Genomic DNA, 56,281 nt, shown 5'->3' on the forward strand with positions numbered 1-56,281 from the left:
CGCTCGCCGGCTTCCCGGGCCTGTTCGGCGGAGATGAAGCCCATCTCGTATGCGATCTCCTCCAGGCAGGCGATCTGGATGCCCTGGCGATGCTGGAGCGTCCGCACGAACTCGCTGGCTTCCAACAGGCTGTCGTGGGTGCCGGTGTCGAGCCAGGCATAGCCGCGGCCCATCTGTTCGACGTAGAGATCGCCCGCTTCCATGTAGAGGCGGTTCAGGTCGGTGATCTCGAGCTCGCCGCGCGGCGAGGGCTTGAGGTTGCGGGCATATTCGACGACGCGGTTGTCGTAGAAATAGAGCCCGGTCACCGCGTGGTGGGACTTGGGAACCTCGGGCTTTTCCTCCAGGCTGACGGCGCGCCCGCCCTCGCCGAACTCGACCACGCCATAGCGCTCGGGATCCTCGACGCGGTAGCTGAACACCGTGGCACCGTGCTTGCGCGCGACGGCGCTCGCCAGCAGGTCCGTCAGGTGCGCACCGAAGAAGATGTTGTCGCCCAGCACCAGCGCCACATTGTCGTCGCCGATAAAGTTCGCGCCGATGGTGAAGGCCTGCGCCAGGCCATCGGGGCTCGGCTGCTCGGCATATTGGACCGCCAGGCCAAACGCCGACCCGTCGCCGAACAGGCGGCGGTAGTTGTCGAGATATTCGGGGCTGGAGATGATCAGGATGTCGCGGATGCCGGCATCTGCCAAGCGATACCGCCTGCCGACCCGTCGACAGGGCCGGCGCCGGATCGTCCCGGCGGATGGCGCCGTCATGATCGGGCCCATAGGTGTCCGAGCATTTGTAGGTGACTTCGCAGTCAGACTCGAGCGTCACAAAACCGTGTGCAAAGCCGATCGGGATAAGCAGCTGGAGCCCGCTTTCGGCCGAAAGTTCGGCGCCGACCCACTGGCCGTAGGCGGGCGAACCCTTGCGAACGTCCACCGCCAAAGCGCTTGGGACGGATAAGTTGGAGCGCATCGAGGTTTCGCTAGAGATCCTAGCCAAGCCTAAAACCTAAAATTAGTCTCGATTTCTGCGAGACCCGCGTTCACGGGCTTAAGTGAAACGCCCCTAAGCCCGCCGTGCTACCGGCGATGCACGTCACCTTGGACCGGCAGGATGGTGACTGTTGTAAGCCAAGAGGCCGTTTGCTAGGCGGCGCGTAATCGGCAGCACTGAGCAATTCACAGGATTGCCGACAGTAAGGTGCTGACAGCATTGGTATATGCTAGTGGGCTGCCGATTGCAGCCTCCCACGAGCACAAAGCGGAAGAGACGTTCGAGCCCATGAGATATTCAGGTATGCGGGGCGTCGGTGCGGGTTGGTTGCGCCTGCGATATCAGATTGGTGGCGCACTGATCGTCACCCTGCTTCCGTTCCTGTTGCTATGGGGGTTGAATCCAAAGGCATTTGTTGACCTCGACCTCGTGTTGGCGACATGGGCCTATGGTGTCCTTGCCATGTTGCTGGGTGTTGCGCTGTTGCGCAGCATTAGCCAGTACCCCGGCGTGGAAGGTAGCGCGTATACGCTTCCGGCATTCGGTATCTCCTATGGCGTGATGCTGATCGCAGTAATTTTCGCGAGACTATCCTATAGCCGGACGCTCCTGATCGTAGGCTTTGTCTTGGTCTTGGCATGGTTCATAGGCATCCATGTCATCGGGGTGCGGCGGCAGGTATTCTCAATTGGAGTAGTGCCCGAGGGAGACTATCTAGGCCTACTGTCACTTAGCGGCGTACGCTGGGTGATTATGGAGTCGGTTAGCCAGGACATTTCAGGTCTTCATGCTATCACCGCTGATCTGCGCGTTGATCTATCAGCGGATTGGGATCGCCGTCTCGCCGATTATGCACTCCAGGGCGTTCCGGTTTATCATACTAAACACTTGGCTGAATCCATGACAGGTATGGTGCAGCTGGAGCATCTCTCGGAGAACAGCTTCGGAACGTTGTCACCAATATCTGCATTCATGACCGTAAAGCACATCGGAGATTGGATCTCTGCACTGATTGCGGCAATCATGCTGGCGCCGCTATTGATCTTAATCGCAATCATCATTCGCCTCGACTCGCCTGGTTCGCCTATCTTTCGACAAGTTAGAATAGGGTATCGTGGCGTTCCCTTCACAGTGTACAAGTTTAGAACCATGGTTCCCGGCGGGCATGCCGCAGGAACGCTGGACGCGGCCAAGACGAAGTCGGAAGATGCACGTGTCACGCGTGTGGGAAGATTTTTGCGGAGGTCACGTATCGACGAGCTGCCGCAGATCCTAAACATTTTAAAGGGGGAGATGAGCTGGATTGGCCCCCGGCCTGAGGCTCGGGTTCTATCCGAGTGGTACGAGAGTGAAATTCCCTTCTATCGCTATCGTCATATCGTGCGACCAGGACTAACGGGATGGGCGCAGGTCAATCAGGGTCATGTAGCTGAAGTAAGTGAGGTAACCTCTAAACTTCACTACGATTTCTACTATATTAAGAACTTCTCTCCTTGGATTGATGTTTTGATTGTGATGCGAACGATTCGCACGATGCTGACTGGCTTTGGTGCACGCTGAGAGCCGGTTTGAGAATGGGTTGATCGCTACACGCGTGACCTCAAGCTCGGGATGCGGAACCGAGCAAACGTAGCCGGAAAGTGGAATGTGAGAAGCAAGCGAGGGGCTACCCGACCGTCTGATGGACGCGGAGCGAAGCGCCGCCGCCTACAAGCTCGATGAGATCACGATCGATCTGGTCTGCTGCGACATTGCGATTGGTATAGGCGATGGTGCGCTTCGAAGCCTGCCAGCCTCGGCCAGACGTGGCGCGATGAGGTTATTCTTCCGCGCTTCGTTGCCAACCGCACAACAATCTACAATCGGACAGAAAGCCTAGCCCTAGCCTATCCTCAATCAGGCTCTAAGCGCTCCTTCACGCCTATAGATCAGGGCTAGCTGACCTGTCTGCGATCCTCTAGGGAGGCGGCCCGCAAGCTAGCCAGTGGAGACGACAGAATGAATGCTGGCTTCGCCGTCAATGATGAAGGCATCTCGTTTTACGATGGCGATCTATGGCTGATCACCGGCGTGGCGGGGTTCATCGGTTCCAACCTTTTGGAATATCTGCTCGCCCGCGGCCAGCGCGTGCGTGGCTTCGACAATTTCGCGACCGGGTACCAAGCCAACCTAGACGAAGTGGCGCACACCGTTGGCGCGGAAGCCTGGTCTCGCTTCGACTTTATCGAGGGCGATATCCGGGATCGGGAGCAATGCCTGGCAGCAACGCAAGGGGTGTCGATCGTCCTGCACCAGGCTGCGCTCGGCTCGGTCCCGCGGTCGATTGCGGATCCCATCACATCCCACGACGTCAATTGTACCGGGTTCGTGAACATGTTGGACGCCAGCAGGCGTGCAGGTGTTCGGCGGTTCGTCTATGCCGCGTCCAGCTCCACTTACGGCGACGAACCCAATCTGCCCAAGATCGAGGAGCGCATAGGCCGGCCGTTGTCGCCCTATGCCGCGACGAAGGCGGCCAATGAAAGCTATGCCCATGCCTTCAACCAGGCATATGGCTTGGCGTGCGTCGGCCTGCGCTATTTCAATGTGTTCGGGCCTAGGCAGGATCCCGACGGTGCTTATGCGGCGGTTATCCCCAAATGGGTGGACGCGATGATTGCCGGCCAGCAGGTCGCGATCAACGGCGACGGCCAGACAAGCCGCGATTTCTGCTTTGTGGCCAATGCCATACAGGCCAACGTTCGTGCCGCGCTTGCGCCAGTCGAGGCGACTCATGCCGTTTACAACGTGGCGGTCGGCGAGCAAACGTCGCTGACAGAGTTGTTCGATCTTCTGCGTGCCGGATTGGCGGGGCTCGACATCGATTATGCCCTGCCGCCTTGCTACCGCGACGAACGGCCGGGCGACGTCCGCCATTCGCTGGCCGATATTGGCAAGGCCGCCGCGGCGTTTGGCTATGCGCCGTCCCACACGATCCGGGATGGGCTTCATGCTGCCCTTCCTTGGTACATCTCACATCAAAAATCGGTTGGGCAATGATGAAAACCACGGAGCGGCCTGCAATCATCGGGCTGGGATATGTAGGGTTGCCAGTGGCAGTCGCCTTGGCTGCGCGCTATGATGATGTGCTGGGGTTCGACATTTCCGCTCGGCGGATCGGTCAATTGCGCGACGGGCACGATGCTACGGGCGAGATTGATGACGATGTCCTGCAGGCTAGTCGCCTGCATTATGCGTCTGACGCGGCGGCGCTCGCCGAACGCACGTTCTTTATCGTCACGGTGCCCACGCCGATCGACAGCGACAAGCAGCCCGATCTCACCCCCTTACGCTCTGCCTGCGAGATCATCGGCCCGGCGCTGCGTCCGGGTGCGGCCGTGGTTTTCGAATCCACCGTCTATCCTGGCGTGACAGAGGATTTCTGCGGCCCGCTACTGGAGCAGCATTCCGGCCTAACGCGGGGACGCGATTTCTTCCTCGGCTATTCGCCGGAACGCATCAATCCTGGTGATCGCGAGCATCGGTTGGAGACGATCACCAAGATCATCGCAGCAGAGGACGAGGCCACGCTGGCACGACTGCGCGAGGTGTACGGCGCCATTGTGGATGCCGGTCTGCATGAAGCCCCGACCATCCGCGTCGCGGAAGCCGCCAAGGTGCTGGAGAACACCCAGCGCGACCTTAACATCGCGCTGATGAACGAATTGTCGCTGATCATGGACCGTATGGGCATCCGCACTCTCGACGTCCTCGAGGCGGCGGGGACGAAGTGGAATTTCCTGCCGTTCCGTCCCGGCCTGGTTGGTGGGCATTGCATCGGGGTTGATCCTTATTACCTGACGCACGCCAGCGAGGCGCTGGGTTATCGTCCCGAGGTTATCCTAGCGGGGCGCTCGATCAATGATGGCATGGGCAAATTCATCGCAGACAAGGCTGCGGCCATGCTGATGGAGGCGGGCATTACGCCACATAACGCGCGTGTTGCCATTCTGGGGTTAACTTTCAAAGAGAATGTCCCCGACATTCGAAACTCACGTGTACCTGATGTGCTCGCTAGCTTGGATGCGCACGGAATATCGGTTGTCGTACATGATCCGTTTGCCAACCCCGCCGAAGCAGCTCACGAGTACAATATTGAATTAGTCGACTGGGGCGCATTGAATGACTTGGATGGCATAGTTCTGGCCGTAAACCACCGGGCGTATTCTGATCGGATAGACGAAATATTGGCGGCGTTACGACCAAATGGCGTCTTTGTAGACGTAAAATCAGCAGTGCGTCCGGAAACACTACCAGCTAACACAAGCTACTGGTCGCTTTAAGGCTCAGGGAAGATGTCTATGAGGTTCCTTAACAAAGCCGTCCTTGATGATATCAACCAGGGCAGACCACTAAGTATAAACTTGGGATGCGGGCAACGTCCGAAGCCTGGATTCTATGGCGTGGACATCGTCGAGATGGACGGAGTTGATATCGTTGCCGATCTAAACGAAGGCCTCTCCCAGTTTCCGGACAACAGCGTTGGCGAAATCGTAACCCAGCATGTCTTGGAACATGTTCGTGAGTTTATGCCGTTGATGCGAGAAATCCACCGAATTGTTCGACCAGGAGGAAAGGTTTCGATCACGGTACCCCACTACTCTAACGTATTCGGATTCTCCGACCCTACGCACGTTAGGTTTTTTGGTTTGTACACTATGTTCTACTTTGTAGACACTGCTGATCAGCCAAATAGAAAGCTGCCTGTGTTCTATACCGACACTCGCTTCAAGATTGACTCTATATTTATTAACTTTTATCGTGATGGACTATTCGATAAAGTAATGGGCAAGATAATGTCCATTTTGGTCAACCGAAACATTGGCTGGCAGCACTTTTACGAGCATCGTCTGTCCTCACTCTACCATGCTGACGAGATAACTTATGTTATGAGGCCGGTAAAGTAGAGCGCCGCCAACATGATAACGGGTTTGGCGCGGCACGCTCTGCGCTTTGCTACGCGCTTCAAAATCGAGTCTTCCGTTGCATTACTTAACCTAGCTACTGTAGCGATCGGGTTTATACTGCAGATCGTCGTGCTGCGCCTGACTGGACCGTCGCGCGAAGCAGATTCTTATTTCGCAACGGCGGCCATTCCGCAAGTTGCTTTGTCAATTGCGTCAAGCGTTGTGGCAGGAGCGTTGATGCCGCAGCTATCTCGGTTAGATCGACCGACGCGCATTGCCACGGTTTGGTCCCTGCTCGGAATGGTTCTACTAATAGGGCTGCCAATAGGAGGAGCATTTTATTTAACTGCGCCAATTTGGACATTTCTAGTATTCCCGGGATTCGCGAATGGGGCGGCTCCCGAAAGCGTTCAGCTTGCAGCCTTGGCAGCGCTAGCATCTCCCGTTGCGATTGCTTCCAGCATTTTGTCCGGTTATCTTTATGCCGAACGGCGTTTTGTCATCAATGAAACCATTTCCCTCGTTACGGCAGGGGTGCTGGTACTATCGGCGGTGATAACCATTCCCCGATGCGGTGTCGTTTCTCTTGGCTGGTTGGTATTAGCGCGGTTTGCTTTACAGATGGCGCTGATAATGACGTTTCTTCCGCTCGCCAGCTGGCGGGGAGCTGGAACAAGCCTGCGGACCATTGCCGAGAAGGCGCGCGCCCTTCTGGCAGGCGCCATCTATTTCAAAAGCGACCTTCTGGTTGATCGTTATCTGCTGTCGCTTGCGCCGGCAGGGGCGCTGTCCCTTGTCGTATTTGGCCAGTCAATCTTTTCCGCCGCAGCAGGCGTGGTGGGGCAATCGCTTGCAAGCACGGCAACACCGACGCTGACGGTCGCGCACGAGGCAGGTGACGCACAGGGGTTTCGGGCGGTCCTTCGCAGAAACCTTGTGCTAATCACGGCAGCCTCAGTCGCTGTCGTATTAGCGGGTGTTGCGTTAGTTCCTCCGATCGCTTCCCTGCTAACCAAGCGTGACATAGCGAATGATCAGATTAGCCTGCGCTGGGTATTAATCCTTTTCGGGGGTATACCAATAGGTGCTGGAATTGGAGTGTTGTTCGCAAATGCATTCTACGCCATGGGAGACACCCGAACACCAACTATTATGACGGTAGTAACATTTACGGTGTTCATAATCCTTAAGATTGTTATTTTCTCGTCTTTTGGATTATATGTCTTTTGCGGTTTGACGAGCCTTTATTATCTCGGAAATGGCGCACTGCTTGGTTGGCTGCTACGGCAAAAGATGCGGCGGGAATTCTCAACGTGAAAGTCGCTCCGGTGCCGTTAGTTAGCATCATCATCCCGACGTACGAGCAGGAGGAACTGGCTGTTCAAGCGGCACAGAGTGCGCTTTCGCAGGATTATCCGAGCTTTGAGGTGATCGTTGTCGACGATGCGTCCCCGCGAGCCCGCTATGCCGAAATCCGAGCGATCACCGACTCGCGGCTGCGGTTCGTCCGGCGGGAACGCAATGTCGGCCGCACCGAAAACTATCGGCGCTCGCTGCGTGATCTGGCGCGCGGCGAGTGGGCCATGATACTCGACGGTGACGATTATCTGACAGATGCTGGCTACGTCTCTGCAGCGATTGCGGCCGCTGCCGCGGATCCTGGCATCGTCATGGTCGCCGCCCGTACAGAAACCCGCACTAGCGATCGCTCTTTGGTGTCCGACCATCCGGGGGATTGCGTCGTTCCCGGGCTCGAACTGCTGGGCTCTTTGCCTGACACCCGTTATTTCTTCCAGCATCTGGCAGTGCTTTATCGCCGCCCGCAGGCGGTTGCGCTCGACTTCTATCGATCCGCGACGATCAGTTCGGATTGGGAATCCCTGTATCGGCTCGCCAGCCGTGGCAACGTCCGCTTCCTAGATCGCGTCGTCGGCGTGTGGCGCATTCATGGCGGCAATGCGAGCGGCAGCCGCGAACGACAGGCCATGATCGACAATCTCGACATCTGGAAGCCGATCTACGCCGAAGCTGCGGCGCAGGGGCTGCCCGCTGCTGTCGCGCGGCAGTGCTGCACCGCGATGATACGCTACATGATGCGGCAGCATATCCCCCGGGTCGCCCGGTCATGGGCCGACTTACGTGATTATCTCGTCGCGCTGCGGCGGCGGCACCCCTCGGCGCTGATGGGCATGGCGCACGGTCCGACCCTCGTACGGCTGGCGCTTGCCCTGATAGGCTACTACGGAAAACGCTGATGTGCGGTATAACAGGAATCTTCACGCCCTACGGGAGCGATCCGTCACGGCGTGACGCCATAGGGCGGCAGATGGCTGCCCGGTTGCGGCACCGCGGCCCCGATGCCGATGGGTTCTGGTCCGACGATCATGTCCTGCTCGGACACCGGCGGCTCGCCATCGTCGAACTGTCGCCGCTAGGGGCGCAGCCTATGGCTTCGGACAGCGGCCGCTACGTCCTGTCGTTCAATGGCGAGATTTACAATTTCGTCGCCCTGCGTGATGCCCTGTCGGCAGCGGGGCACCGCTTCCGCAGCCATTCCGATACAGAAGTGCTGCTGGCCCTGATCGATCGCGACGGGCTAGCAGGCGCGCTGTCGGCGTGCGTCGGCATGTTCGCCATCGCTCTGTGGGATCGCCAGGAACGCCGGTTGAGCCTGGCGCGCGACCGCATGGGGGAAAAGCCGCTATACTATGGTTGGTGTGGACAGTCGTTGGTGTTCGGTTCCGAACTGAAGGCGCTGACGGCCCATCCCGGTTTCGATCGGCGGCCCTCGCCCGCCGCGCTCGAGGATGTGCTGGCGAGGGGGTTTGTCGGGCCGGCGGACAGCATTTATGCGTCGGTTTCTCAGGTGCCTCCCGCGACCATCGTGTCCTGGGACATGACGGAGATTGGGACTCCCGACTGGAACGACGGGCAACAACACCGCTATTGGGATCGCGAGCGTGTCGCGCGCGACGGCCTTGCCAATCCATTCGTCGGCTCAATCGACGATGCCGCAGATGCCCTTCAAGCCACGCTGGCTAATGCGATCGCCCTGCAATCGCACGCGGATGTGCCAGTGGGCGTCTTCCTGTCGGGCGGGGTGGATTCATCCCTGGTCACGGCATTGATGGTCGCCCTGGCGCCAGATCGCGTGCGCAGCTATTCGATCGGCTTCCTTAGCAAGCAATATGACGAGGCGATCGCCGCGCGCGCAGTTGCCGATTATCTGGGAACGCAGCATCGCGACCGCTATGTCAGCGAGCAGGAAGCGCTGGCTCTCGTGCCTGACCTTGCCGGGATCTACGACGAGCCTTTTGCGGATTCTTCGCAGATTCCGATGGTGATCCTGTCGCGTCTCGCTCGGGAGGACGTGACGGTCGCGCTATCGGGCGACGGCGCGGACGAATTGTTAGGCGGCTACAACAAATATGCCCGTGGCGACCGTCTGTGGCACGCCTCGACCCGGCCGCTCCTGGCGTCGGGGCTACGCGGCGCTGATTTAATCGCCCGGCCGATCGCGGCCATGGCGTCACGCACCAATGCGGCACGTCGCATTCCCTGGCATAGCCTTTCCTCCGCCTCTGATCTCTACCAGGCCGGTGATCGCGACACGTTCATTCGCTCGCTCGGCATGCTCAATCGCCGGGCGGCGCAATTTGTGGCGGTTCCGTCCCCATCCGGCTGTTCCGGTCTCGCCTGTTCGAGCGGGTTTTCCTATCGTCGGGCAGCGATGCTCGACGACCTTCGTTCGTACCTGCCCGGTGACATCCTGACCAAGGTCGACCGGGCGACGATGACCGCGTCACTGGAAAGCCGCGCCCCGTTCCTGGACCACCGGCTTGTGGAACTATGCGCGCGCTTCCCCGATGCGCTGCTGTTCGATGGCGATGAAGGCAAGCGCGTCGCACGCCACCTGCTCTATCGCTTGGTGCCGCGCCCACTGGTGGACCGTCCCAAGGCCGGGTTCATGGTGCCGCTGGGCGAGTGGCTGCGCGGCGAATTGCAGCCTTGGGCACGCGATCTGCTGGCATCGCCTGCCACGGCGTCGGTGCTGAACGTACCGCGCTGTCGCAGCCTACTTGATCAACATTGCCGTGGCCCGCACGACCTGTCAGCCAGGATCTGGCCGATCCTCTCGGTAGCGGCGTGGGCCGTAGCCACCTATTCGTGACGGGACGCCTGATGACCGAGCCTGCAGTCTGCTATACTTGTGTCACTAATGGCTATGATGCCGTCGCGCCAGTTTCTCCGGACTGGAAGACCCGCTTCATCCTATTCCACGACAATAGCGTCGCGGTTCCCAAAGGATGGGAGGGGAGAGGCCTGTCGATCCCTGGCGTCACCGGGGTCGATCTCAATCGCTATGTGAAGATGCTACCGCACCGGTTGGACCTGCCCGCATCGCGATCGATGTACATCGACGGCAACATGTTCTTCCGCCAGGACCCTGCGGACCGGATCGACGCGGTGCTGTCGCAGCACCCAATCGCCGCCATGGGCCATCCCGAGCAGGATTGCGCCTATGCAGATATCGAACGCACGCTGCGGTTGGGGTTCGTCTGGCCGCTGGCGGCGCGCAAAGCCGTCGCGCTGCTGCGGAAGAACGGCGTTCCCGCACATGCCGGTCTGTTCGAATGCGGGATCTTGTATCGCCGCCATGATGATCCGTCGGTGATCACCTTGTGCGAGGCCTGGTGGCAAGCGTGGCAGCTCGGCTATCGCCGAGATCAGGCGCTGATGATCGCCGCTGCGTTCCAGACCGGCATCATGCCCTTCTCGCTGGGCCGCAACGACGTTCGCAATCCCGACAATCCCTTGATGGGCATGCGCCAGCACAAAATCGCCCGGAACAGTAATCGCAGCCGGTGGGAGCGGCTTCGCCGGCGTCTCGCATCGGAGGTCCTGCTATACCGCGGGTGGGCTCGACCATGACGCCGGGCACCGCCCATGTCGACCAGCCACCTGAACAGGTTTCGTTCGCACAAGGCGCGTTGTGGTTGCTCGCCTACATCCTGCTCGCGGCCGCCATCTATATCAGTGGCGTCAAGCCGATCGGGATTTCCGCGGATCTGCGCAATTACGAGCTTCTCTACAACGCCTCGGCCATCAACGACTGGCCGACAATCCTCACGGGCGCGGACCTTGGCTATTTTGCGTTGGCCAAGCTCGCAGCAGCGGCAGGTTGGTCGTTCGATCTGTTCACGTTCGTTCTCGCGGCCGGCACCTGCCTGTTGTTGTTCGTCGTCGCGACACGCCTCGACACCAACCGCATCGTCTTAGTCGCGATATACGGATCCTATTTGTTCTGGCTGCACAGCTATACGCAGATCCGCATCGCCGCTGCGATCGCAATCGGTCTGTATGCCATCTATGTCGCACGCCCGGCGATCCGCTGGCCGCTGTTCGCCGTCGCGGTCCTGCTGCACAATTCGTTCGTCCTCGCCGTCGTCGCTTATGCTCTGCTGAAGGCCCGGCGGATCGATGTGGTCGTCGCGCTTGCGGTGGGGGTGCTGGTCCTCTTGCTAAGCCCGCTGGGCGCAGGGCTGGTGCAGCGTGTCGTCTCCTATCAGGATCTCGCCTCGACCACCGGCCAGTTCACCGACATTAACCTGCTCAGCCTGATGCCGCTGGTCCAGCTGTGCGGGCTCGGCTGCGCCGTCGTGCATTTCAAGGAACTGCCCCTTCAAGGCAAGGAGGAGACGGTTCTTGCGACGATCGGCGCGGTCTCCTTCTATTTGCTGTCACCGATCCCGGTGCTGGCTTTCCGAACCTTTGAACTCTTCATGCCCTTCTTCGTGATCCTCCTGTCGCGCCTCTGGGGCATGTCCGTGGTCATCCGGGGCATAATTCTAATATGGATGGTGCTCGGATTGCGAAGCGCTTTCTTCGCTGTTGACTCCACGGTGATCATGTGACCGACCAATCCCTAAACCTGACGATCTGCGTGGTGTTGTACCGATCCGCAGAGATCTCCCGTCGCTTCGCGGGCGAGATATCTGCATCGCTGCAGGGATACAGCGACTGGGAGATCATCTTCTACGACAATTCCCCCACCGACGAGCTGGCGGATCTGGCCACATTCGGAACCTATCGCCATGATCCGCGCAACCTCGGCTTTTCGTTCGCGAACAATCAGGCGATCCTGTCAGCCCGATATACGAACATCGCGCTCATCAATCCCGACGTCTTCGGCTTCAGCGCAGACTTTTGGGATCGCCTTGCTCGGCAAGCGCTCGGCCGGTCGGACGTCCGCTTCGTCAAGCTGTTGAACGAGGATGGCAGCCATCAGGATTGCGTCGGCGAGGTATCGAGCCTGTCGCGCGCCTGGCGATCGCCCGTCGATTACGCCTCGCTCACCACCGAACAGCCGATCGGCATGGGGATCATGGCCTTCATGCTAACTACGCGGGAGATCTTTGCGCGCGTCGGCCTGCTGGATTGTGACTATCCACTATATGCCGAAGACATGGACTGGTGTTTTCGTGCGAACCGGAGTGGCATTGCCGTTCTGTACGATCCCACCTTCGTTCTCACCCATCTGGGCGGGGCGTCGGCAAATGATCGCTGGGCGACCTATCAAAGCCTGCGCCGCAAATATGCCGCGGAACAGGTGTTCATCGACAAGCATTACCGCGGCCTGGAATGGCTCGGGATGCGCGCGCTCAACAAGATAAAGCCTGCGATCAGAGCGCCCCGCACATGAACCGGAATAGCGGGAGACGTTTCTTCATCACGCCTTCGCTCAAGATTACCGGCGGAAACCTCGAGATCATCCGGCTGGCACGTGAGCTTTCCGATCAGGGGGTGGAAACCGGTCTGATCGTGATGTGGCGCGCGTCTCATGAAGCCGAAACGGGCGGCCTGCCGGTCGTTCGCTTGTCGGATACGATCATATCCCCCCGTGTCGTCATGACGCAGCTTCCCTTAGTGGCATGGAATTTTCGTCGCCTGATGACCCAAGGTGTCACCACCATGGTATTTAGCCACTATGTGACATTTCCATTAGTATGGCTGGTCTCTCTGCCGGCGCGCTGGTTTTTCGTTCAGGACACCGAATGGCTGTTTGTCCATGGTGCAAGAAAGCAGTCTCTTCTCAGGCGCTTCATCATCTCAATGCTGCGCGGTGGGAAAGTCATATCGGCTAATCGTTATCTGACTGGCCAGATGAAGAATAATGATGTGCTGATAGAGTGCGAAGTCCCCATCTGGGCGAATCCTTTGTTCTTCTCGGATCGTGAGACGACACGGGATATTGATGTCGCGGTCATGCTGAGGCGCGGAGCCCACAAGAGATCCGACCTCACATTGTCGCTCATCGATGAACTTGCGACCCACTCTCCGGGCATCAAGATAGCAGTCATTTCCCCTGACGAGACATACCGTTCTGCGATCCCCGGCTCTGTCCGACTTCTGGAGCGTGCGTCTATTGACGAAATGCGGTCGTTATACGAACGGACGAAGGTCTTCGCGCTGCTATCCGATCACGAAGGTTTCGGCCTGCCGCCACTTGAAGCGATGGGATCCGGTTGCGTCCCGATTTGTCGGGATGCAGGCGGAGTGAACAGCTACATGACCGGCGACCTGTCTGGAAACGTCATACCGCTTGAAACGCCCGTTAGTGAGATCGCCGGGATCGTTCTCCAATTGCTGCGCGACGAAGATCGTCGTTGCCAATTGTCGCAGGCTGCACGCGCCATTTTCCTCCGGGGTCAGGACGCCACGGCGGGACGCGTATCAACGCTGCTGGCGGCCGGGTTTTGAACATGTTGGAACTTCCCGACCTTACCCTATCCATCGTCAGTCACGGGCAAGGGGATCTGATCCGCCACTTGCTCGGCGACCTGCGGCGCCTGAACTTGTCCGGCATATCGGTCATTCTTACCTTGAATATCCCTGAGGATGAAGGCTGGCTTTCTGAGGCGGACGACCTGCCGATCCGCATTATCCGCAACGAACAACCGCTCGGATTCGGCGCCAACCACAATCAGGCATTCGCATGCAGCACCACTGACTTGTTCTGCGTGGTCAACCCGGACATTCGCCTCCCGGACGATGGCCTGGTTCGGCTGTCCCACTATTTCGCGGACCCCCGGGTAGCGGCCTGTGCGCCGCTGGTCGTGGGTTCCGACGGACAAGTGCAGGACAGTGCCCGGCGATTTCCCAATCCCGTGCGATTGGCTCGTCGGGTTCTTCTACGGCAGCGCGAAGCGGACTATGCGCCCGATGCGGGGACGGATGTGGACTGGGTCGCGGGCATGTTGGTGCTGTTCCGCAGGGAAGCCTTCGCGCAAGTGAGGGGCTTCGACGAACGCTATTTCATGTACCTGGAGGATGCGGACATTTGTCGCCGCTTGCGCAGCGTTGGCTGGAGAACTTTTTACCAGCCATCCGTTGTCGTGGTGCATGATGCGCGGCGAAACAGCCATCGCAGCCTGCGTCACCTGCGCTGGCACATGCGCAGCATGATCCGGTTCCTGACCGGCTTCTGATGTAACCTTCGCCGTGGCTGGAGAACCGCCAATGACCCTTGATCGCCGAACGCTGCTCGTCATGGCGGGCGCTGGTGGCGTAGCCTCTCCCGTGCCGACGCCGGAAGCGGCGCGGCCGGTGTCCGGCGATGTCCTCGCGGGAACTGCGCCGTTGCGGCTAACCGATTTTATGACAGCCGAAATGCTGAACGACGTGCGCAACGGTACCTTGCGCGTCGATTGCGCCCCTGCATTGCAGGCGGCGCTGAATGTTGCGTCAGGACGGGATCGCTCGAGTCTCCAGAATGGTCGAAAGCTGCTAATCCCGGCCGGACGCTACCTCCTTGCGCAGCCGGTGGTCATGTCATGGCGCGATACGCAGAAGATATTTGACGACGGCGACATGCGCCGATTGACCATCGAAGGCGACGGACAGGCCAATACCGTACTATTCTATCGTGGCAATGCCACGCAGCCGGCTATCCAGATCCGTGGCTTCAAATCAGGCCCCGGCCAAGGCGATGGGGTATCGCTACGGCTATCGATGCAGGGCTTTCAGCTTATCCGCGATCTGTCGACCCGCCATCGCGGCACCGGGCTGATGCTCAACGGCGCAGCGCTCATCCGCTTCGTGGACATGGAGGTATCATCCTTTGACGTGAATATTGAAATGGTCGACGTACTCCGCGTCTACATGGAAAGTGTTCACATCAATGGTGGCAACATCGGGCTGCGCGCACGCGGAGGTAATTTCTCGAACCCCAATGTCTACAAAATATTGAGCTGCTCGATCAGTGGCAACATGACACATGGTTTGCATGTGATAGGCGGATGTAATATTTCTCTCGATAGCTGTGCGGTGGAAGGTAATGGACATAATAGTCGCCGTGGCTCCGCCTCCATTCTGTTCGAAGACGGTCCATCACAGGGCGGCGCGGCCAGCCATATCGACAACTGTTATTTCGAGAACAATTACGTCGCAGCCGACGTCGTGCTGGACTGGAAGGATAAGGCCCCAGGAACGATCAAGTTCACTGCATGCACGTTCCAGCGCACCAGTGCGGCGCGAGCCGCGCTCCACCACATCAGGCTTCGCTCCCAAACGGCGACCATGATCGCCCATGTCGATTCCTGTGCGTTTAAAAGCTTCGGTGACTATACTCCTGCTCCGGAACGCAAGGCAGTGCAGATACAGAGCCCGCACGTCACGGTGCACTGGACAGCCAATTTATTTCAGAACCCGGAAGAGGCACCTCCCCCTGTCCGATAAGTAGGTAGCAGCGTTTTAGTCCTGAGAAGATGCCGTTTTAAATGGTGATGCGGCATTTGCTTGTGGGCTATAATTCTGATCAACGCGATTGCGTAAGCGGGATTGGACTCGATTGCCGATTCGGTTGTTGATGCGCGCCATCGGCTTGATTCCCGCTACACGAGCAGCATCCTCACGAGTCTGGCGTTGGCCAATTCTGCCGGCATTGGTATCCGGTGTCTTGGCAGTTGTGGTATCCACAACCGCTGGCGGGCTAGGCACGTCGACAGGGGTATTGCGATCTTGCCCGGCCGCGGGGATCGACGCCAGCGTCATCCAGATGAATGGCAAAAGCTGCAGGAAACGCATGGGCATCAATCCTCTGCGATCGGGACAATAGCTGCGCGTTTGATCTGGCCAGTCACTCCACCAATATCCGAAGAAGGCCGAACGATAAGGCGTAGCATTTGTGTTGGACATGCTGCCCCACTCACCTGAAATTCACCGGAGAATCCTCCAGCTCGCTCCGATGAATTAGGGATCTCTACCCTTCCCAACTCGCGACCGGTCATGCACGAAAGTTGCCAATAAGGCCTCGAGTTTGGCGTTTGTGCAATCACGACACTAGTGCCCTCCATTCGGTAGCGGCCTGGGGGCAGAATCTGTACTTGTTGAAGAACGGTACCACCAATCGTTGACGGAACTTCGAATTCAAATATGCCTCCGTTGGAGGTCCGCTGGATTGAAGCCATCACTCCCGCATCGTTCATTACCGGCATCCAGTCGAGAACGGAGGGTGCCTCAAGCAGCGCCTTGAAATCGGGGTCTCGCGACCGCCGGCGATCGATGTTGCCACGTAAGGTTTGGTAATAGGTCCAGCCATCCTGGGGTGCGCCAGCGTCGATTAATGCATTGACGATCGCGGCTTGTGCGGCTTGCGAGGGAGCGACGCCCCGCAGGGAAAGGCGACGGAAAAGAGTTGCTCTAGCAATTGGGGATACGCCAGATCCGGCGAGGTAATTGACGAATAATTCAGCCCAAGGAGGACGCCCCGCAAGGGTATCGGCCAACCGCTCCGAAATTGCAGGGTCGGAGATTGCGGCGGATAGCACCGGGAACAGAATCGCTGGTGCGTTGCGTGAGGTTCTTAAGGCAATATCGTAATTGCGTAGGGTCCGGGGAATATCATTGCGGCCAACAGCGTCCTCTATCAGCCACAAGCGTGTGCTCAGGTCCCTTCGAGAAATTGCGTCCGAATGAACGAATAGCCTCCGCGCGCGGTCCACATCGCCGCTTCGTAGGGTATTAAGAGCAAGCGCGGTCAGGGCCGGGACGGCTAGAGGTTCGTTGGCCAAGGCTTGGCGTGCAAGCCGATCGACATCGCGGCGCTGTGCGGCATCCATGTTGCCCAGGGAGCGCCGCTCGGCAAGCTTCGCGGCGATCCACCCATTACTCGAAGATAGAGAATATGCCCGCTCCGGTGCCGACTTGAGAAGCACGAGAGCAAGTGTTTGCGTTGTGGAAAGATAACCCAAGGCCAGCGCAACTGCCGCGATACCACCGCGCAACCACCACACCCGCTGCGAGCGCTGCTTTGTACGACGTGGAGGCCTAGTGGGCATCAGTGGCTCGTGTCGGCCTTTTCACGACCATAGTCATAGCCATATTCATAACCATAACCGTAATGTGCTTTGCGTGCTTCAAACTTGGTGAGGACGCCGCCCAAAATACGTGCATGAGCCGCCATCAGACGCTGAAGCGCGGTCTTGACCAAGCTTGAACGAATGCCATGCGATTCCACCGCATAGACAACGCCCTCAACCCGGCTCGCAATTAGCGGTGCATCGGCCAGCCCCATTACCGGAGGGCTGTCGATCACTACATGCTCGTAGCGCTCGAGCAATTGCGTGATCAGCAGTTGCAGACGCGGCCCGGTGAGTAGCTCGGCGGCATTCGGCGGGATTGGGCCTGCCGACATGGCGGTAAAGCCCAAGTCGCGCATCTCGAAGGTCAAAGAGTCGATATTGTCTTGACCAGCCAGAAAGTTGCTAAGCCCCCGATCATGGTCGACGCCTCCGAGATGGTGGACGGAGGGCGAGCGCATGTCGCCATCGACTAGAATGACCTTCTTCTGGGCGCGCGCAAGCATGGTCGCAATTGCAAGGGCGGTGATCGACTTGCCTTCAGCTGGCCGGGTTGAGGTAACGGCAAGCGAACGCGGTATCCCATGTTCGGTAGTGAAGCCCAGGCTTGTCTGTATCGCGAGATAGGCATCGACCAGCCCGGATTTCCGATCGAGCAACGCGTCGCGCGGTTTGACATCTTCGACCTTGGGTACCGTCCCCAATAGTGGCAGGCCGAGCCGACGTTCCACTTCAGCCGGATCCGCAATCGCCTCGTCCATTTGTTCAAGTGCGAGCGCAAGACCGGCGCCGATCACGAGGCCAGCAAGGAGGGAAGCGGCAAGATTGATGAGAAGGCGCGGACTAGACGGTCTTTGCGGCACATCCGCCGGATCGACAATCGCAATATTGTTGACCCCGACCCCGCCAGCCACACCGATTTCCTTGAACCGCTGAAGTAGCCCATCATACAGGGCGCGGTTAGTATCCACTTCTTGCTGATAAATATTGTACTGGATGCTACGCCGCCGCAAGTTAAGGTAGCTTGACTTTAGCTGTTCGACCCGCTTGCGGAGCTCGCTCTCACGCTGGGCGGCTTGACGATATTCTGCCTCTACCGATCCCGATACGCGCCCTTCTTCGCGCGTGATGGAGCGATCAAGCTGATTCATTTGCGATTGAAGCGCACGCGCAGGCGGATAGCCAGGCTCAAACTGGACCATCATGCGCTGGTAATCAGCTGCCAGTTCCGCGCGGCGCTGACGCAGGGTATTGATTGCTTGATTGCGCAGTGCTTCGCTTGATTGACCGCCGCGCCCAGCCTCACGAAAACGCGCTTCCGCGGCGATACGATCGGCGATCGCTTCCGATAGCGAAGTGTTCAGTGAGGCAAGCTCGTCGGCAACAATCGAACGCTCCGCTGTCGCATTGCCGCTACTGCCTTGGCTAGGCAAATTGATGATGCGCTGCTGCTCCGCGTAATTGACGAGTTGCCGCTGCGACTCATCGAGGCGCTCTTTCACTTGGCCCAATTCACGCTGAAGCAAATTACGACCGTAAGAGGTTGCTTGGACTTTACGCTCTAAGTTGGTCTGGATGAAATTTTCAGCCCAAGCGTTGGCGACCCGCTGGGAAAAGCCGCTATCAGGGCTAGTAAAGCCGATCTGAACAAGTCTTGAGAGACGGACTGGACTAATTCTGATGTGTTTCAGCAGTATCTCACCTGCGACCCGCTGCCGCTCCGGCCGGCCTGCAGCGGTATAACGACCATTTACCTCACGAAAAGCATCGCTATCGGGCTCAATGCCATATCGTTCAAAAAAGGCTTTGTCGTCCGTCAGCCGGAGTTGGGTTGCTACTCGCTCTGCCAGTACTCGGGATCGGAGCAAACCATATTGGGTCTGGTAGAACTCCTGATCGGCAACGCTCGTTTCGCGCTCCACACCCTGAAAGTTCGTGACTTGGCTAGACTCACGCGAAATCTCGATTGTCGCCGTCGCGGTATACTGGGGTGTCATTAACAACGTAATGATTAGCCCCAGCATAACACATGCAGCAACCGCACCCAGGATCACGTAGCGCCAGCGCAACGCGATGCGTAGATACTGGCGGATGATCGGCGTGTTTCCGCTCTGGGCAACAGCTGGCTGGCTTATGCTTGTCCGCGCGCTGGCGGGATGAAGCGTGGAACTGACAGAGTTCATCGGAAGCGCCTTATTGCAGCACAGCGATCAGTGGCGCCGCGAGGATGGGCGACACTGAGACAAAATCACGGAATAGACGGCGCTGGGGTGAATCGCCGACGACGATGACATCGTTGGCATAAACCGGTGGGTCCTCATACGCCCCTCGCCGGATCGCAGCGACGTTATAAAGACCAGCCATGCGGCGGGAGTCCACGGTTCTTAGGATGACAACATCTTCCACTCGCGCGAATTCGGTCATCCCTTTTGCTGACGCGATGACGCGCATCAGCGTCATCTGGTTGGTGACTGGGTATAAGCCGGGTTCAACAACCGAGCCGTCGATCGTGACGACCTGGCTGACGGAACTCTTGATGTTCACCGTAACTTGCGGGTTGCGAACATAGTGGTCCCTCAGCGCTGCCTCGATCGCATTGGCAAGTTCCTCAGCAGTCTTTCCTCGCGCGTCGACGGTGCCGGCGAGCGGCATCGCAATGCGGCCGCTGGCATCGACCTGCATCTCCCGATCGAGGTCGGGAATGCCGAAAACGCTCACCTCAATCGTATCAAGCGGGCCGATCAGCGCGGGCCGGTCGGCGGCAGTCAAGTCGCTGCGATCAGGCGGTGGCAGGACCGTGTTGTCGGGAACGACCGTCAGGCTGCCGCTCGATTGAATCGGCTCGGGCGAACCGCAACCGGAAACGGCGAGCGCAAGGCACAGTACGGGAATTGAGAGGCGCATGCGCGTTGATATTCCGACATTAAAGGAAATATGGCCGCTCTATAGGTTTGGCCGGCGCGCCGGTAAAGCAATCTGCGACCTCGCGCCATCCGCCTGAGCCAGCGCCACCGCCGCGATCACGAGAATGGCCATGATCGTTGGCGTGCGAGCAGGATAGTCGGTGATACTCGCAATGAGTATGAGTAGGATAATTGCGGAGCCAAGGCGGCCGACGAAAATGGTTTCGTGCCGCTTCGCGCGCCACACTCGGATGGTCGAAACCAGCCACCACAAGAGGCCTGCAGTTAGCGCTGCAACGCCAGCGACTCCGCCATCAAGCGCTATACCGAGGTAATCGTTATGCGCCTGGTTGAAATAGGTAGTCTTGAGCAGCGCAAACGGCTCGTGAATGCGGAAGATGGGATCGAAGCTGCCGAAACCGGATCCGAACGGCATATAGGTTGCGATCATAGAAATGACCGTCGGCAACGCACGCGAACGCATGTCCTCGCCGCTCTCCAGCGCTAGCAGACGATTTATCGCATCGGCGCGATCGGCCATGAAGCTGAGCGCGACAAAGGTCCCCACCGCAAACACAGCGGTGACGATCAATGCCGGGAACAGCCACGCGGGCGCACTCGCAAGGCGTCGCTGCAACCGCCCGCCAACCAGCGCGAGCGAAACTGCCAATGCTATGCCCCCTAGCAGCATGCCACTGCGGGAGCCTGTTGCGAGGATGGTGAGCACGAACAACAGGACAAGTCCTCCTGCCAGCGGGCCACGCCAGTGCAGTGCACTACCGTCCATGAACGCCCAAACTGGTGCAATGAGGATGCCGATCGCAAGCAGCAGTGCGAAGTGATTGCGGTTGGCAAAGATGCTGCTGACGACACCCGGCGAGTCGTTGAAGAGTGGATTGTTGAACCCAGCCCCGGAAAACTGAAGCAGCCCGAGCAGCATTGCCGAACTTATCATTGCCAGCAGGATGGCGGGCATCCAACGATGTACTCGCGCATTCGCTTGCGAAAGCACCAGCAGCATCGTTGTCGGTACGACCAGCGAGGCGAGCGCATTGAGTGTCGCACCTGGCGTCATTGTCCAAGGGCGCCAAGGTACGGATTCCCCGGGAACCAGCAAGACATCCCGGCCGGGCAGTGCTTGCCACCAGGTAGGCGGGAGGGGGATCAATTGTATCAAGGGAAGCGCGATCGCAGCCATCAGCAAGAACAGCACCGGTCGCGTTCCATGTAGGACCGGTCGTGGACCCGCCAGGATCGCTACGATCAAAATGGCCCAGCAGCCGCCGCGTACGACAACCTGTCCCAATGTGTCGGCGCGTGACGCGCCACCTGCCACCCATAACAACACGACTAATGCGATCGCGAGTATGAGAGGAAGATCGGGCCTAAGGGAGGACTGTCGGGTCGAGCGCGCGTGAGCCATCATCCTCCGTTAGCCGACTGGCGCCAATTTCCAAACCTGCTCGTAGGACACGGCTGCTGTGCATGAGGACGCCGTCTTCCTAACTCGCCTGGTGCGGGCGTTTGAGCGTGGCTGCACGGCGGTGTTGGGCGCCCTGCTTGGGCAGGCCTCTTGTAGATGCTGGCCACCTCGCGGGCGGTGCCTTCGCCCTGAGCGGTTCATGCAGCGAGGTTTTCGTCCGACGGCGTCACTAGGTCCCAAGATCGACCGAATCGGACACGGCGGTCGCCACGGCCTTCAGTTTCAATTGATATTCGAAAGCACGAATGGGCGGGTGAATTGCTACTCGAAAGCACGAATGTGCGGGGCATTTGATACCCGAAAGCACGAACTTTTTTGCCCTTTCCTACTCGAAAGCACGAACCGTACACGCTTCCGGTGTCGGATTTTTGCTGCGAAAACCGACAGGTCGGCCGTGGAGCCGGCAAGGATGATCGGGAACCGGCTGTGACCACATAAAGAAACGCCCGGCACGAAGGCCGGGCATCCCAGGATTGATGGAGCGACGTCGCCAAACGTCGACCCGAGGTCGTCAACACCTCCTCCAGATACGCCTGTTCGAACTCCGGTTCAAGGATGCGCGTTTCGCGCCACGCCCTCTTTTTGTCTCGGTCCCAGCCCCATCGAGGGGATGGAAGATGACGGCGTTTACCCTTGGGGAAGCGACGGCGCAGGCACTTGGCGGATTTGGCGTCGGGTTCGGCACGCGCCGCAAGCCCGCGCGCTCAGGTGCCCTGCATCGCACCGGCGCACCGGTGCTGCGCAATAGCGTCGAGGCCGGGAGCTTCGAGGAAAGCTTTTTCACGGTACCGGCAAAGGGCGAGACCGACCGGTTGCTGCGCATGGCGCGGGCGGCGCTCGACGGCGGACGCAGGCTCAAGCGCGCGGTACGCACCGAGGGGCGCGACCTGTCCGCTGCCGAGCGCGCGATCGCGGCGATGACCGCAGGCGCGGTGCGCGTCTATGAGGAACTGCTGACGCTTGCCCGGCTCAACCGCGGTCGCGTCTATCCCAGCTACGACCATCTCGCCGCGGCCACTGCGCTCGGCCGCGCCACCGTCGCGCGCGCGCTGCACATATTGGAGAATGCCGGGTTCCTGGTCCGCCAGCGCCGGTTCCAGCGTGTCGAGGGGGACGGCCCGGGCCCGCGCTATGAGCAGACCTCCAACGCCTATCGCCCTACCCTGCCCCAGCGCTTGCTGAGCCACCTGCCGCGTTGGCTGCGCCCCGCACCCCTGCCGGACGACGTGGCGCACCAGGCCGAGGTTCGTGCCGAGGCCCAGGCGGAGATGCGGGCCGGGCTGTCCTGCCGGGAACTGGCGGAGGTTACGGTTGGTGGTGCGCTGGGCAAGGTGCTCGCTAAGCTCGGTGCCCGTATCGACGGTCGGGAGTGCGAGTCTCAAAACCATCCGGAACCGCTAATGGATTCTTATTTGAAAGGACCAAAGGTCGTCGACCTAGTCGGTCGCCGGCATAATCCTTGAGAATCTCGGGCAACCCCAGCCACAATCACCACCCACAACCTAACAGGAAAAGACAGGAGCGTCGGCTTCGCCGCCGCAATGCTCCCCGAAAGGAGCAAGCGGATGTCGGGTCGTGCCTTCGCACCGATGCGATCGGGGAACCGTGCAGAGGGGCGAGATTGCTCGAAGGGCTGACATGCATACATGTTGGACAGTCTGCATGTAGACATGTAGGATCAACCTCATGCCGACGATTGCCATCATCAGCCAAAAGGGGGGCGCTGGGAAAACCACGCTTTCCCTTCATCTCGCCGCCGCCGCCCAGGACGCCGGCCGCATCTCGCTCATCATCGATACCGATCCGCAGGCGACCGCCAGCCAATGGGCGGCTTGGCGCCAGGATGCGCCGCCCGAGGTGATCGACAGTCCGCCGCCGCGGCTCGCTGCCAAGGTCGAGCAGGCGCGGGGGCAGGGGGCGGAGGTGATCGTCATCGACACGCCGCCGCACGCGGACAGCGCCGCCCGTGCGGCGGTCGAGGTGGCGGACCTGGTGCTGATCCCCTGCCGTCCCAGCGCCTTTGATCTCTCGGCGATCCAGACCACTGCCAAGCTCGTCCAGTTGCTGCGCAAGCCGGCCTTCGTCGTCTTTACCGCGGGCCCACCCAACGCGCCGCGCATCTACCAGGAAGCCGGCGAGCTCGTGGAAAGCTTCGGCACGCCGCCATGCCCGATCGTGCTCTCCGATCGCGCGGCCTATCGGCACGCCAGTGCGGAGGGACGCACCGTCATGGAGCTGGAGCCTGCGGGCAAGGCGGCCGAGGAAGTTCGCGAACTGTACAGGTGGACATGTCGACAGCTCGACATGCCGACACCCCGTTTCAAGAAGAAGGTCGTCGCATGAGCCGCAAACCCAGTTTCGCCAATCTGCGTGGACACGCCGCCCCCGCACCGACCGCTGCTGCCCCGGCAGCTCCCGCGGCACAGGAAGGGCAGGCCACGCCTGCGCGTCCGGCAAGCAGGGAAGGGCGCAAGCAGATCGCCGGCTTCTTCAGCCCAGAGATGTCGCTGGCGATGCACATGCTTGCGCGCCGGCAGGGCCGGAGCCTTCAGGCGCTCATGGCCGAGGCGTTCAACGACGTGCTGCGCAAACATGGCGAGAGCCCGCTCGGCGACTGAGTGGCTGTGGGGCCAGGCAATGCAGCCGGCGATCGAATGCTCTACGTGTAGACATGTGTGCACATCTACAGCGACGGCTGCGGGCATCGCGTATGTGACGGAAAAGACGCAAGTTTCTAACTTCTTGCAGACGCACTGCTTGTTCGTGGACAAGTCTTGAGTCTCGCAACTACGCTCCCTTTCGGCGTCTAACCAGCGCCCTGAAAAGGGGTACTCGAATGGCCGTTTCTTCGCGTCGTACGTCTCAGCGGATCGCACTTTCCGTCCTGGCCCTGTGCACCACCTGCCTGATGGGGATGCCTGCCGCCGCCCAGAGCGGTGCGCCGGCCCCGCCGCCGCCCACGGGCGGCTATTACATGGCCGATGGCACGCGCACGGCGGACTATGACGCGGCGCTCCAGAGCTGGCGCCAGGATGCCCAGTTCGCGGTCGACTACAGCAAGCAGAACCTGGGGCTGGAATATGCCTATGTTTTGGGGGTGACGGGCGCCGGGCAGACGATCGGCATCAATGACGCGGGCGTCCGGTTCGAGCATCCGTTGTTCGGGGGCGCCGGCAAGATCAGCGGCCTCAAGACCGTGGTGCCCGAGGCCTATGGCAACAATGGCCGCGTCAATCCGCGGCGCCCGTGGGAAATCCACGGCACCCACGTCGCTGGCACGGCCGCGGGCGGGCGGATCGCGGGCGAGTTGACCTTCGGCAATGCCTATGGGGCGAACATTCTGTCAGCGACCACCAACTTTGCCGCTGGCGATTTCCTGTGGTGGAAGGACCAGATCCTCGAAGGCACCACCGTCGCCACCGCACAGGAGAACATCGTCGACCTGGCGAGCACGGGGCAGGTCCGGATCATCAACAACAGCTGGGGTTCGGGCACATCTTTGCCCTACACCGCCACGCTGGCACAGGCGAAGGCAGCCTTCGCCGAGGATCTGGGCGACTTCTACAAGCCGGTGCTCGACAATGACGTGCTGGTCGTCTTTTCCGCCGGCAACGGTTCCGGCGTCCATGCCAGCATCGATGCGGTGACGCCGCTCAACGATCCGCGGCTGCGCGGCAACTGGCTGTCGGTCACCAATTACCTCGCGGACGGCACCGCGGCGGCCAGTTCCAGCCTGTGCGGGCAGACCGCGACCTGGTGCGTTTCCGGGCCCGGCAGCAACATCCTCTCGAGCGTGGAGACCTACACGGTCAACACGGACGCGATCCGTGCGACCTACACGCCTGCCGCCTATCCCGGCATCTATGCCGCCAGGACCGTGGCACAGCTGCAGAATGCCGCCACCAATGCCTGGATCAACGTCCTCAACGGCTATCTGACGCGCCAGGAAGCCGCGCAGGCTGCGGGCGTTGAGTTCGACGAAGCGGCCGAGCGGACCTTTGTCGCGCGCGAGGCGGTGGGGATCTCGCTCGCTTATGGTGCCCGCTTTGTCGGCGGCGACCCGAACGGATACACGTCGACGCTGGCCAACATCCTGGTTTCGAACATCGACTTCTTCACCCAGGAGTTCGCAGCATCGGTGCTGACGCAGGCGGACACGCTCATTACCGCCGAGCTCGGGCGCTTCATCACCTATACCGGCCCGGGCTATGAGCTGCTGACCGGCACGTCGATGGCGGCGCCCAACGTCTCGGGCTTCGCGGCGCTGCTGATGCAGGCGTTTCCGGAATATAACACCGCGCTGATCTCCGACATCCTGGTGTCGAGTTCGCGCGACCTCGATACGCCGGGCGTCGACCTGCGGTCGGGTTGGGGTGCCCCCCAGATGGGCACCGCGCTCCGTGGCCCGACCGCACTGCGTGCGACGCGTGAGGTCGGGGTCGCCGCCGGCACGGTGGACGTCTGGTCCAACGACATCTCGGATGCGCGCGATCGCTATTCGGCAGCGGTGCTGGCCGGCTTCTCCGGCGATATCGGTGGGCTGACCAAGCGCGGGCCGGGCGAGCTGATCCTGACGGGCAGCAACAGCTACAGCGGCCCGACCCGGGCGGAGCAGGGGCTGCTGACCGTTGACGGCCGCCTCACGCGTTCTGCCGTTACCGTGGGGAATGGCGGCACCATCGGCGGCAATGGCACGCTCGCGTCGCTGGTCGCGGAAGCAGGCGGCACGGTGGCGCCGGGGAGCGCCGGCGCGATCGGCACGCTGACGGTTTCCGGCAGCGCGACGTTCAATCCGGGCAGCACGCTGCTGATCGACATCGGTCCCGGCGGCACCTCTGACCTCCTGGTCGCCGACCAGGCGCAGCTGGGCGGTACGCTCACGCTCAATCCGCTCGGCCAGCTGCCGCGCTATGGCAACAGCTATACGGTGCTGACGGCGGCGAACGGGATCACCGGCACCTTCGACGCCGCCACCGCATTCAGCGCGATCCTCTATCCGGAGGTCCGCTACGCCGCTGATCGGGTGCAGGCGACGATCGCCGCGCGTCCCTATGCCAGCGTGGTTGCCGGAACGCCGGTACAGACATCCTATGCGCGACTGCTCGACGGCAACCGCCCGGCCTATGCCGCACTCGCTGGCACCTATGACGTGCTCGATCTCGCGAGCGTCGGCGCGATCCAGACTGCCCTGGAGGAGCTGGCGCCCACCACCGAGACCACGCGCCGCGCGATCGGGACGGTGGCGATGGACAATATCGCCCGCTTCTATCGCGAGCGGACGGCGGCCATGCGTCCGGGGAGCTTCGCCGGCGGCCAGGTCGCGATGATCGGAAAGCCGCTGGAGTTCGCCGCCAACGCGATCGTGATGCCAGGCCAGGCCAACACCGTCAGCGACACGCCCACGGCCGTCGTTCGTGAGGGCGTGCTGCCCAGCACCGTCTCCGCCTATCTGGCGGGCGGCTATATCGACGGGTCGAGCAGGGCGATGCCCGCCTCGATCCTGGACGGCAGGCGCGACAAGTTCGACGGCTTCTACATCGCAGGCGGCGTGGAAGCGCAGGTGGGCGACGCCGGGGTGATCGGCTTCGGCCTCTCCTATTCCGACATCGACGCCGACCGCCGTGCCGGCCGCACGACCGATGGCGCACTGATCCTGGGCACGCTCTATGGCCGCCTCGGCGAGGATCTGGGCCCGGCTCTGGACACGCAGTTCAGCGCGGGCGTGTTCCAGTCGCGGACGCGCCGCACCGGCACGTTTGCAGGCGCCGGCTATGACCTGCGGGGGAGGGACAATTCGCTCGCGATCTCGAGTGAGGTCGGGGCGAGCTATGCCTTTGGCAGCACCGCGCTTCGGGTCGCGCCGCGGGTCGCGGTCCGCGCGAGCCGGATCGACTTCACCCCGCTGGCGGAGACGGGCACCGGACCCGCGCTGATGCTCGACGAGGACAAGTTCCTCAGCATCCAGGGCCGCGCGGGCGTGCAGCTGGACGGGGAGCGGAGGGGCTTTCGTCCGGTGGCCTCGGCCTATTTCGTCCATGATTTCGAGGATCGCCCGGGCGTGTTCTTCGCGGGCCTTGCCGGCGGCACCGGCATCCGCGCGCCGTTCCTTCTGGCGGGGCAGGACCGGAACTGGGGTGAGCTGTCCGCGGGCCTGGCCTATGGCACCGAGCGGTTCGAATTCTCGGTGGCGGCGGATGCGACAGTCGGGCGTACGGACGTCCGCAACCGTGCGTATCGCGCCGGGGTGACGATGCGGTTCTAGAAAAGGGGCGGGCGGCGATGGCGCCGCCCGCGTGTCGGCCAGGAGGCGCCCGCGTGCCGTTGCTGTTGCTCGCCGTGCCGCTGCTTGTCGCCGCCCAGGAGCCGGCGCCGGTCACCTTCTACAACCGGCCCGGGGCGACGCAGGCGCTGCTGGCAGCGGACCTGCGCCGTTGCCGGCTGATCACCACTGGCCCCAACGGTGGCACGGTCCAGGAGGGCAGGGCGCTGACCCCGCCCATTCCCGCGCCGGGTGCCGCCGCGCCCATTGAAGCCCGCCCACCGGCCCCCACGATCGAGGATTGCATGATCGTGCGCGGGTGGCGGCTCTATGCGCTCGACGCCGACGCACGCGCTGCGCTGGAAGCCCTGAGCCCCGAGAAACGCGCCGCGGCACTGGCGGACTTAACGGGGGCAAAGTGTCCGGAACGGGGAACGCTGCTCCGCAGCCCGTCCGCCCGGCTGCGTCACCGAAGATAGACGCGCCGACATGTAGACACGCATACATGTCGATTTGTCGTTAAGCTCCTGTGAGCGTCCGGACCGTCGCCATCGGCAGGAAGAGCCGCAGTTCGTTGGAGGGCAGGGGTTCAAAGCCATAGCCGGTGTAGAGCGCCCGGCGCTTCGCCACCTTTTCCGGATCGCCGCAGTCGAACACGTCGAGCAGCACGACGGCGATCCCCAGCGCATCGGCGGCCCCGGCCAGGCGGGTCAGGCAATCCACCAGCAGGTCGCCGCCATAGCCGCGCCCCTGGAACCGGCGATCGACGCCGATCATCGAGATATAGGCCGCCGGAATGCTGCCATGGGCTGGCCGGTTGCGGGCGAACCGGTCCGGCAGTTCGGCATAGTCGATGGCGTGGGCGTTGGCGGCATAGAAGCCGATCAGCTCACCGGCCGGTCCGACCATCACGAACGTGCGGAGATTGCCGGCCCGGGTGAGCTTGTTCGCGGTCCGGCGGAAGAAATTGTCGATCTGGGGGACGCCGCAGGAGAAGCCTTCACGATCATGCCGGGCGGGATCGAGCGGCTCGATGATGGCGGGCGCCGCATCCCTTGGTTCGCTCACCGGCTGACGATCGTCTCGCGATGGCGGGCAAAGGCCGCGCGCAGCCGCTCGGTCGGGGCGGGCGGGGTGTCGAGCGCTGCAAAGAAGCGGGCATGGTCGACGGGCTGCAGGGTGGTGCGTTCATGCGCCGCGATCGTCTCCATCGCCGATCGATAGGCGGCGTTCATCGTGAACACGGAATCGTCCACGCCCGAAAGCGCGGCGGCGCGCTGGATGGCCTGCTTGATGCGCGGCTTGGTACGGAAGTTCATCCGCTCGCTGCTGCGCTCGTCGATCGCGCCGACCTGATCCTCGAAACCCAGCATGACTGCTTCCTCCGCTATCGCATCTATGTACGTGTCAGTGGCGTACATTTCAACCAGAGGCTGTCGGACGGGTACGCGCCTAGTCCTTATTAAAACCCGACTTTCCGCTTTCGTTCTGATTCCGATTGAATCAGAATCAGCGACATGCCGATCCGTCCCGAACATCGCTGGCTCTATCCGATCGACTGGCGCGAGCTGTCGGCGTTCGTGCGGTTCAAGCGTGCCAAGGGCCGCTGCGAGCGTTGTGGCCGACCGCACGGCGCAAAGGTGCAGCATCTGGGCGACGGCCGCTGGTATGACGAGGAGCGCGGCTGCTGGCGCGACGACCGCGGCCGGATCGTGCGGGGGATCGCGGCGCCCGGGCGCCTCCCCAGGCAGCTGCGCATGACCGAGCTTGCAGGGGAGGCCGTGCTTCCGCGCACGCGGGTGGTGCTCGCCAGCGCCCACCTCGACCATGATCCCGGCAACAACCGCCCGCGTAACCTGGCAGCCCTGTGCCAGCGCTGCCACCTGGCGCACGATCGCCCCGAACACCGCCGCCAGCGCTGGCGTACGCTGTTTCGCAGGCGAGCGTCGGGGGATTTGTTCTTGGGGGCGTATCGGCCTTAAGTCGAGCTGCCCTCTACCCCGAGGTCAGGGCATCCTCATGCGTCCCCCCATCAGGGTAGCAATCGGAGCTACGCGCCCAAGTTAGGCCATTCGCGAGGATGGAGGCTGCCCAAAAGTAGCCCCGGTGAGGCTGCATCCGGACGGCCGCTATGATCGAGAGGGTCGCGAGCATCTTTTCGAAGCCATTGCGTCTTCGTGCGTCATCTGCGACCACGCCAGCGTCGCCGTGAAATCCGGCGACGGGGCGTGGAAACCTCGAATTCGATAGACTCGGTCTTCTCACGAAGGCCGGGTGGCATGCGCGCATGTCCAGTCGGCCTAGCCGATAAAGGCGCATGCGCCTGTTCTATCGATCAGGTTTCCAACACCCGGCTTTGGCCGGTTCGCCCCAATGATAGAGGAGAACCGGTATTCTTATTGAGATTCCAGGATTTGTGCGCACGCAAGACGTGAAACGAGTCCTAACGCCGATACTAAATTTGCTTGCTGATCAAGATGTAAAGCAGATTAGCAACATTCATTTCAGCTTCCTTGCGTGGGGTGAAAACACGCGACGTCAAATCGTCGGCGAACAGGGTTTTGTTACCTCTTTGGCATTTGATGCTGAAGAAATCCTGTCTCGTCCGGGTGATATTGAAATTAGACTTCCTGAGACATTGTCGTTTCGTGACCGTACCGAAGACGTGGAGCACAGCATGTTTGGGATGCTTCATGATGACTGACGCCGAGATATTAGAGGAGAACCTTAGCTCGGTGAACGGTCTGCCGGATGGCTGGGCGGATCTTTATCGGCGCTTGGTCCATGATGTACATGCGATCGATGCGCAATTGCGTGTGACTCAAGCCAAGGAGAAATTTGGAGAGTTGCGTGTCTATATGGAGGCTTACAATAAATCGGTATACACCATCATTGACGAAGCGAGCCGGCAGTCGCGGTTCCTTTGTCAGACCTGCGGTGAAGCGGGCGTGCTATCGAGAACGAACGACGGTTTCTATGCGACGGTCTGCCCCAAGCACTCTTCAGGGTTTAAGCCCGCAATGTCGCCGATGCGGCATTTGCGCATGGTGGCCCCGCCAGATCAGGAGCCGGAGACGGGCGACGGGGCCTAGCGTATATGTTGGCCGACTATGCGCTTGATCATTTCTAGCCAGGAACCGGAAGCTCTTGGATGGCTAGGCGACCGGCCGTTCCGGACCTCTCGATCTTTCCTGTCGGCAAGATCCTAGACGACCACTGTCAGGAACGGAGATAACGACGGAGACGTCAGGGCTCGACGTAGGATTTTCCGAATCTGTGCCCCATGTCGGCGGCAAGCTCCGGCGTTAACTGGACTCCAAGAACTGCTGTCCGGTCGAGCGTATCCGCTGCCCGGTCGAATAGCGCTACGCATTTTCCGGCATTGAACCGGGACGTGTAGCTGATCCCGTCAGCACTGGTGTTGGCATAGATATAGGCGCTGAGCTCCCACGTCTTGGCGTAATTGTCTCCAACTACGTCTGCGAGCGTCAGGCCGTGTGCCGATAGACCGGCATCGTCGAGTGGGTAGAGATGGAGCGTTCGCGTTGCCTTCAGCTCACTGCGTGCACGCGCTGCCACCTCCGTCGAAAGGATGTCTGTAATCGTGGGCACGCGTACCAGTGTTTCGCCAAAGGCGGTTTCGAGCTTTCGCGCGAGATAGAGCACCTTGTAGGTGCCGTCGGGATCGTCGTAGCGCAGCTCAGGAGCGGGACCCGGAGGCCCGAAGAAGATCGGATCGTGGATCAGGCGGTGGATACGGTGAAATACCGTGCCGGCAGGCAGGGGGCGCAGGGGGAGTGGTGGCACTGGCGCGTCACCTTGCCCAACCACGGATCAGCCGGATGAGTTGTTCCTGCACATCTTGGCCGGCGCCCTGCGCCAGCAGGTCTAGGATCGAGGCAGGCTCCTCCCCAAAACCTGAGAGCGGTGCCACCAGCAGCTGAAGTTGACCCCACGGGTTCATATCGCCGAAGGCCGCAAGGATGGGCTTGAGCCCGGGCACGACAGCACCGTTTGCGAACTGAGCCGCCGGGAAGCGGACCTCGTTGCCATAGGGGACGCCCAGAATTTGGCCACGCTGACGCTGCTTGTCGACGGCTGCGGGTGTCACGCTGAGCAGTTCGGCGACGTCAGCCCGAGTGAACATGCCGCCAGCTTTTTCGGCGAGCTCAGTTCGGAAGTGCGCCGTTCGCGCTTTGGCTGCGCGCTCGGCCGCGAGACGCTCTGGCGGAGCCGGCGCTAGATCGCGTGGCGCGACGGCAAGCGCCTGGGCCGGGTCGCCAGCTCCGACTATAGCCTCAAGCGTCGCATCGCTGGCGCTTTCCACTGCGCTCGCGATCGCCTTGGTGAGCACCTCGATGGCGCTCCGACGTAAGGAGTTATCCCGCGACACATGCTGCGGGCGATACTGGGTAGGGGCTACGGCCGGATCCATAACTCTGTCCTTCTTGTCTGCAATATAGACCTTGCGGACTAACGAGACAAGTGCCGCAATCAGCGCTAGATCCAGTGGCGTGGACGAGTGGCCGATGCCGGCGGTCTCCTGAACCGGTGGCGCGCGGGAGCGGCGGATTAGGGATAGTCCGCCACGAACGCCCGTCGACGACATGCGAAGCAACCATGCCCCTTTACCTGCTGCCGTACCCAGCCAGGACCGCCGCCGAACTAATCGGTGAGGCGGTCGCCGGTTGGCAATGCTGGGCAAGGTTGTTCGGCGACTTCGACGATGCCGACCATCCCGCGCAATCAGCGTTTCGCGTACCAGAACCGGAACCGCTTACAATGACGGAAAGCAGGCGCTAGCGGACAGGCTTCGATCCACCAGATGCCGGGATCGAGTCCTAGTCACCACGTTCGCGCTTCGCGTTCAGAAAGGCCGCCTGTGTGGCTATGTCGATCTCTGAAGGCTTCGGGCCCCCCCGAGTCAGTGCTCGTATAGCTTTCCTACCCTCCTCCAAATGTGGGCCGGCGGCTTTAACAACCGCGCCAACCTGCTCGCTGCCTTCCAGCCATAGCCGCACCTCTTTGGGTGCGCCCTGGAGTCGTTCGTACGCCCGGGTAACGACCGGCAATATTGACTCCAGCTGTGCGATCAAATTGGACAGCAAAGTGGCTTTCTGAACGACCTTGGCTTCATACTCGGTGAGTTCGGCTTTGCGTTCAGCAAGGATATTCTCACTGCGCTGCGTCCGCAGCTTCACGTCGTTGCGGTCTCGCTCGATCTGGCGTCGATCATGGGCGACGGCGCGTTGATCGTCGGCCAGGCGTTGTTCCCGATCCTCGATCGCTTTCGTCAAGCGATCTACCTCTGCTTTGGCACCACCGCGGATCCCCAGAGCTTCGGCTTCGGCCTGCGCCCGGATCTCCGTCGCAAGCGCGTGAGCGTCAGCTTGAGCACGCCGCTGGATCTCGTTGGCTGCGCCTGCGGCTTCGGCCTTGATCCGCTCGGCGTCCGCCAGAAGCTGTGCCTTGCGTTCGGCGAGCAGCTTCTCGTCGCGGTGTGTCACCGCCATCCGCTGCGTCACCTCGCTCCGGTCTCGTTCGATTTGGCGACGATCTTGGACGATGGCGCGCTGATCGTCGGCTAAGCGTTGTTCCCGATCCTCGATCGCCTTTGCTAGGCGATCTGCCTCCGCTTTTGCGCTGCTACGGATCCCCGCAGCTTCGGCTTCGGCCTGCGCCCGGATTTCCGCTGCAAGAGTGTTGGCATCTGCTCGGGCGCGCCGCTTGATATCATCGGCTTCGACTTCGGCTTCGGCCCTGACCCGTTCGGCGTCTGCTAGGAGTTGGTCGGACTTGCGACGCTGCTCCATCGCCCTAGGCACTTGCTCGTCGATTAATTGCTGGGTCACTTCGCGGTCTTTCCGGGCGCCCATGACCTCCGGCGTCTTCCAGTCATCACCGTTCTGCTTCTTGGGGACGCCGCGCTGCGCCTCGTATCCGTGGTCGGTAAACCAGTCGGCGAGCTCGTTTTGCAGGGCCGTTCCCTGTGCTTGCATCGATCCCCTGGCGCTGTAGCTCCGGTCCTTGATTCCGTGTTTCACGGCCAGGAGTTTACCGAACCGCGTCAGGCTTACGGCCTCCTTACTATTTCGCTTTGTTACCTTGAGGTACCGTGGTGCGAGGAACAGGTCGACGGAGTTCAGCGAGCGTTCGTCCCGGTCCATCCGAGCGGCGAAGACAGCCCGCCCACCGTAAGTCTCTTGAGCGAATTGAACGACCAGATTGAGCGCCGCGAGTGCTTCCTCGTTGGTCTCGACCCGGACTGACGCGGGCAGCTTCACGAGCATGTGTAGCGCCTTAGCCCTAGCCTTTGGCACCATCGCGCCAGCGACATGATCGGCAAGCCGATCGGACAACGCTAGCGGATCTCCATGAACCCCTTCGGGAACCCAAGAGAGCGATGGTGCATCGCGGACCTTGCGCCGGATCGCAGTTCTATCCTCGCGCCGACCGTGCCTCTCAGCGGCTACAAGGAGGGGCCCATTAAGCGACCGGATGCGAGCCATGATGAAGTTCGACATGGCTCTAGCTTACTGTACTCCTCAATTAGAAACGAGTGAATAAAACAATGGGATAACCCGCGTGTCTTTTTTTGCCTGCCAAAACGACGAGGGCGACCTCAAGTGAGATTAGGGGCGGTTTACCTGCTCATCGAACACACCGGAAATGACGCCATTTTAAAGATGTCGTAGCGCCGAAGCTGCCCATCGGGGGCTCTATCCCTGCTTCGCAAGATGTTCGGAAACTATGCTGGCTGGCCGGTCGATGCGGGGGGACCAAACCGCCGCGATGGACCGGGCGCGGATCATGGATCGGCTGATCGAGACCATCCACAAATCGCAGGGCGTGACCGTCGATCGGGCGCACGTGCTGGCGACGCCGGGCATGGATCGGAACGGGGCTGTATGTTGCGTCGTCCCGGCACCGCGCCGGGTGGCGCTCCATTATGGCCGCGACAACTTCGTCGATCAGCGCAGCTCACCAGCTCGCTCGCTTTCACGCGACCGCGCCAAGGACATGGCTAGCGACTATCCGGCACCGTCCAAGCAGGGCTGACGCGAGGCCCCCGCCGAGCGGCGCGAGAGCCGCTGGCCCGAGCGAGCCCTGAGCTTGCCACCAGGGTCCGCGACAAGGCCAGGGGCATGTTCTCCCGGGGTCACGCCCAAGCCGGCCACGCCATCGATGGATCGGGATGGCAAAGGGGGTGCGATTAACACCGGTAGAGGGGGCGATTATCACCGCTTCGAAGAGCGTGACGGGGGTAAATGTCACCGGCTAGGCCAAGGCGATCGTGCGCTATGCGCAGCGCCGCTGCCGAGGTCCGACGAATTAAGGGCAAGGGCCTGCCGGTGCTGCCGCATCAGTTCAGCACTCAGAACCGGCGGCCCGTGGCAAGCTGGCCGTGGACGAAGTCTAGGCTCCAGCGCTGGTTGGGAAGCGTCAGCACCGGCGCAGGTGCCCGCGTGCCGTCGGCGCGCGTTCGTCCTCGCCTCCGCCTGACCATCAGCCTTTCCTCGCGGTGAATTTGCTGCGTCTTCTTGCGGTTAATCGTGATCCCGTCACGGCGCAGCAGGATATGCAGGGCGCCGATAGCCGAACCGGCGACGCTTTCGCCAGTTCGCGCAAACGCGACCGCAGGTTGCCATCATCTGCCCAGCACGAGCGATACCTCATGTTCTTGCGGTCCGCCCCGACGACTATGCACGCCCGCCGCTCGCTCATCCCCAACGTCGCCTGAAAATGCGCGACCGCTTGCCGCTTCGCGGCGGGTGCTATCATTTTTGACAGCCGATCCTTCAGATCCACATTGTCGAGCATCGCGTCGGCCAGCAGACGCTTCAGCTTGGCGTTCTTGATCCATCTCAGCCATTCTGCGAGATCACGTCGCCGTAGATGTCGACATGCGCCGGTGAGAGCAGCGCGTGCAGGTAGCGATAATAATAATGCCGGATGCGGCGCGGCGCCTGAGCGCGCTAGTGCTTCGCGCAAATCCTGAGCAGGTTCCGAAGTCTGCCTGCAGGATCGCTTAGTGCGGTGCCGGGTCAGGAAACTGTTCTCGCTCGCACACCTTAGGCACTTTTGCGGCTGCTCCAGCGACAGAGACGCCGCAAATCACCTATCGTGTAATCAGGGCTCGCCTGAGCGACCCGGAGTCATACAGCAGCTGAGTTGTCCAACCACTCTGCTCGTTGGCTAACTTCGCAACAACGACTTAAGAAGCATCTGAGAGGCCAACCGGTGTAAGATCAGGCCATGACCGGCTGCTTCCAGTACCGCTCGACCAACTCGCGCGTGTGACGGATATTGCGGCGGCTGGAAGCGCCGAACACGATGCTCTCGATGTTGGGCTGTTCGCAGATCCATTGAATCGCCTCGTCCGGCTCCAGCGCCCCGGACGCGAACACCGACATGGCGATGGCGCGGAACTTGTGGTTCTTCAGCGTCTCCTCGTACGCCGCGATCCCGCCCGACATTCGAAAGCCGAGTTTGTTGATGTTGGAGCAGACGATCGGGTTTTCGATCCCCAGATCCTCCAGTACCGGCACCAACCGCGGCGTGTTCATGGTAATGAAGCCTGGCTCCGCGTTGTAGCGGGTGCGGATGTGGTTGGCGAAGATGCGGAACGCCTCGTTGAACCCCATGCCTAGCAGCAGGTCGGTGACCACGTTTTGCACGAAGATGACGGGGGTGTTCAGCCCCTGGAACATCTTCATCTCGGCATCGATCATCAGCGTGGCCATGCCCTCCACGTCCTTGCGCGCGAGCGACATGCCCCCGCGCACCGCGGCGTTGAGGAAGCCCTCATCGGGCATGAACTTCTTCATCGCGCCAAGCGGGCCTTCCTCCGTCACCGCGTCCGCGTATTTGTGCGCGTACGGCATGCCGGGGAAGAAGATGAAGTCGGAATAGCGCGCCGGGTTTGCGCGCATGTGATCCGCGACCAGGCCGATCCGGTCGTGGGTGGTGCACATGAAGGTGCGGATGCCCTCGTCATAGGCGGCATCGAGCACGTCGATGATGGCATCGATCTCCTGAAAGCGCATCGCCTGGGCGCGCGCTTTCTCCTCCGACATGTGGTTGATGCCAAAGAACTGATTGTCGCCGAACAGCAGTTTGTCCATGATTGATCCCCGATGCTCGTCCGGCTCAGCGTCCGAAGAAGGAAAAGCGCTTGCGCTGCGTCGCAGCGTGGAGCGCCAGTTGTCCGCCGTCCTCCCTAGGACCGGCGTCCGCGTCCGCGATCAGCATGCTGATGACCCGGTCGGTCTGCGCCGCCGAGGTGAAGTCGTTGGCCTGATCCGGCTTCTTCGCGGTGATGGCCGCAACAAAATTCTCCAGCTGCGCCGAATATTCTTCGCCGCGGATGTAGAACTCGACCTCGTCCGTTAGCTCGGTCGTGTAGCGGGCGTTCCAACCGGGCGAATAGCCTTCCGGCAGGGTGGCGCCCTCGCGCGCGAATAACTGCACCTCCTGCCGGTCGGCATAGATGCGGCCGTGCGTTCCCCAGATCGAGATCTTGGTCGACATCTTACGATACGACTCGTCCGACCAGTTGACCGACAGCTGCGCGGTCTTACCGTCGTCGAAGTAGAGCGTGCTGTACACCTCGTCGTCTGTGTCGCGCGAGAAGATGCGGCCTAGCACCGAACCGCCAACGGAGCTGGGCATCCCGAAATACCAGTTGAGCAGGTTGATCGGATGCGCCGCGTAATCGTACAAGCAGCCCCCGCCCTCGACCCGACGCGTGCGCCAGGTCGATCCCTTGGCCTTCAGCACCACGGGGCCATAGGCTTCGGCGAGTACGTGGCTGACCTTGCCGATCACGCCGCTGTCGAGCAGTCGCTTCACCTCGCGGAACGCGCCGGTGAACCGGTAGTGGTAGCCGACTTGGTTCACCAAGCCCTTCTCCGCCGCGAGGTCCGCCAGCATTTGCGAATCCGAGCCCGATAGGGTGAACGGCTTCTCGCAGAAGACGTGCAGCCCCTTGTTCATCGCGGCCGTGACCATAGGGACGTGGAAGCGCGACGGGGTGGCGATAATGACCGCGTCGAGATCGGCCTCTGCCAGCATCTTGTCGTAATCGGTATAGGTCTTAATTCCGGTGTACTTGGACAGGACGTCCAGGATGTACCCGGTGGAATCGCACACCGCCGTTACCTCGACGCCCTTGATTGGGCGCACGAGGCCGAGATGTGAGATGCCCATCTTGCCCAAGCCGACGACGGCTACCTTTATCACGACGTTACCTCCGGTACTTGACCAGCCACGGCCGGTTCGGGGGGACTCTTCACGAACCGCCGCAGCACGTCCTCGTACTGGCCGGCGATATGATCCCAAGTGAACTCTTCGAAGAATCGCGCGCGGGCCGCCGCCGCCATCGCCGCCGCGCGCGCTGGGTCGTCGACGATCAGGTCGATCCCGCGCGCGACGCCGTCGGCGTCGGTGAAATAGACGGCCGCGTCGCGCGCGACCCAGCGATTATACTCGTTGTCGTGGGCGACCACGGGATTGCCCGCCGCCAGCGCCTCCACCAGCGACGGGTTGGTGCCGCCCACCGTGTGGCCGTGGAGATAGCCGCAGCTGTGGAAGCGGATCGCCTGCACGCGCTCGGGCTCGTAGATCGCGCCGGGAAAGATCACTTCGTCCGACGCAGCGTCGCGCACGGCGCGGTGATAGGGATCGTCGTCCTGCAGCTTGCCCAGCAGCAGCAGCTTGCGCCCGCGCCGGCGAGTGGAGAAACCCTGCACGATGGCAAGGATGTTGTTCTCCGGGATCGGCCGCGCGATCAGGTTGAAGTACCCGCCCGGTTCCAGGCCGAGCGCCGTGACCGGCTCTGTCGGCGCGTCCTCGATCGGGTCGGCGCCATAGGTGATGGTGGTAATCTTGCGCGCGGGGGCCCGGGTTCGGAGATAGGTCTCGATCACCGGATGGTCGGCGATCAGCACGTCACCAAATTTCGCGGCGAACCGCTCGTTGACGTACAGAATCGACTGCTTGGCCAGTCCCCAGCGTTTGCGCGACCACTCAATCCCGTCCATGTTGATGATATTAGGGATCTTCTTGAGCCACTGCCGGTAGTTATAGATGCCGGTGTTGTAGCCGAAGGTGAGGCAGATGTCGTCGAACTCGCAGGCATGTTTGATCGATAGAAGATCAAACTTGGACGTCCCGCGCCAGCCGGGCAGGTCGATCGGGATGTTGACCCGTTCCATGCCCCGCCAGGTGTCAAAGGTTATCGGTCCGCTGCCGGGAAGCTGGCAATAAACGACCACGCGCCAGCCGCGACGGACAAGATAATGGCCAATATTTTCTGCCGCGGTCTCGAAGCCTCCATAGGCAGCGGGTACGCCGTGGGTACCCAGGATGCGGACGGTTAGTTGCAATTAGGGTACCTTGGCCGTGCTTTGTTGCGGCGCACCTCATATGAAGGGGCGTTTGCCGTGGCAAGCAACATTCACGGCGCCAGCATCGGCGCCCGTTGCCCTCGCGAGGAATAGACGAAGAAGCCAGGTTCAGTGAGGAGCAGACTATTGCGGTGCTGCGTGAGCATGCATCCCTCGTCTCCAGCCGGCGAGCCTATCAAGAGCATGATCTTGGAGGGGCAGGTCACTGCCCGATGGACTTCGTGCGGCAGGCGAAGGTAACTCAACCTCTTGTCCATTGGCCCGGAAGCAGATCAAGCCTGTGGCTTAGGCGGACTGCGTAATATCAGAAGCGCTATAACCAGCGTCATAAGTAACCAGCTAGGATAAATGCCGCCAAACGACTCAGAGTAGCTCTCGACTAGGTGGTTCACTGCCAAGGCGGTAAATAGAGATTGGTCGTTTAGACTGGAGCGGTTTACCAACGTAAAGCCGATCTCCCAAAAGAGCCAGAAGACGAACATGGCCACCGTAACCCAGCCAAGCTCCAGCGCGAGGTTGAGGTAGCCGCTCTGCACCCCCTGCGCGTCGCGACGGCCGACAGCCTTTTGTACCTCGATCGATGCCTGGCTGCCCCCTCCGGTTCCATATCCCGTGCCGAGCTTATGCGCGAAGGTAAGGTCGTAGACCGCGGCCCACATGATTGTGCGGTTTGACAGGGTCGTGTCGCGGCCGAGCGTATTCAACACCGTTTCCGGTGCGATGACTAGGATACTGGCTGAGGCGATCACGCCCACTACTCCCACACTACGCCAGATCGCGCGCAGTTCGCGGCTGCGGATCGGGAGAAACATTAGACCAGCCAGCATCGCCGTGGCCGCAGCGATCAGCGCCGTGCCGGAGCGGCTGTTCACCAGCACATAGCCGTCCACCGCCACGAATGTGGCGACGACCAGCCAAGGCAGGCCCAGTCGCTTGCGACCGTACAGGGTGAGGAGTGCGTGGACGCCAACAAACGGCCCGAACGTGTTCTTGTGCCCGAACAGCCCACGCCAAGCGCCTTCATGGTTGCCCCCCATGATCGCATGCGGATCACCGGTCGCCGCGAGCGCAGCTGATATGAGTACGACCGTGGAACCGAATAGCCACAACCAGCGCAGGGTCGCATCATAACCCAGCAGTTTGATGGCGACGAGTCCGTAGCCCAGTGTGCTGAGCAGAACGAGCAGGGTGAACACGGTGGTGCCAACATCAAATGTCCACAGTACCGAGATCGCGGCCATGCCGATTAAGAGGCACGGCAGCAGCCCCGCGCGCATGACGGGATTGCCGATGAACTGTACGAATGGCAGCAATGCCGCGAATAGCACCATCACCGAGTATTTGTCGTTCAGCATGCCAAAGGTCTGCTGCTGGGAAGTAAAGTTCGCCAGCTCGCTGTCCACCTCGCTCCACTGAACTTTGCTGAGGCTGAGGAGGAAGGTAAGGAACAACGGCACGAACAAAGTACGGAGTTTCAACAGCCTCACCTCATGCGAGCGGCACCGGGTCGCGGTCAGGCCAGTAGCGTAATCAGGGCAACAAGTCACCGGCACGCGCGGCACTACGCTTGGCATGTCGGCAATGATGGCTATACGCTGCCCACTCGCATGGCAGCGGTAGGGTAGACGGTGATGGCGCAGACCGAAGGGGTGACCGCGCCCGGACCGAGTGTTCCGCCCGAGGCGACCACGCGGCCCAAAAACGGATCGGGGCTGCAATCCGTGCGCTGGACGGCGGTGGGTAACCTGCTGCGCACCATGCTGGCAACGCTGCAACTGCTGATCATTGCGCGGTTGGTTACGGTGCCGGAATTCGGCTTGGCCGTGCTGGTCTCTTCCCTGCTGCTGGTGGCGCAGCAGATCTCGGACGCGGGGCTTAGCACCGCGCTGATCCGGTTCCGCGACGTGACGGACGCGGAGATGTCCTCTCTCTACTGGCTGAACGCGTTCACGGGCCTCGTGCTGGCGGCAGCGACGGTAGTCGCCGCGCCGGCGCTCGCGCGCGCCTTCGCCGCTCCCGATCTGGGTGGGATGCTGTGCCTAGTTGCGGTAGTGTTCGTAGCGCAGGGACTGTTCCTGCAACTGCGCGTCTTGGCCGAGCGGGACCTGCGGTTCGGAGACGTTGTGAAGGTGGAGACTAGCGCCACCGCGATCGGGTTCGTCGTCGCGGTGGCGCTCGCGTTCCGGGGCCACGGCGCCTATTCGGTCGTGTGGGGACAGGTCGCGAGCGCGTTGACGCAACTGGGGCTAAGCTGGACCATTCTGGCACGCGTGTGGAAGCCGCGGCTGCATTTCCGGGTGAGCGAGGTGGCACGGTTCGTGCCCTATGGCCTCGACATCCTGCTGGTGAACATCGTCACGGCGCTGACCGTGCAGATCGACATTCTAGTCGCCGGGCTGTACTTTCCCAAACAGGCGTTTGGCAGCTTCGCTCAGCCGCGCGATCTGAGCTTGAGGGTGATGACTGCGATCAACCCGGTGATCACCCGGGTCGGCCTTCCCGTAATCGCGCGGCACCAGAACGAACCCGCGCTAGCGGGCACGGTGTACCTGCGCATGGTGCGCATGTCGGCTACCGTGTGCTTTCCCGTGTATGGCGCGCTGGCGCTGCTGGGGCCGGACCTGCTGCCAGCGGTGCTGGGAGCAAAGTGGGCTGCGGCGGGCGCGCTGATGCCGTTCATTGCCGCGTGGTTTGTGGTCCGGTGCCTGGTGAACCCGCTCGGCAGCTACATGAACGCCATGGGGCGCAGCCGCCACGCTTTCTATTACCAGACCGCTTTTGCTGGCCTGGTTACCGTCGGCGCGTTTGCGGGCGCGCGGGTGGGTCCGATTACGTTGGCATTAACCATGGCCGGTGTGTACCTCGTGTTCGTGGAGGTCAGCTGGGCGGCCGTGCTTCGCCCAATTTCCGGAGTTGGTTTCCTCGACTATCACCGCCAGTTCTGCCTTCCGCTGGCAGCCACGCTGGTGGCGTGCGGGTGCGTTGTGGGCGTGCGCGCGACGTTAGGACCGGGATGGGGCGTCTTGGCGGTGGCGTTAGCGGCCGGCGGGCCAGCGTTCGTCGGTGCGAGCCTGTTGCTAAATCGGGCGGGGGTGACGGAGATACGGCGGCTGATCGGGCTGGTCCCGCGGACGGCCGGGTCTGAACGATGCTGAAGGTTTTCAGGCTGATGCTGTCCGTCCTGCTGCTGGCCGGGGCGGCGAGCGCTGCGCCGACGACGTCGCCCGAACTCGGCACCTTCTATTTCCCCGGCTGGCATCCTGACCCGTTCACCGGCAATCGCGACACTTGGGCGGTGATCCGTCCCTATCCCGAGCGTGAGCCGCGGCGGGGCTGGTACGACGATCGCGATCCTACCGTGCTCGCTGCACAAGCGGACGAAATGCGGGCAGCCGGGATCGGATTCGTCGTGTTTGACTGGTATTTCGAGCAGGGTGCGGTGCAGGCGAACGCGCCACTGGAAGCTTATTTGAAGCTGAAGAATGCAGGTCCAGCCGCTTCCATCCTGTGGTGCCGGCACGGCCGGTCGCCGTCCACCACGGCGGCGGAGTGGCGGCGGATCGTGGCCGCTTGGATCGCCTATGCCAAGAGTGAGCGCTTCTATCGTATCGATGGGCGGCCCGTGGTGATGGTGTTCGACACCGGCCGCATGGCGCGAGAAGCGCATGAAGCCGGCTCAACGCTCGCCAGTTGGGTCCGAGAAGCGCAGGCGGCGGCACGGATAGCGGGGATGCCACCGTTCCATTTCGTCGCTGGGGTGTGGAACGGCGACGATCCGACGATCGCCGAAGCGGCGCGGAGCGGCTTCTCTTCCATCACCAGCTACAATTTCAGCCGAGCGCCCGGCGACGCCCGGCCGGCGGAGGGCTACGCTGCACGCGACCAGATCTATCGTCGGATCTGGGCCAAAATGGCAGACAACGAGGCGCACCTGCCTGTGTTGCTGCCACTCACCGCCGGGTGGGATCGCCGGCCTTGGGGCGGGAGCGAGACACCAGAGGTTGATCGGTCTCAGCCCACCGATGCGGAGTTCCGCACCCATCTGGCCGCCGCCCACCGTCTGATGCAAGACAAGGGCATTCGACGCGCGATCCTGTGCTGCTGGAACGAATATGGCGAGGGATCCGTGATCGAGCCGACGCGAACCGGCGGCGACGCCCGGCTGCGCGCAATCCGCGAGGTGCTGAAGCGGGACCGGGATTAGTACAGAGGGTCGCGACCAAGTGGAGGCGGCTAGTGAGCAGGGGGACAAGGGGGTATTTTGCGAATCTGCTTTTTCTATGAGGGGCTGCGTCCCGGCGGCGTGGAACATATGATCGCCAACTTATCGCACGAGCTGCTGGCGAGGGGGCACCAGCTGACGCTGGTGTTGGCCGGATCGCCGACCGATCAGGACCACCATCCCGCGCCGGGCACGGTGGTAAAGTGGCTTCACCATCCCAAGAAGAGCGCGCGCGCCTCGATCGGACCGCTGCGCGCGGAGTTGCGGGAGGGGGATTACGACATTCTCTTGTCCGCTATGCCCGCCTTCAACAATGCCGCGGTTGCCGCGCGCATGCTATCCGGCACGCGCACCTGCAACGTGTTAACCGAGCGGACCTATCCCTACCCCGACTATGCCGCCGAGAGCCTGACGCAGAAGCTCTGGCACCAGACTGGTCGCTTTTTCTATCCGCGGGCGCACGCGATCGTCGCTGTTTCGGCAGGGCTGGCCGACGCGCTCGCCCGTTTCGCACACCTGCGGCGAGAGACCATCGACGTGATCTACAACCCCGCCTTCCAGCAGCATAGCTATACGGCGGAGGACATCGCGGCGCGTGCGCATCCCTGGACGGTGGACGACCGTGGGCCGGTGCTGGTCAGTGCGGGGCGGCTGTTTCCGCAGAAGGACTTCCCGACCTTTCTGCGCGCGATGGCCATCGTGCACCGGGAGCGGCCGGCTGTGCGCGCGGTAATCTTGGGCGACGGGCCGCTGCGTGCGGAGCTGATCGCGCTGCGCGATGAATTAGGCCTCTCCGCGATCGTAGACCTGCCGGGCTTTCTACCGGACATTAACCCCAGCTTGCAGGCGGCGGGTTTCTTCGTCCTCAGCTCCGCCTGGGAGGGCTTCGGCAACGTGCTGGTCGAGGCGCTGGGCGCGGGTTGCAGCATCGTCTCCACCGACTGCCCGGCGGGACCGGCCGAGATCATGGGTCGTGGACGCCATGGCCGATTGGTGCCTGTAGGCGATGCAGCGGCGATGGCGGCGGCGATTGGGGCTATGCTGGCCACCCCTGCTGACCCGGCAGTTCAGGAGGAGCGCGCCCGCAGCTTCTCCGTGTCCGTCGCGTGCGATCAGTACGAGGCGGTGTTCCGACGCGTCATGGCTGCGTGAGCGCAGGCGCCCGGCGCCGCCTCACCAGCCGCGTCACCAGCCGCAGCAGCGGGCGCTCAACTGCATGGTGAAAAGCCAGCCCGGCGGCGATCGCTCCGCCAGCAAGTAGGACATACGCAACCGGGGCGGGCGTGGCGCTCAGAGGCCCGGTACGCAACATTCTCGCCAAGAGCGACAGCACTGGAAAATGGACGAGGTACAGGCTGTACGATGCGTCCCCCAGCCGCGTCAGCGCGACGGGGGCGGCAATCAGACCACGGCTTTCCGCCGCCACGCCGCCCAGCACAAACAGGAAGCTCGCCGCCCCGAACAATAGGCTGGAGGTGTGGCTGTCGATCAGGCGCGTATAGTTGAGGAGGAGTCCCAATGTGACGAAAAGCGCGATGCCAGCTGCCATTATCGCGCGGGGTGCGGGCACCGGCCCCGCCATCAGCAGCCGCGCCGCCATGCCCATTCCAAACAACAGGTTGATTGGGTGCAGCGCGTAGTGTGGCGCAGCCGGCAGCGCCAGCGAGGCGAGGCATGCCAGCTGCCAGAGGGTCAGCAGCAGGACGCCGGCCCGCCGGTCCAGCACCGTCACCGCGAACAGAGCGTAGAAGGCGACTTCGTGGAACAGCGTCCAGGCGACCGCCAGCGTTGCGTGTGAGGTGGCGCCGACCAGCAGCGGGCTGTTCAGCATCACCGCCGGCGCACTGATCTCCGGCCTGCCCAGCGTCGGCACCGCCCCGTAGATTGCGATCAGCGGGAACAATACCACCCAATAAGGCAGGTAGATGCGGGTTGCGCGCTTGAACAGATACTCACCTAGCCTCTCGGGGCGGCCAAGGTCAGCCAGATGCGCGTGCAGGATGATGAACCCGCTCAGCACAAAGAAGAAGGCCACTCCCTCATGGCCGAAGCGAAACAGGCCGCCATCCACCTCGACGTTCCAGAACTTGGGGTCGCCGATGATCGAGCCGCCGAGATGGTAAAGGACTACCAGCAGCGCTGCCACGCCGCGGCCTGCCTGGAGTAGAGTCAGTTGCGGGCGACGATCGGGGTCAGCCACGTGCGACGCCGATACCCGCGACACGCTCAACCAGCGCAATCTGCCGGTCCAGGCCCGCCTCGCCGAACAGCGCGCGCGTCTCTGCACGTCCCGCGGGCGGGTGCGGGTCGGCCAATGCCGACACAATCGCAGCAGCAAAGGTGGGCGCGTCCGCGCACACGGCAAACTGCCCGTTTACCTCCGGGCCGAATCCCTGTGCGCCAATTGTGGTGGTCACGATCGGAGCGTCATAGCGCAGCATGTCAATCGACTTTACGTTTACCCCGCTGCCCGACAGGATCGGGTTCACTAGCACGCGTCCGTTCGCCAGGATCGCGTCTGCGCTAGGCGCATCGGGTACGAGCGTGACCTCCGGCGCGCGGGCGAAGATTTCTCGCGCCTCGGCCGATGGGTTGGCACCCGCGAAGCAGTAGGTTGTCCCCGGCCGCTCGTGCCGCAGGATTGGCAGCACCGCGTCGACGAACCAGGTGAGGCCGCCCAGGTTGTTGGGGAGTCGCAGGTTGCCGATATAGGCCACGTCGTAGCGCCGCTCGGCCGGGGGCAGGAGGGTGCCGTGCGGTGTGCCGGGGTAGACGGTGGGCGCCCAGGATATGCGCTCTACCCCTCGCGCTTGCCAGTAGCCTACGTCATCGGCCGAGATGTCGAACGTCCAGGCCGCGCGGCGGAGCAACTCCGTCTCGTACCGCTCCAGCCCCAGCCGGGCGAGCTGCCACTTCAGCTTGGTCCTGAAGCTCGTCACCGTCCGCGCTTGTCCCGCGAAATACTGGTGTTCGACATTGTGGCCGCGCACGATCAACGGCACCCCGCACGCCTGCGCCAGCTCCTCGCCCAGCACGCCGCCATAGATGCCGTCGAGGATTACTGCGTTGGGCCGGAATGCCCGTGCCTCTGCTACAAGCCGCCGGCGCGTGGCCGCGTCCGGCACGCGCGAGGCGACGTGGCTGGGATAGCGCGGCAGCCGCGCCAGTCGTCGGGCGAAGCTCAGTAGGTCGTGCCCAATCGGCAGTTCCTCGATCGCCTCGAACGCCTGGCTCAGGGCCGTGACATCGCCGGCCGCCGCCGCTGGGTCCTGCGGCGAACGCCAGCAGATCAGCCGCATCCGCCAGTCGCGCTCGGCAAAGCCCCGCCAGCGGTTGAACTGGTCGACCTTGTGCCCGTAATTGGGCGGGTAGGGTAGATCGAGCGTTAGGACGATAAGCCGGCCAGCCATCAACGCGCCTCCGCGCAGGCGTCCACCGCCGCCAGGAAATCAATGGCGGCGCGATCCCAAGAAAAGCGGGCGGCCTGGGCGGCGCGCGCCGCCTCATTGGGCCGGCGGATGGGTTGATCTTCGAAATGCCCGCGGATGCGGTTGGCAAGTTGGTCTACCGCGTCGGGCGCATCCGGATCGAAATACTCGACCAGATCGCCGCCCACCTCAGGCAGCGCAGTACGGTTCGAGGCGATCACGGGCAGGCCAAACAGGGTGGCGTCCAGCAGCGGCACGCCGAACCCCTCCGCTGAGCTCGGATAAGCGAACAGGCTGGCGCCTCGGTAAAGCGCGACCAGCGCGGTGTCATTAACGCCTTGGCGTACTTCCACGCCTGCACCCTCTATGCTGCCGCGCGGGAATTCCGGGTCCCATGCACCCACAATCACAAGCCGCACGCCCGGCACCGCCGCGCGGCGGAACGCCTCCGCCAACAACACCCCGTTCTTACGCGGCTCAATCCGTCCCACGGTGAGGATGTAGCGGTCGGGCGAGGAAATTGCCGGTGCATCATAGGTTTCGGGCGGGAATGACGGTCCGTTCAGCACCGTGCGCAGCTTATGCCGCACGGACGGGAATATCCGCGCGATCTCGTCGTGCGTGTAACGGCTCACCGCCACCACGGCCGCCGCGCGGCGGATCGACAGCGAGAAGAACAGGTGCGTGCGCACACGCACCTTGAGCGGGAACAGATGCGGGTGCGTAATCGGCAGCAGGTCGTGGATGAATACGATGTGCCGGCCGGTAAGGGGGGCCATGTACTGGAACACCCCCAGGTCGACCCGGTCGCGCCGGAACAGCGCAGGAAACACGCGCAGCAGCCGCCGGATCGAACTGGAATGGCTAAGCGCGGCATGTTCGTAAGTTTCGGTGCCGAGTAGCTCCCGTGCCTCCTCCGGGGCATCGCTGTAGACGATCGCCGTACGGTCCATTAGCTTGGGCGCAACGGCACGCAGCAGGCTCGATAGCGTGGTGCGGGTTCCCTGGAATCGCCCGGTGAGCACATGCCCGTCGATGCCGATCCGTATAGGCATGTAACCAACCCCCCGCGTATGACACCCCACGCGCCACGCAAGTCATGCCGCCCCGCCGCTTTGTACGAAAGCGGACGTACGCGGGCAAGCACGTCCGGCAGACAGTGTGGCACAACCCGTACCGTTGCTTGCCAGACGCGCGCTTGCTACCGGTCACGGAACAGGGGGAAGCAGGATGGCGGGTATTGGCGGCCGGGCTCGGTGGCGGCCTATGATGTGGTCGAGCAGAGGAGCACCGTGTCGGCTCTTCGTCGCAGCTCGCCCGTCAATGGCTGATGCTTCCGCCCCGGCGGGCGGCTACATCCCGGGCCTGGACGGTCTCCGCGCGCTGTCGGTGCTAGCGGTGGTCGCCGGTCATGCCGGTATACCACGGGCACCGGCTAGTCTGGGCGTGACCGTGTTCTTCTTCATCAGCGGTTTTCTGATCACCGGCCTGCTGCTGCGCGAGGCGGCCGCGCGTTGCGGAGGCTTCAGCATTACCAACTTCTATGTGCGCCGTTATTTGCGGCTAACGCCCGAACTCGTCCTCTACGTCGCCGTCGCCGCGATCGGATCAGCGCTGCTGTTCGAGCCGCACGGGCTGCTCGATCTGTCGGCGGCGCTGTTTTACTTCACGAACTATGTTGACATCTTCTCGCCCGCTGACCCGCAAAGTCCCTTCCGGCTTGGTCACCTTTGGTCGTTGGCGGTCGAGGAGCATTTCTATCTCACATGGCCGCTGCTACTGTCGCTGTGCATCGGACACGCACAGCGCGTCGTGGCGCTGTGCGGGACCCTTGTCCTCCTGCCGATTCTGATCCGGACGGTCGGGCTGGGGGCAGGCCTGCCGCTGAGTTACGCCCGTCTCGCCTCCGAAGCCCGGGTCGATTCTATCGCGTTCGGCTGCCTGCTCGCGACCGGGCTGCATTACCGCCGCGACCTTGTGCAGGCGTGGGCCAGGCGAGGACATTTGATCGGTTTGGTCGGCGCGCTGCTCGTCGCCCTGTTCACTTTCGGCGCTCTTATCGGCTTGCGCGGCGAGCCGCACGAAATTCTGGTATACACCGGTCAGGGCGTCGGGTTGCTGATGGTGTTCGCCTATCTTTACGCGTCTGCTAGCGGGGCTTGGCTGTTGAAGCTGTTGGAATGGCGGCCGCTGCGCTTCATAGGTCAGGTCTCCTACGGCTTCTACCTGTGGCACTTTCTGATATTGTACGCTCTCGCCATAGCGTTCGGTCGGGCTCGGCCTGAGGAGTTGCCGCTTGAACTGCAACTGCTGTGCACGGTGCTGGGCGCGATGCTCGGCACGCTCATGGGATGGATCTCACTGAAGGTTGCGCTGCCGCCGGTACGACGCCTGCGGCAGCGATTCGGAGCCCATCTGCTAGTTCAGCGTGACTGAGCAGGCGCCTTCAGTAACGTAGCTCGTTGCATTGCCTTTGGCCAAGGTATCGAGCACCTCCTTGCGGGTCGGGTCTGCCAAAGCATGGAACACAGCGCCCAATGTTGCAGATGGTACCCATCGCAGCGAGGATGTTGCTTTTCCGGATATATTCCCGAACGAGTTATTGCGAAATTGCCTGTTGGACATGGAAAAACGGGACATTCTACAAACGAGCGTTTGCGTAATGGTTGCCGGCTTTCGCTCGGGCTGATCTTTAGGCTAGTGTGCGTTTCGACCATCGGATGCCGCGCTCAGCCAGCTTGGCAGCAAGGTCGAACAGCCCCTTCATTGTGCACTTACCCAGGGATGCGGCACAATTGATACATTGATAAAAACGTTGAGCATTTGTGGATATTTTCAGATCGTCGCGTATCAAATCGCTATTTTTAATGAAAACCAATTAGCGAAGTGCTGACAATGCACGATATAAGGTAGCATAGTGGCAGTTAAGAAGCTTCGAAGCCTCGCGAACTGACTTTCCTGTTCTGACCAAATCACTTCCTAGCGCAATCTGATCAAGGGTAAGCTTCGGCGGACGTCCGAAACGTACGCCCCTTGCTTTTGCAGCTATTCGACCGCTGCTAGTGCGCTGATGGATGAGCTCACGCTCGAACTCCGCGATGCCAGCAAACACGGTCAGTACCATTCGGCCAGCAGGCGACGTTGTGTCGGCCCACGGCTCGGCAAGCGACCGAAGTCCGGCTCCTGCTTCCTTTAACTTTTCCGCTATATCGAGCAGGTTACGGGTCGATCGTGCAAGCCGGTCGAGGCGGGTCACTACGACAATGTCGTCGTCTCGTATCTGATCGAGCATCCGCGTGAGCTCGGGGCGGTCACGCTTCGCGCCCGACACCTTCTCCTCGAATGTGCGTCGGCAGCCGGCATCCTTCAGCGCGGCACGTTGCAGCCGCAGATCCTGATCGTCCGTGGAGACGCGCGCATAGCCAATAAGCATGTCGCAAATGTGCATCGAAACGGAGACAATATGCAACAGACTTTTGCGACACTCGGCCACGAGGTTGATCGGCGGTACAACAGGCTGTCGCAAAACTTAGCACATTCGCGACAACGCCATGGCAGCTTGCGCTGAAGATCCGCCATCCCGCGTAGCTGCTGACGCCTGTCACCGCCAAAGCCATTACGAACATTGCCGCTATGATGCGCTGACGCATGGTCGGCGGATGCGGTCGGCTATGCGCGGGTGTCTTCCAGCGTACAAAATCTCGACCTTCAGCGCGATGCGCTGAAGGCGGCCGGGTGCAGCATCATCCACGAGGACGAGGGGGTTTCCGGGGCCGCCCGTTCCCGCCCAGGCCTCGACCAGGCGCTTACCATGCGGTCACTGATCGTCGAGCGGACGCGCGCCGGCATGAGGGCGGCTCGCACGCGCGGACGTCACCTCGGCCGCCCGGTGAAGCTCACCGGAGCCAAGCTCCGCAAAGCCGAGGAGGAGATTGCCGCTGGTCGCGAAATTCTCGCCAGCATGGCCGGCCTGTTCGGTGTCGATCGTTCCACCCTATGGCGTGCAGTCAAGCGAGCACCATTGGTTTCTGCTTCATAAGTATGAAATGTGATGCCGAACTAGAGGAGGCTTCATATGTCAGCGATCGAACGCATGACTATCACCATGCCGGCTGAGATGGCCGCTACCCTGCGCCAGACCGTTGCGGGTGGCGAATATGCGTCAACCAGCGAGGTCGTTCGCGAGGCATTGCGCGAGTGGACGCGCGCTCGCGACATTGAGCGGCGCGATCTAGTATCCTTGCGCGAAGCCATCCAGGCGGGGTTGAACAGCGGCCCCGGCATTCCGGCCGAGGAAGTCTTCGCCGAGCTACGCGCGCGTTACGCCAACAAAGCCTGACGCCGTGACGTATCAACTTTTACCGGCCGCACGGCCGATCTGATCGAGATTGGCGATTTCATCGCGCTCGATAATCCCGCGCGTGCTCTGTCGTTCATTGCCGAGATCGAGGCGACCATGGCGACGATCGCTGAGCGGCCGAGCAGTTTCCCGGCCCGCAATGAGTTGGCGACCGGCCTGCGAAGTGCGCGGCACGGCCGATATCTGATCTTCTTCGTGGCCGGCAATGCAGGGGTTCAGATCGTTCGCGTCCTTCATGGTGCCCGCGATCTCTCACAGGCTTTCGCCACCCATTGAGGAGAGGATCATGGATCAGCTCTATTTCGAGATAGACCCCAATGAAGGCGGGTGGCTGCTCCGATTGTTCACGGGCAACGCGGTCCATGAAACTCGCCAATTCCCCGGCGGTGATGATGGTCATCGCCAAGTCAGCCTTGCCGGCATGCAATGGTGCGAAGAATGGGCTGGTGGAGACTGGGTACTGCTACGGGATTAATGGTCGCTTGCGCCCACTTGCTGCCGTTGGAGGAACCGATAGATTTCTGATGATGCGACGCGCTGCTGTCCTCGTTGCCATGATCCTTAGCGGCTGCGGTGGGCTTTTCGGACAGCCGTCTCGCGAGGAAGTCGCTTGGGCCAACTCACCTGATCGGCGCATCCACGCGATCCTCTTCGAAACAAACGGCGGCGCGACAACGTCGCTCGGCTATGTGGTCGAACTACACCCTGCCGATCACCAAGGCGAACGGCCGGTCTTCGCAGGAACCCTATACGGGGCGACGCGAAGTGAATGTGCCTACGGCGTCGACCTTCATTGGCTGAACGCTTCAACGCTCGCGCTTCGGTTCGACAGCGCCAAGAAGGCATCTGTGCTGCCCTCGGTCAACGTGGGCGGGCGGAGCATTCGGCTCGTCGTTCAAGCAGGAAAACGGAACGACGCTGCGTCTTGCGGTGGGATGGCCAAGGATCGTCCAAAGCGGACGGACAGCTAACCACCCACTTCGAGCCGTTCCGGCGCTGAATGAGCGCGACGAAAGCGGACCGGCCGCAATCGACCCCATTGCGGACAAGCTTTGGTGGCCGCTAGTTTCAGCGGATGAGAACTTACATCCTATCGGCGCTCGGATGCGTTTTCTGGCTGGTGCCGCTAATTCTCGCAACATCACTGTTCTGGCATTGTGGGTTCTACGAAGACGGCTTTGGCTTCAACTATGATAGCCTACCGCTCTTAGGAATTCCTGTTTCAATGACCGGTTTGACGTTGCTCCTCGCCCGCTTTGCGAGACATCGTCCTTTGCCCGGCATCGTCCCCGTCGGGGCATCATTGCTGGCATTCTGCGCGGCGTTCTTCTGGCTCGCGACTTGGGGTAAAGGCGTTTAGCCGAAGGGCGGCTTCCCACCCACTTCTCGCCATCACGTTGTTGCAGAAGGGCGACATCCGCGACGCTGGGAACTCAGCACATTCGCGACAACGCCGCGGCAGCTCGCACCGAGCGCGCGTTGCGCTCTATCGCCGGGTCGCCGGAAAGGAGGACGTTCCCGCTGAGGGCGCTGGTCCAGCTAGTTGCCGCCAACGCAGCGGTCATTGAAGGTCTGGATGAGTGCGGCGAGGTTGATCGATTCCAAGCGCGTGACCAGCAGCCGCTCTGCTTCCTGTAGCGCGTCGCCCAAGGCTTCGTTGACAACGCCGGCGACCTGGCAGCCGGGTTCGGGATGCTCGATTCCGATTGCAAAGAGGCGGGGGCCGCCAACAGCACGATGCACGTCCAGCAGTGTCACCGCATTTAGATCGGCCGCGATAGCCCAACCGCCGCCGTGCCCCTTTTCCGATCTGACGTAACCTGCATCCCGCAGGCCCGACATCGTGCGTCGGATCAGGACAGGATTGGTGCCGAGCATCCGGGCGATCGTCTCGGAGGTCATCGGACCATCGTGCCGCGCCATATGAATCAGCACGTGCAACATACGAGAGAGGCGACCGTCGTTCCGCATGACGCCACCTTCGTTGTTGGCTTCGACTTGGCAAGCCTCTGCCATCACGATACCCAATGGGTTGCGTGAGTCGTGGAGCATAGCCGATGCGTGAATTCAACAAGGTCGACCACTGGGACAGCGCGGCCGACCGATACGAGAAGACGGCGCATCCCTACACGGCCCGCTATGTCGAGGCCGCGCTGGCCCATGTACCGCTGACGCCCGCATCCCGCGTGCTCGACATTGCAGCCGGAACCGGCGCGCTCGCCTTTGCCGCTGCGCGGACGGGGGCGCAGGTTCTCGCAACGGACTTCTCGCCAGGCATGGTCGCACGCATCGCGGCCAAGGCGGTGCCGCACGTCGAAGCGCGGGTGATGGACGGTCAGGCGCTCGATCTGCCCGACGCCGGCTTCGACGCGGTGTTCTCAATCTTCGGCGTGTTCATGTTCCCGGACTGGCGCAAGGGACTAGCCGAGATGGCACGGGTCACACGACCCGGCGGATACGGCGTCGTCGCGGTGTGGCAGGACCGTGGCGCCGGCGCCTTCATGCTGCTCGGTCAGCTGATCCGGAGATTGTTTCCCGAGCGTGATCTGTCCCCCATGCCGGAGGCGATGGCGATCCTCAGCACGTTAGAGGGCCTTTCCGGCGAACTGGTCGAAGCAGGCTATCGTGATCCGCACATCGAGCGAGTGACCCGCGACTTCGACCTGAACATGGCGATGTTGGATGATCTCGACGCGCTTTTTGGCCCATCACCCGACTGGACGAGCTTGGACGCTACGCAGAAAGATGTGATTGTCTCTGAACTGCGTCGAATCGCCGGCGGGCGGCCCGAGCTTCCGATCCCTTCCACCGCGTTGATCGGTGTAGCGCGACGGGGATAGGTCGCGAGATCGCGCGCCTGCCGCTCCGAGCACGAGAGCTTCCGCTAAGAGCGATCGCACGATGCGAGCGCATTCGGTGTCGCAAAAGGCGGGACATACGCCAGGCCCGAAACTCAGGATATGCGCGACAAGGCCGTGCAGTTCGCTCGCCAATTGCAGACATTCGGGACCTTGCAATTGTTATCGTCGCCGGGCACCTTCCGGACGCCGAAAATAGAGTTGCAGGTCGGTAGCTCCTGCGCCCGTTCATCGGGTTCTTCCCAGCCACGGCGTCAACCCAACTCGTTTGGGAAGGCGCTGACACGGGTTTCGCGTCTTCCCGGCTGATGCCGAGGAACTTCGATGTTTCAACTCTCGATAGCGGCTCTCGTTTTCGCCACGCTGTTCGCCGGCGCAGCACTCTACATAAGTCTCGTCGAACATCCTGCGCGTCTTGAGTTGGCAGATGGTCCTCTGCTGGCGCAGTGGCAGCCCAGCTACAAGCGAGCGCTACCCATCCAGTCCGGGTTAGCGATTGCCGGGGGCGCGGCGGGGCTGATCGTTGGGTATCTTTCGGCGGATTGGCGGTGGTTTGCTGGAAGCATCCTGTTGCTCGCCAACTGGCCATTCACGCTCTTTGTCATCATGCCTGTCAACAGGCGCTTGATGGCGATGTCGGTAAGCGAAGCGGGCGCTGCAAGCCGGACGATGCTGGTGCAGTGGGGGAAGCTGCATAACGTCAGGAGCGCACTTGGAGCAGCTACGGCACTGCTCTTTGCCTGGGCATTGGGAAGCACAGGCTAACGGCCGCTCTCCACCAGTGCACAGTGACGTAGTTGCAGAAGCGCGACATATGCGACGCCGGGATGCCAGCATTTTCGCGACAACGGCATGGCAGCTTGCGCCGGTCCTGCACCCACTCGGGCGCATCGGCGGGGGCCACGATCTCGCGATGCTCGATGCCTTGCATGCGGGTGTAGTCCTGGACGATGCCGGTGCGCTCGTCCGCGATCTCCACGCCCGCACGGTAGGCCGCTGCCGGCGTCGCGCTGCGACCGGCGGACCGGCCTACCGTCCCACCGCAAGATGGAAGCTCGCCAGCGTGCCGATTGGGGCCGGACGGTAGGGATCTGAGGTCCAAGACCTCGAACGGGCCGCAGGGCGCTCCAGCGGGCCAGCACGGCCATGTGGTGGGACCGCCTCAAGGATGGCTCTACGCGGCCCTGATTGGCCTGGACAGATCTTCGCGGCAGCCCTCGCCTACCGCTGGGCTCGAGAAACCCAAGATTGAGCAGCACCTGTATGGCTGCGCCGGTCGCTGGAACGCCAAGACCCACACCTGCAAGGGCGGATGGGTGCCGTTGCAGGCGCAATAGACCCTCAATTTATGGGTGCACGATAATTGTTGTGCGTCTGATTTAATGGGTGTACGTAAAATCGTGGAGATCGAGTTCGACCCGGCCAAGGATCGCGCCAATGCCGCCAAGCATGACATGTCCCTGCTGGCTGCGGAAGGGTTCGATTGGGACACGGCGTTGGAGCGCGAGGACGACCGCTTCGATTATGGCGAGGTCCGGTTCGTCGCCCTCGGCCTGATTGGCGATCGCCTGCATGTGCTGGTGTTCACCGAAGGCTCCCACGAGGACGCGGTGCGCGCCATCAGCCTGCGACCGGCGGAGAGACACGAGGTGAGGTTCTACTATGACCAAGTTTGATCCCGAGTTGCACGACGACAACCCGCCGCTGGATGCCGCGTTCATGGCCGAGATGACGCCCTCCAGGCGCGGGCGGCCGAAATCGGAAGCGCCCAAGGTCGAGGTGAAAATCCGCCTGGATGCCAAGACGGTCGAACACCTGCGCGGCAGCGGCCCCGGATGGCAGACCCGCGTGAACGCCCTGCTCGGCCGCCTGGTGGCAGGAGGCCAAATCTAGCTAGCAGACATGATCTCTCCCGACTGATGGGTCGCATCCTTAGGACGCCATTATAAGAAACTGGCCGGGAATGCCGCCTCTGCAAGGTGAATCAGGTAAGGCTTTGCGCGTGGGCGCTTTCGGCATTGCGGTTGGAGCGCCATTACAAATGGCGGACTGTATCCATGCGCTGAT

General features: G+C 61.8%; 56 protein-coding genes and 4 pseudogenes (1 of these 60 cut by a window edge). 36 read left to right on the forward strand and 24 right to left on the reverse strand.

What is annotated here, in order from left to right; translation table 11 throughout:
• Both rfbA and QP045_RS16575 read right to left on the reverse strand, forming a co-directional pair.
• Positions 1-686 (reverse strand): annotated as a pseudogene (gene rfbA / locus QP045_RS16570) (glucose-1-phosphate thymidylyltransferase RfbA); the annotation flags it as partial.
• Positions 687-732: 46 nt separating this feature from the next.
• Positions 733-966, reverse strand: a pseudogene (locus QP045_RS16575) (dTDP-4-dehydrorhamnose 3,5-epimerase family protein); the annotation flags it as partial.
• Positions 967-1,194: 228 nt separating this feature from the next.
• On the opposite strand from QP045_RS16575, the gene QP045_RS16580 reads away from it, so the two are divergent.
• The 13 genes from QP045_RS16580 (at position 1,195) to QP045_RS16640 (ending at position 15,671) form a co-directional block, all read left to right on the forward strand.
• Positions 1,195-2,547, forward strand: coding sequence for a sugar transferase (locus QP045_RS16580; RefSeq protein ID WP_422516108.1), 1,353 nt, complete (start codon positions 1,195-1,197; stop codon positions 2,545-2,547).
• A 438-nt stretch (positions 2,548-2,985) separates the two neighbouring features.
• Positions 2,986-4,026 (forward strand): SDR family oxidoreductase, encoded by a 1,041-nt coding sequence (locus QP045_RS16585; RefSeq protein WP_422516109.1) that lies wholly within the window; start codon positions 2,986-2,988, stop codon positions 4,024-4,026.
• Positions 4,023-5,309: a nucleotide sugar dehydrogenase gene (locus QP045_RS16590; RefSeq protein ID WP_422516110.1), complete on the forward strand. Its 1,287-nt coding sequence runs from the start codon at positions 4,023-4,025 to the stop codon at positions 5,307-5,309. The genes QP045_RS16585 and QP045_RS16590 overlap by 4 nt, the downstream gene beginning before the upstream one ends.
• An 18-nt stretch (positions 5,310-5,327) precedes the next feature.
• Positions 5,328-5,933: a class I SAM-dependent methyltransferase gene (locus tag QP045_RS16595; protein ID WP_422516111.1), complete on the forward strand. Its 606-nt coding sequence runs from the start codon at positions 5,328-5,330 to the stop codon at positions 5,931-5,933.
• 12 nt (positions 5,934-5,945) lie between these two features.
• Entirely contained in the window at positions 5,946-7,250 is a 1,305-nt protein-coding gene (locus QP045_RS16600) for a lipid II flippase MurJ (protein ID WP_422516112.1), read from the forward strand.
• On the forward strand, positions 7,247-8,188 hold the full coding sequence (locus tag QP045_RS16605; protein ID WP_422516113.1) for a glycosyltransferase family 2 protein: 942 nt from the start codon (positions 7,247-7,249) through the stop codon (positions 8,186-8,188). Before QP045_RS16600 ends, QP045_RS16605 begins: the two co-directional genes overlap by 4 nt.
• The gene (asnB, locus tag QP045_RS16610; protein ID WP_422516114.1) at positions 8,188-10,104 is read left to right on the forward strand and encodes an asparagine synthase (glutamine-hydrolyzing); all 1,917 of its coding nucleotides are present in this window, start codon (positions 8,188-8,190) and stop codon (positions 10,102-10,104) included. The genes QP045_RS16605 and asnB overlap by 1 nt, the downstream gene beginning before the upstream one ends.
• An 11-nt stretch (positions 10,105-10,115) precedes the next feature.
• On the forward strand, positions 10,116-10,865 hold the full coding sequence (locus tag QP045_RS16615; protein ID WP_422516115.1) for a hypothetical protein: 750 nt from the start codon (positions 10,116-10,118) through the stop codon (positions 10,863-10,865).
• Positions 10,862-11,848 (forward strand): EpsG family protein, encoded by a 987-nt coding sequence (locus QP045_RS16620; RefSeq protein WP_422516116.1) that lies wholly within the window; start codon positions 10,862-10,864, stop codon positions 11,846-11,848. The genes QP045_RS16615 and QP045_RS16620 overlap by 4 nt, the downstream gene beginning before the upstream one ends.
• On the forward strand, positions 11,845-12,636 hold the full coding sequence (locus QP045_RS16625) for a glycosyltransferase family 2 protein (RefSeq protein WP_422516117.1): 792 nt from the start codon (positions 11,845-11,847) through the stop codon (positions 12,634-12,636). The genes QP045_RS16620 and QP045_RS16625 overlap by 4 nt, the downstream gene beginning before the upstream one ends.
• Positions 12,633-13,694 (forward strand): glycosyltransferase family 4 protein, encoded by a 1,062-nt coding sequence (locus QP045_RS16630; RefSeq protein ID WP_422516118.1) that lies wholly within the window; start codon positions 12,633-12,635, stop codon positions 13,692-13,694. The genes QP045_RS16625 and QP045_RS16630 overlap by 4 nt, the downstream gene beginning before the upstream one ends.
• Before the next feature lie 2 nt (positions 13,695-13,696).
• Positions 13,697-14,422, forward strand: a complete 726-nt coding sequence (locus tag QP045_RS16635) for a glycosyltransferase (protein WP_422516119.1) — start codon at positions 13,697-13,699, stop codon at positions 14,420-14,422.
• 31 nt (positions 14,423-14,453) lie between these two features.
• Entirely contained in the window at positions 14,454-15,671 is a 1,218-nt protein-coding gene (locus QP045_RS16640; protein WP_422516120.1) for a right-handed parallel beta-helix repeat-containing protein, read from the forward strand.
• 15 nt (positions 15,672-15,686) lie between these two features.
• On the opposite strand, the gene QP045_RS16645 is transcribed toward QP045_RS16640, so the two are convergent.
• From QP045_RS16645 to QP045_RS16665, 5 genes are all read right to left on the reverse strand, one after another.
• On the reverse strand, positions 15,687-16,019 hold the full coding sequence (locus QP045_RS16645) for a hypothetical protein (RefSeq protein ID WP_422516121.1): 333 nt from the start codon (positions 16,017-16,019) through the stop codon (positions 15,687-15,689).
• Positions 16,020-16,024: 5 nt separating this feature from the next.
• Positions 16,025-17,185, reverse strand: coding sequence for a hypothetical protein (locus QP045_RS16650; RefSeq protein ID WP_422516122.1), 1,161 nt, complete (start codon positions 17,183-17,185; stop codon positions 16,025-16,027).
• Positions 17,186-17,271: 86 nt separating this feature from the next.
• Positions 17,272-19,476 (reverse strand): GumC family protein, encoded by a 2,205-nt coding sequence (locus QP045_RS16655; RefSeq protein ID WP_422516123.1) that lies wholly within the window; start codon positions 19,474-19,476, stop codon positions 17,272-17,274.
• A 10-nt stretch (positions 19,477-19,486) separates the two neighbouring features.
• The gene (locus QP045_RS16660; protein ID WP_422516124.1) at positions 19,487-20,197 is read right to left on the reverse strand and encodes a polysaccharide biosynthesis/export family protein; all 711 of its coding nucleotides are present in this window, start codon (positions 20,195-20,197) and stop codon (positions 19,487-19,489) included.
• Between the two features lie 39 nt (positions 20,198-20,236).
• Positions 20,237-21,271, reverse strand: a complete 1,035-nt coding sequence (locus QP045_RS16665; RefSeq protein ID WP_422516125.1) for an O-antigen ligase family protein — start codon at positions 21,269-21,271, stop codon at positions 20,237-20,239.
• A gap of 1,025 nt (positions 21,272-22,296) precedes the next feature.
• Here QP045_RS16665 and QP045_RS16670 point away from each other — a divergent pair.
• The 5 genes from QP045_RS16670 to QP045_RS16690 all read left to right on the forward strand — a co-directional run bounded on the left by QP045_RS16670 (position 22,297) and on the right by QP045_RS16690 (position 28,417).
• Positions 22,297-23,142 carry a helix-turn-helix domain-containing protein gene (locus tag QP045_RS16670; protein WP_422516126.1) on the forward strand — a complete coding sequence of 282 codons (846 nt, stop codon included), beginning with the start codon at positions 22,297-22,299 and terminating at the stop codon, positions 23,140-23,142.
• A 223-nt stretch (positions 23,143-23,365) separates the two neighbouring features.
• On the forward strand, positions 23,366-24,022 hold the full coding sequence (gene parA / locus QP045_RS16675; RefSeq protein ID WP_422516127.1) for a ParA family partition ATPase: 657 nt from the start codon (positions 23,366-23,368) through the stop codon (positions 24,020-24,022).
• A complete protein-coding gene (locus QP045_RS16680; RefSeq protein ID WP_422516128.1) occupies positions 24,019-24,297 on the forward strand; it encodes a ribbon-helix-helix domain-containing protein in 279 nt (92 codons plus the stop codon). Before parA ends, QP045_RS16680 begins: the two co-directional genes overlap by 4 nt.
• 218 nt (positions 24,298-24,515) lie before the next feature.
• Positions 24,516-27,941 carry a S8 family serine peptidase gene (locus tag QP045_RS16685; RefSeq protein ID WP_422516129.1) on the forward strand — a complete coding sequence of 1,142 codons (3,426 nt, stop codon included), beginning with the start codon at positions 24,516-24,518 and terminating at the stop codon, positions 27,939-27,941.
• 53 nt (positions 27,942-27,994) lie between these two features.
• Positions 27,995-28,417 (forward strand): hypothetical protein, encoded by a 423-nt coding sequence (locus QP045_RS16690; RefSeq protein WP_422516130.1) that lies wholly within the window; start codon positions 27,995-27,997, stop codon positions 28,415-28,417.
• A gap of 40 nt (positions 28,418-28,457) precedes the next feature.
• Here the strand turns inward: QP045_RS16690 and QP045_RS16695 are convergent, their stop codons facing one another.
• Together QP045_RS16695 and QP045_RS16700 are read right to left on the reverse strand one after the other, a co-directional pair.
• Positions 28,458-29,006 (reverse strand): GNAT family N-acetyltransferase, encoded by a 549-nt coding sequence (locus QP045_RS16695; protein ID WP_422516131.1) that lies wholly within the window; start codon positions 29,004-29,006, stop codon positions 28,458-28,460.
• Positions 29,003-29,311 (reverse strand): DUF1778 domain-containing protein, encoded by a 309-nt coding sequence (locus QP045_RS16700; protein WP_422516132.1) that lies wholly within the window; start codon positions 29,309-29,311, stop codon positions 29,003-29,005. Before QP045_RS16700 ends, QP045_RS16695 begins: the two co-directional genes overlap by 4 nt.
• A gap of 144 nt (positions 29,312-29,455) precedes the next feature.
• Between QP045_RS16700 and QP045_RS16705 the strand changes: the two genes are divergently transcribed.
• The 3 genes from QP045_RS16705 to QP045_RS16715 all read left to right on the forward strand — a co-directional run bounded on the left by QP045_RS16705 (position 29,456) and on the right by QP045_RS16715 (position 31,030).
• Entirely contained in the window at positions 29,456-29,920 is a 465-nt protein-coding gene (locus QP045_RS16705) for a hypothetical protein (protein WP_422516133.1), read from the forward strand.
• 434 nt (positions 29,921-30,354) lie between these two features.
• Positions 30,355-30,642, forward strand: a complete 288-nt coding sequence (locus QP045_RS16710; protein ID WP_422516134.1) for a hypothetical protein — start codon at positions 30,355-30,357, stop codon at positions 30,640-30,642.
• Positions 30,635-31,030, forward strand: coding sequence for a hypothetical protein (locus tag QP045_RS16715; protein ID WP_422516135.1), 396 nt, complete (start codon positions 30,635-30,637; stop codon positions 31,028-31,030). Before QP045_RS16710 ends, QP045_RS16715 begins: the two co-directional genes overlap by 8 nt.
• Positions 31,031-31,184: 154 nt before the next feature.
• Here the strand turns inward: QP045_RS16715 and QP045_RS16720 are convergent, their stop codons facing one another.
• The 3 genes from QP045_RS16720 to QP045_RS16730 all read right to left on the reverse strand — a co-directional run bounded on the left by QP045_RS16720 (position 31,185) and on the right by QP045_RS16730 (position 34,228).
• Positions 31,185-31,745: an RES family NAD+ phosphorylase gene (locus tag QP045_RS16720; RefSeq protein WP_422516136.1), complete on the reverse strand. Its 561-nt coding sequence runs from the start codon at positions 31,743-31,745 to the stop codon at positions 31,185-31,187.
• 7 nt (positions 31,746-31,752) lie between these two features.
• Complete coding sequence (locus QP045_RS16725; protein ID WP_422516137.1) at positions 31,753-32,373, reverse strand: hypothetical protein; 621 nt, start codon at positions 32,371-32,373, stop codon at positions 31,753-31,755.
• Positions 32,374-32,779: 406 nt separating this feature from the next.
• Positions 32,780-34,228, reverse strand: a complete 1,449-nt coding sequence (locus tag QP045_RS16730) for a hypothetical protein (protein ID WP_422516138.1) — start codon at positions 34,226-34,228, stop codon at positions 32,780-32,782.
• A 478-nt stretch (positions 34,229-34,706) separates the two neighbouring features.
• Between QP045_RS16730 and QP045_RS16735 the strand changes: the two genes are divergently transcribed.
• Positions 34,707-34,997, forward strand: coding sequence for a hypothetical protein (locus QP045_RS16735; protein ID WP_422516139.1), 291 nt, complete (start codon positions 34,707-34,709; stop codon positions 34,995-34,997).
• Between the two features lie 319 nt (positions 34,998-35,316).
• Here the strand turns inward: QP045_RS16735 and QP045_RS16740 are convergent.
• The 5 genes and pseudogenes from QP045_RS16740 to QP045_RS16760 all read right to left on the reverse strand — a co-directional run.
• Positions 35,317-35,795, reverse strand: a pseudogene (locus tag QP045_RS16740) (IS3 family transposase); the annotation flags it as partial.
• Positions 35,796-36,187: 392 nt separating this feature from the next.
• Positions 36,188-37,063 carry a hypothetical protein gene (locus QP045_RS16745; RefSeq protein ID WP_422516140.1) on the reverse strand — a complete coding sequence of 292 codons (876 nt, stop codon included), beginning with the start codon at positions 37,061-37,063 and terminating at the stop codon, positions 36,188-36,190.
• A 25-nt stretch (positions 37,064-37,088) separates the two neighbouring features.
• Positions 37,089-38,180: a Gfo/Idh/MocA family protein gene (locus tag QP045_RS16750; RefSeq protein ID WP_422516141.1), complete on the reverse strand. Its 1,092-nt coding sequence runs from the start codon at positions 38,178-38,180 to the stop codon at positions 37,089-37,091.
• Positions 38,177-39,325 (reverse strand): DUF1972 domain-containing protein, encoded by a 1,149-nt coding sequence (locus QP045_RS16755; RefSeq protein ID WP_422516142.1) that lies wholly within the window; start codon positions 39,323-39,325, stop codon positions 38,177-38,179. Before QP045_RS16755 ends, QP045_RS16750 begins: the two co-directional genes overlap by 4 nt.
• A 293-nt stretch (positions 39,326-39,618) precedes the next feature.
• A complete protein-coding gene (locus tag QP045_RS16760) occupies positions 39,619-40,824 on the reverse strand; it encodes an O-antigen ligase family protein (RefSeq protein WP_422516143.1) in 1,206 nt (401 codons plus the stop codon).
• A 153-nt stretch (positions 40,825-40,977) separates the two neighbouring features.
• On the opposite strand from QP045_RS16760, the gene QP045_RS16765 reads away from it, so the two are divergent.
• Genes QP045_RS16765 through QP045_RS16775 form a run of 3 tightly spaced genes read left to right on the forward strand, consistent with a single transcriptional unit; the run spans position 40,978 to position 44,720 of the window.
• The gene (locus tag QP045_RS16765) at positions 40,978-42,501 is read left to right on the forward strand and encodes an oligosaccharide flippase family protein (protein WP_422516144.1); all 1,524 of its coding nucleotides are present in this window, start codon (positions 40,978-40,980) and stop codon (positions 42,499-42,501) included.
• Positions 42,495-43,550 carry a glycoside hydrolase family 99-like domain-containing protein gene (locus QP045_RS16770; protein WP_422516145.1) on the forward strand — a complete coding sequence of 352 codons (1,056 nt, stop codon included), beginning with the start codon at positions 42,495-42,497 and terminating at the stop codon, positions 43,548-43,550. The genes QP045_RS16765 and QP045_RS16770 overlap by 7 nt, the downstream gene beginning before the upstream one ends.
• 57 nt (positions 43,551-43,607) lie before the next feature.
• Positions 43,608-44,720: a glycosyltransferase gene (locus QP045_RS16775; protein WP_422516146.1), complete on the forward strand. Its 1,113-nt coding sequence runs from the start codon at positions 43,608-43,610 to the stop codon at positions 44,718-44,720.
• Here QP045_RS16775 and QP045_RS16780 read toward each other — a convergent pair.
• The 3 genes from QP045_RS16780 to QP045_RS16790 are packed head-to-tail and all read right to left on the reverse strand — an operon-like array spanning position 44,707 to position 47,949.
• The gene (locus QP045_RS16780) at positions 44,707-45,768 is read right to left on the reverse strand and encodes an acyltransferase family protein (RefSeq protein WP_422516147.1); all 1,062 of its coding nucleotides are present in this window, start codon (positions 45,766-45,768) and stop codon (positions 44,707-44,709) included. The two genes, QP045_RS16775 and QP045_RS16780, sit on opposite strands and share 14 nt — an antisense overlap.
• Positions 45,761-46,978: a glycosyltransferase gene (locus QP045_RS16785; RefSeq protein WP_422516148.1), complete on the reverse strand. Its 1,218-nt coding sequence runs from the start codon at positions 46,976-46,978 to the stop codon at positions 45,761-45,763. The genes QP045_RS16780 and QP045_RS16785 overlap by 8 nt, the downstream gene beginning before the upstream one ends.
• A complete protein-coding gene (locus QP045_RS16790; protein ID WP_422516149.1) occupies positions 46,978-47,949 on the reverse strand; it encodes a glycosyltransferase family 4 protein in 972 nt (323 codons plus the stop codon). The genes QP045_RS16785 and QP045_RS16790 overlap by 1 nt, the downstream gene beginning before the upstream one ends.
• Before the next feature lie 370 nt (positions 47,950-48,319).
• Between QP045_RS16790 and QP045_RS16795 the strand changes: the two genes are divergently transcribed.
• Complete coding sequence (locus QP045_RS16795; RefSeq protein WP_422516150.1) at positions 48,320-49,432, forward strand: acyltransferase family protein; 1,113 nt, start codon at positions 48,320-48,322, stop codon at positions 49,430-49,432.
• A gap of 442 nt (positions 49,433-49,874) precedes the next feature.
• Here QP045_RS16795 and QP045_RS16800 read toward each other — a convergent pair whose 3' ends face one another.
• Positions 49,875-50,429: a recombinase family protein gene (locus QP045_RS16800; protein ID WP_422516151.1), complete on the reverse strand. Its 555-nt coding sequence runs from the start codon at positions 50,427-50,429 to the stop codon at positions 49,875-49,877.
• A gap of 240 nt (positions 50,430-50,669) precedes the next feature.
• Here QP045_RS16800 and QP045_RS16805 point away from each other — a divergent pair.
• The 6 genes and pseudogenes from QP045_RS16805 to QP045_RS16830 form a co-directional block, all read left to right on the forward strand.
• A pseudogene (locus tag QP045_RS16805) lies at positions 50,670-50,795 on the forward strand (recombinase family protein); the annotation flags it as partial.
• A gap of 12 nt (positions 50,796-50,807) precedes the next feature.
• Positions 50,808-51,035 carry a hypothetical protein gene (locus QP045_RS16810; protein ID WP_422516152.1) on the forward strand — a complete coding sequence of 76 codons (228 nt, stop codon included), beginning with the start codon at positions 50,808-50,810 and terminating at the stop codon, positions 51,033-51,035.
• Positions 51,036-51,071: 36 nt separating this feature from the next.
• On the forward strand, positions 51,072-51,335 hold the full coding sequence (locus QP045_RS16815) for a type II toxin-antitoxin system ParD family antitoxin (RefSeq protein ID WP_422516153.1): 264 nt from the start codon (positions 51,072-51,074) through the stop codon (positions 51,333-51,335).
• An 87-nt stretch (positions 51,336-51,422) separates the two neighbouring features.
• Complete coding sequence (locus QP045_RS16820) at positions 51,423-51,632, forward strand: type II toxin-antitoxin system RelE/ParE family toxin (RefSeq protein ID WP_422516174.1); 210 nt, start codon at positions 51,423-51,425, stop codon at positions 51,630-51,632.
• Between the two features lie 86 nt (positions 51,633-51,718).
• Positions 51,719-52,327 (forward strand): hypothetical protein, encoded by a 609-nt coding sequence (locus QP045_RS16825; protein WP_422516154.1) that lies wholly within the window; start codon positions 51,719-51,721, stop codon positions 52,325-52,327.
• Positions 52,328-52,431: 104 nt separating this feature from the next.
• Positions 52,432-52,716, forward strand: coding sequence for a hypothetical protein (locus tag QP045_RS16830; RefSeq protein ID WP_422516155.1), 285 nt, complete (start codon positions 52,432-52,434; stop codon positions 52,714-52,716).
• 179 nt (positions 52,717-52,895) lie between these two features.
• Here the strand turns inward: QP045_RS16830 and QP045_RS16835 are convergent, their stop codons facing one another.
• The gene (locus tag QP045_RS16835; RefSeq protein WP_422516175.1) at positions 52,896-53,327 is read right to left on the reverse strand and encodes an Rrf2 family transcriptional regulator; all 432 of its coding nucleotides are present in this window, start codon (positions 53,325-53,327) and stop codon (positions 52,896-52,898) included.
• A gap of 86 nt (positions 53,328-53,413) precedes the next feature.
• On the opposite strand from QP045_RS16835, the gene QP045_RS16840 reads away from it, so the two are divergent.
• Together QP045_RS16840 and QP045_RS16845 are read left to right on the forward strand one after the other, a co-directional pair.
• Positions 53,414-54,196 carry a class I SAM-dependent methyltransferase gene (locus QP045_RS16840; protein ID WP_422516156.1) on the forward strand — a complete coding sequence of 261 codons (783 nt, stop codon included), beginning with the start codon at positions 53,414-53,416 and terminating at the stop codon, positions 54,194-54,196.
• A gap of 342 nt (positions 54,197-54,538) precedes the next feature.
• Positions 54,539-54,979: a DUF1772 domain-containing protein gene (locus tag QP045_RS16845; protein WP_422516157.1), complete on the forward strand. Its 441-nt coding sequence runs from the start codon at positions 54,539-54,541 to the stop codon at positions 54,977-54,979.
• Here the strand turns inward: QP045_RS16845 and QP045_RS16850 are convergent.
• Positions 54,936-55,193, reverse strand: a complete 258-nt coding sequence (locus tag QP045_RS16850; protein WP_422516158.1) for a MobA/MobL family protein — start codon at positions 55,191-55,193, stop codon at positions 54,936-54,938. The genes QP045_RS16845 and QP045_RS16850 overlap by 44 nt on opposite strands.
• A 421-nt stretch (positions 55,194-55,614) precedes the next feature.
• On the opposite strand from QP045_RS16850, the gene QP045_RS16855 reads away from it, so the two are divergent.
• Both QP045_RS16855 and QP045_RS16860 read left to right on the forward strand, forming a co-directional pair.
• Complete coding sequence (locus QP045_RS16855; protein ID WP_422516159.1) at positions 55,615-55,890, forward strand: BrnT family toxin; 276 nt, start codon at positions 55,615-55,617, stop codon at positions 55,888-55,890.
• Positions 55,877-56,107 (forward strand): BrnA antitoxin family protein, encoded by a 231-nt coding sequence (locus tag QP045_RS16860; protein ID WP_422516160.1) that lies wholly within the window; start codon positions 55,877-55,879, stop codon positions 56,105-56,107. Before QP045_RS16855 ends, QP045_RS16860 begins: the two co-directional genes overlap by 14 nt.
• A gap of 142 nt (positions 56,108-56,249) precedes the next feature.
• On the opposite strand, the gene QP045_RS16865 is transcribed toward QP045_RS16860, so the two are convergent.
• Positions 56,250-56,281 carry the 3' portion of a type II toxin-antitoxin system RelE/ParE family toxin gene (locus QP045_RS16865; protein WP_422516161.1) on the reverse strand. It continues 259 nt past the right edge of the window, so 32 of the gene's 291 nt are visible here — the last part of the coding sequence; its start codon lies beyond the right edge, outside the window — the gene reads right to left on this strand; it ends in the stop codon at positions 56,250-56,252.

Source organism: Sphingomonas sp. 3-13AW (assembly GCF_049311085.1).
Taxonomy (GTDB): Bacteria; Pseudomonadota; Alphaproteobacteria; order Sphingomonadales; family Sphingomonadaceae; genus Sphingomonas.

Bases quoted from the DNA above. Each gene is read 5' to 3' on its own strand.
- QP045_RS16800 (WP_422516151.1), bottom strand. From the start codon at position 50,429: ATGCTTATTGGCTATGCGCGCGTCTCCACGGACGATCAGGATCTGCGG.
- asnB (WP_422516114.1), top strand. From the start codon at position 8,188: ATGTGCGGTATAACAGGAATCTTCACGCCCTACGGGAGCGATCCGTCA.
- QP045_RS16685 (WP_422516129.1), top strand. From the start codon at position 24,516: ATGGCCGTTTCTTCGCGTCGTACGTCTCAGCGGATCGCACTTTCCGTC.
- QP045_RS16795 (WP_422516150.1), top strand. From the start codon at position 48,320: ATGGCTGATGCTTCCGCCCCGGCGGGCGGCTACATCCCGGGCCTGGAC.
- QP045_RS16845 (WP_422516157.1), top strand. From the start codon at position 54,539: ATGTTTCAACTCTCGATAGCGGCTCTCGTTTTCGCCACGCTGTTCGCC.
- QP045_RS16730 (WP_422516138.1), bottom strand. From the start codon at position 34,228: ATGCTCGTGAAGCTGCCCGCGTCAGTCCGGGTCGAGACCAACGAGGAA.
- QP045_RS16630 (WP_422516118.1), top strand. From the start codon at position 12,633: ATGAACCGGAATAGCGGGAGACGTTTCTTCATCACGCCTTCGCTCAAG.
- QP045_RS16585 (WP_422516109.1), top strand. From the start codon at position 2,986: ATGAATGCTGGCTTCGCCGTCAATGATGAAGGCATCTCGTTTTACGAT.
- QP045_RS16670 (WP_422516126.1), top strand. From the start codon at position 22,297: ATGACGGCGTTTACCCTTGGGGAAGCGACGGCGCAGGCACTTGGCGGA.
- QP045_RS16815 (WP_422516153.1), top strand. From the start codon at position 51,072: ATGTCAGCGATCGAACGCATGACTATCACCATGCCGGCTGAGATGGCC.
- QP045_RS16735 (WP_422516139.1), top strand. From the start codon at position 34,707: ATGCGGGGGGACCAAACCGCCGCGATGGACCGGGCGCGGATCATGGAT.
- QP045_RS16640 (WP_422516120.1), top strand. From the start codon at position 14,454: ATGACCCTTGATCGCCGAACGCTGCTCGTCATGGCGGGCGCTGGTGGC.
- QP045_RS16745 (WP_422516140.1), bottom strand. From the start codon at position 37,063: ATGGACAAACTGCTGTTCGGCGACAATCAGTTCTTTGGCATCAACCAC.
- QP045_RS16665 (WP_422516125.1), bottom strand. From the start codon at position 21,271: ATGACGCCAGGTGCGACACTCAATGCGCTCGCCTCGCTGGTCGTACCG.
- QP045_RS16600 (WP_422516112.1), top strand. From the start codon at position 5,946: ATGATAACGGGTTTGGCGCGGCACGCTCTGCGCTTTGCTACGCGCTTC.
- QP045_RS16680 (WP_422516128.1), top strand. From the start codon at position 24,019: ATGAGCCGCAAACCCAGTTTCGCCAATCTGCGTGGACACGCCGCCCCC.
- QP045_RS16705 (WP_422516133.1), top strand. From the start codon at position 29,456: ATGCCGATCCGTCCCGAACATCGCTGGCTCTATCCGATCGACTGGCGC.
- QP045_RS16660 (WP_422516124.1), bottom strand. From the start codon at position 20,197: ATGCGCCTCTCAATTCCCGTACTGTGCCTTGCGCTCGCCGTTTCCGGT.
- QP045_RS16700 (WP_422516132.1), bottom strand. From the start codon at position 29,311: ATGCTGGGTTTCGAGGATCAGGTCGGCGCGATCGACGAGCGCAGCAGC.
- QP045_RS16770 (WP_422516145.1), top strand. From the start codon at position 42,495: ATGCTGAAGGTTTTCAGGCTGATGCTGTCCGTCCTGCTGCTGGCCGGG.
- QP045_RS16615 (WP_422516115.1), top strand. From the start codon at position 10,116: ATGACCGAGCCTGCAGTCTGCTATACTTGTGTCACTAATGGCTATGAT.
- QP045_RS16590 (WP_422516110.1), top strand. From the start codon at position 4,023: ATGATGAAAACCACGGAGCGGCCTGCAATCATCGGGCTGGGATATGTA.
- QP045_RS16725 (WP_422516137.1), bottom strand. From the start codon at position 32,373: ATGGATCCGGCCGTAGCCCCTACCCAGTATCGCCCGCAGCATGTGTCG.
- parA (WP_422516127.1), top strand. From the start codon at position 23,366: ATGCCGACGATTGCCATCATCAGCCAAAAGGGGGGCGCTGGGAAAACC.
- QP045_RS16840 (WP_422516156.1), top strand. From the start codon at position 53,414: ATGCGTGAATTCAACAAGGTCGACCACTGGGACAGCGCGGCCGACCGA.
- QP045_RS16595 (WP_422516111.1), top strand. From the start codon at position 5,328: ATGAGGTTCCTTAACAAAGCCGTCCTTGATGATATCAACCAGGGCAGA.
- QP045_RS16860 (WP_422516160.1), top strand. From the start codon at position 55,877: ATGACCAAGTTTGATCCCGAGTTGCACGACGACAACCCGCCGCTGGAT.
- QP045_RS16765 (WP_422516144.1), top strand. From the start codon at position 40,978: ATGGCGCAGACCGAAGGGGTGACCGCGCCCGGACCGAGTGTTCCGCCC.
- QP045_RS16830 (WP_422516155.1), top strand. From the start codon at position 52,432: ATGAGAACTTACATCCTATCGGCGCTCGGATGCGTTTTCTGGCTGGTG.
- QP045_RS16790 (WP_422516149.1), bottom strand. From the start codon at position 47,949: ATGGACCGTACGGCGATCGTCTACAGCGATGCCCCGGAGGAGGCACGG.
- QP045_RS16620 (WP_422516116.1), top strand. From the start codon at position 10,862: ATGACGCCGGGCACCGCCCATGTCGACCAGCCACCTGAACAGGTTTCG.
- QP045_RS16810 (WP_422516152.1), top strand. From the start codon at position 50,808: ATGCGGTCACTGATCGTCGAGCGGACGCGCGCCGGCATGAGGGCGGCT.
- QP045_RS16655 (WP_422516123.1), bottom strand. From the start codon at position 19,476: ATGAACTCTGTCAGTTCCACGCTTCATCCCGCCAGCGCGCGGACAAGC.
- QP045_RS16825 (WP_422516154.1), top strand. From the start codon at position 51,719: ATGAAACTCGCCAATTCCCCGGCGGTGATGATGGTCATCGCCAAGTCA.
- QP045_RS16785 (WP_422516148.1), bottom strand. From the start codon at position 46,978: ATGGCTGGCCGGCTTATCGTCCTAACGCTCGATCTACCCTACCCGCCC.
- QP045_RS16645 (WP_422516121.1), bottom strand. From the start codon at position 16,019: ATGCGTTTCCTGCAGCTTTTGCCATTCATCTGGATGACGCTGGCGTCG.
- QP045_RS16835 (WP_422516175.1), bottom strand. From the start codon at position 53,327: ATGCGGAACGACGGTCGCCTCTCTCGTATGTTGCACGTGCTGATTCAT.
- QP045_RS16715 (WP_422516135.1), top strand. From the start codon at position 30,635: ATGACTGACGCCGAGATATTAGAGGAGAACCTTAGCTCGGTGAACGGT.
- QP045_RS16635 (WP_422516119.1), top strand. From the start codon at position 13,697: ATGTTGGAACTTCCCGACCTTACCCTATCCATCGTCAGTCACGGGCAA.